The sequence below is a fragment of the Buttiauxella sp. WJP83 genome (assembly GCF_027594725.1).
Taxonomy (GTDB): domain Bacteria; phylum Pseudomonadota; class Gammaproteobacteria; order Enterobacterales; family Enterobacteriaceae; genus Buttiauxella; species Buttiauxella selenatireducens.
Window position 1 is genome coordinate 980,416 of the sequence record NZ_CP110080.1, and the last position, 56,057, is coordinate 1,036,472.

60 protein-coding genes and 1 riboswitch (2 of these 61 only partly in view) are annotated in these 56,057 nt (G+C 52.6%); of the genes, 29 read left to right on the forward strand and 31 right to left on the reverse strand.

The features are described from left to right. The 13 genes from emrA to OH773_RS04575 form a co-directional block, all read right to left on the reverse strand. On the reverse strand, window positions 1–32 hold the start of the coding sequence (gene emrA / locus OH773_RS04515; RefSeq protein ID WP_270143409.1) for a multidrug efflux MFS transporter periplasmic adaptor subunit EmrA. The gene continues 1,141 nt to the left of window position 1, outside the view; 32 of the gene's 1,173 nt are visible here — the first part of the coding sequence; it begins with the start codon at window positions 30–32; its stop codon lies off the left edge, out of view. 132 nt (window positions 33–164) lie between these two features. Then, the gene (gene mprA, locus OH773_RS04520) at window positions 165–695 is read right to left on the reverse strand and encodes a transcriptional repressor MprA (protein ID WP_183270400.1); all 531 of its coding nucleotides are present in this window, start codon (window positions 693–695) and stop codon (window positions 165–167) included. A gap of 86 nt (window positions 696–781) precedes the next feature. Further along, window positions 782–1,123, reverse strand: coding sequence for an L-valine transporter subunit YgaH (gene ygaH / locus OH773_RS04525; protein ID WP_270143413.1), 342 nt, complete (start codon window positions 1,121–1,123; stop codon window positions 782–784). Beyond that, window positions 1,120–1,860: an AzlC family ABC transporter permease gene (locus tag OH773_RS04530; protein WP_270143415.1), complete on the reverse strand. Its 741-nt coding sequence runs from the start codon at window positions 1,858–1,860 to the stop codon at window positions 1,120–1,122. The genes ygaH and OH773_RS04530 overlap by 4 nt, the downstream gene beginning before the upstream one ends. A 124-nt stretch (window positions 1,861–1,984) precedes the next feature. Then, window positions 1,985–3,160: an MFS transporter gene (locus tag OH773_RS04535; protein WP_270143417.1), complete on the reverse strand. Its 1,176-nt coding sequence runs from the start codon at window positions 3,158–3,160 to the stop codon at window positions 1,985–1,987. Between the two features lie 188 nt (window positions 3,161–3,348). Then, complete coding sequence (gene proX / locus OH773_RS04540) at window positions 3,349–4,341, reverse strand: glycine betaine/L-proline ABC transporter substrate-binding protein ProX (RefSeq protein ID WP_270143419.1); 993 nt, start codon at window positions 4,339–4,341, stop codon at window positions 3,349–3,351. A gap of 57 nt (window positions 4,342–4,398) precedes the next feature. Beyond that, window positions 4,399–5,478, reverse strand: a complete 1,080-nt coding sequence (gene proW / locus OH773_RS04545; protein ID WP_270143421.1) for a glycine betaine/L-proline ABC transporter permease ProW — start codon at window positions 5,476–5,478, stop codon at window positions 4,399–4,401. Beyond that, a complete protein-coding gene (gene proV, locus OH773_RS04550) occupies window positions 5,475–6,674 on the reverse strand; it encodes a glycine betaine/L-proline ABC transporter ATP-binding protein ProV (RefSeq protein WP_270143423.1) in 1,200 nt (399 codons plus the stop codon). Before proV ends, proW begins: the two co-directional genes overlap by 4 nt. A gap of 319 nt (window positions 6,675–6,993) precedes the next feature. After that, entirely contained in the window at window positions 6,994–7,956 is a 963-nt protein-coding gene (nrdF, locus tag OH773_RS04555; protein ID WP_270143425.1) for a class 1b ribonucleoside-diphosphate reductase subunit beta, read from the reverse strand. Window positions 7,957–7,965: 9 nt separating this feature from the next. Next, window positions 7,966–10,086: a class 1b ribonucleoside-diphosphate reductase subunit alpha gene (gene nrdE, locus OH773_RS04560; RefSeq protein WP_442865670.1), complete on the reverse strand. Its 2,121-nt coding sequence runs from the start codon at window positions 10,084–10,086 to the stop codon at window positions 7,966–7,968. Continuing rightward, a complete protein-coding gene (nrdI, locus tag OH773_RS04565; RefSeq protein WP_270143429.1) occupies window positions 10,086–10,496 on the reverse strand; it encodes a class Ib ribonucleoside-diphosphate reductase assembly flavoprotein NrdI in 411 nt (136 codons plus the stop codon). Before nrdI ends, nrdE begins: the two co-directional genes overlap by 1 nt. After that, complete coding sequence (gene nrdH / locus OH773_RS04570) at window positions 10,493–10,729, reverse strand: glutaredoxin-like protein NrdH (RefSeq protein WP_270143431.1); 237 nt, start codon at window positions 10,727–10,729, stop codon at window positions 10,493–10,495. The genes nrdI and nrdH overlap by 4 nt, the downstream gene beginning before the upstream one ends. 741 nt (window positions 10,730–11,470) lie before the next feature. Next, window positions 11,471–11,902, reverse strand: coding sequence for a carboxymuconolactone decarboxylase family protein (locus tag OH773_RS04575; RefSeq protein WP_183270389.1), 432 nt, complete (start codon window positions 11,900–11,902; stop codon window positions 11,471–11,473). 132 nt (window positions 11,903–12,034) lie between these two features. Here OH773_RS04575 and pdxR point away from each other — a divergent pair, with 132 nt between their 5' ends. Next, window positions 12,035–13,366: a MocR-like pyridoxine biosynthesis transcription factor PdxR gene (pdxR, locus tag OH773_RS04580; RefSeq protein WP_270145674.1), complete on the forward strand. Its 1,332-nt coding sequence runs from the start codon at window positions 12,035–12,037 to the stop codon at window positions 13,364–13,366. A gap of 71 nt (window positions 13,367–13,437) precedes the next feature. On the opposite strand, the gene OH773_RS04585 is transcribed toward pdxR, so the two are convergent. Next, a complete protein-coding gene (locus OH773_RS04585; protein WP_270143434.1) occupies window positions 13,438–13,764 on the reverse strand; it encodes a DUF883 family protein in 327 nt (108 codons plus the stop codon). A gap of 160 nt (window positions 13,765–13,924) precedes the next feature. Between OH773_RS04585 and OH773_RS04590 the strand changes: the two genes are divergently transcribed. Then, entirely contained in the window at window positions 13,925–14,266 is a 342-nt protein-coding gene (locus OH773_RS04590; RefSeq protein WP_183270387.1) for a DUF2002 family protein, read from the forward strand. Window positions 14,267–14,320: 54 nt separating this feature from the next. Here OH773_RS04590 and alaE read toward each other — a convergent pair whose 3' ends face one another. Further along, window positions 14,321–14,776, reverse strand: coding sequence for an L-alanine exporter AlaE (gene alaE / locus OH773_RS04595; protein ID WP_270143437.1), 456 nt, complete (start codon window positions 14,774–14,776; stop codon window positions 14,321–14,323). Between the two features lie 335 nt (window positions 14,777–15,111). Between alaE and OH773_RS04600 the strand changes: the two genes are divergently transcribed. Further along, a complete protein-coding gene (locus tag OH773_RS04600; protein WP_064513252.1) occupies window positions 15,112–15,399 on the forward strand; it encodes a DUF2623 family protein in 288 nt (95 codons plus the stop codon). Between the two features lie 54 nt (window positions 15,400–15,453). Here the strand turns inward: OH773_RS04600 and OH773_RS04605 are convergent, their stop codons facing one another. The 4 genes from OH773_RS04605 to OH773_RS04620 all read right to left on the reverse strand — a co-directional run bounded on the left by OH773_RS04605 (window position 15,454) and on the right by OH773_RS04620 (window position 17,306). Next, window positions 15,454–15,633 carry a hypothetical protein gene (locus OH773_RS04605; protein WP_183270385.1) on the reverse strand — a complete coding sequence of 60 codons (180 nt, stop codon included), beginning with the start codon at window positions 15,631–15,633 and terminating at the stop codon, window positions 15,454–15,456. Between the two features lie 95 nt (window positions 15,634–15,728). Next, window positions 15,729–16,253: a rhodanese family protein gene (locus OH773_RS04610; RefSeq protein WP_270143441.1), complete on the reverse strand. Its 525-nt coding sequence runs from the start codon at window positions 16,251–16,253 to the stop codon at window positions 15,729–15,731. Window positions 16,254–16,261: 8 nt separating this feature from the next. Next, window positions 16,262–16,564 carry an ArsR/SmtB family transcription factor gene (locus OH773_RS04615; RefSeq protein WP_270143443.1) on the reverse strand — a complete coding sequence of 101 codons (303 nt, stop codon included), beginning with the start codon at window positions 16,562–16,564 and terminating at the stop codon, window positions 16,262–16,264. 79 nt (window positions 16,565–16,643) lie between these two features. After that, on the reverse strand, window positions 16,644–17,306 hold the full coding sequence (locus OH773_RS04620; RefSeq protein ID WP_270145677.1) for a GntR family transcriptional regulator: 663 nt from the start codon (window positions 17,304–17,306) through the stop codon (window positions 16,644–16,646). 358 nt (window positions 17,307–17,664) lie between these two features. On the opposite strand from OH773_RS04620, the gene OH773_RS04625 reads away from it, so the two are divergent. The 5 genes from OH773_RS04625 to OH773_RS04645 are packed head-to-tail and all read left to right on the forward strand — an operon-like array spanning window position 17,665 to window position 23,838. Next, window positions 17,665–18,906: an NRAMP family divalent metal transporter gene (locus tag OH773_RS04625; RefSeq protein ID WP_270143445.1), complete on the forward strand. Its 1,242-nt coding sequence runs from the start codon at window positions 17,665–17,667 to the stop codon at window positions 18,904–18,906. Between the two features lie 10 nt (window positions 18,907–18,916). Beyond that, window positions 18,917–19,687: a LamB/YcsF family protein gene (locus OH773_RS04630; RefSeq protein WP_270143447.1), complete on the forward strand. Its 771-nt coding sequence runs from the start codon at window positions 18,917–18,919 to the stop codon at window positions 19,685–19,687. Between the two features lie 12 nt (window positions 19,688–19,699). Then, on the forward strand, window positions 19,700–20,509 hold the full coding sequence (locus OH773_RS04635; RefSeq protein ID WP_270143449.1) for a putative hydro-lyase: 810 nt from the start codon (window positions 19,700–19,702) through the stop codon (window positions 20,507–20,509). 1 nt (window position 20,510) lies between these two features. Further along, window positions 20,511–22,118: a 5-oxoprolinase/urea amidolyase family protein gene (locus OH773_RS04640; RefSeq protein WP_270143454.1), complete on the forward strand. Its 1,608-nt coding sequence runs from the start codon at window positions 20,511–20,513 to the stop codon at window positions 22,116–22,118. Beyond that, window positions 22,099–23,838, forward strand: coding sequence for an acetyl/propionyl/methylcrotonyl-CoA carboxylase subunit alpha (locus OH773_RS04645; protein WP_270143456.1), 1,740 nt, complete (start codon window positions 22,099–22,101; stop codon window positions 23,836–23,838). The genes OH773_RS04640 and OH773_RS04645 overlap by 20 nt, the downstream gene beginning before the upstream one ends. Before the next feature lie 62 nt (window positions 23,839–23,900). On the opposite strand, the gene OH773_RS04650 is transcribed toward OH773_RS04645, so the two are convergent. Further along, window positions 23,901–24,755: a PA4780 family RIO1-like protein kinase gene (locus tag OH773_RS04650; RefSeq protein ID WP_270143458.1), complete on the reverse strand. Its 855-nt coding sequence runs from the start codon at window positions 24,753–24,755 to the stop codon at window positions 23,901–23,903. A 676-nt stretch (window positions 24,756–25,431) separates the two neighbouring features. Between OH773_RS04650 and OH773_RS04655 the strand changes: the two genes are divergently transcribed. Then, a complete protein-coding gene (locus tag OH773_RS04655; RefSeq protein WP_270143460.1) occupies window positions 25,432–26,337 on the forward strand; it encodes a LysR substrate-binding domain-containing protein in 906 nt (301 codons plus the stop codon). A gap of 36 nt (window positions 26,338–26,373) precedes the next feature. Here the strand turns inward: OH773_RS04655 and cobO are convergent, their stop codons facing one another. The 10 genes from cobO to glmS form a co-directional block, all read right to left on the reverse strand. Further along, window positions 26,374–26,976, reverse strand: coding sequence for a cob(I)yrinic acid a,c-diamide adenosyltransferase (gene cobO / locus OH773_RS04660; RefSeq protein WP_270143462.1), 603 nt, complete (start codon window positions 26,974–26,976; stop codon window positions 26,374–26,376). Between the two features lie 9 nt (window positions 26,977–26,985). After that, window positions 26,986–28,638, reverse strand: coding sequence for a class I fumarate hydratase (locus OH773_RS04665; RefSeq protein WP_270143464.1), 1,653 nt, complete (start codon window positions 28,636–28,638; stop codon window positions 26,986–26,988). Window positions 28,639–28,702: 64 nt separating this feature from the next. Continuing rightward, a complete protein-coding gene (gene glsA, locus OH773_RS04670) occupies window positions 28,703–29,704 on the reverse strand; it encodes a glutaminase A (RefSeq protein ID WP_270143466.1) in 1,002 nt (333 codons plus the stop codon). A 58-nt stretch (window positions 29,705–29,762) separates the two neighbouring features. Beyond that, window positions 29,763–31,061, reverse strand: a complete 1,299-nt coding sequence (locus OH773_RS04675) for a dicarboxylate/amino acid:cation symporter (RefSeq protein WP_270143468.1) — start codon at window positions 31,059–31,061, stop codon at window positions 29,763–29,765. Window positions 31,062–31,222: 161 nt separating this feature from the next. Next, window positions 31,223–31,540, reverse strand: coding sequence for a DUF4387 domain-containing protein (locus tag OH773_RS04680; protein ID WP_183270372.1), 318 nt, complete (start codon window positions 31,538–31,540; stop codon window positions 31,223–31,225). Beyond that, window positions 31,537–32,907 (reverse strand): acyclic terpene utilization AtuA family protein, encoded by a 1,371-nt coding sequence (locus OH773_RS04685; protein ID WP_183270371.1) that lies wholly within the window; start codon window positions 32,905–32,907, stop codon window positions 31,537–31,539. The genes OH773_RS04680 and OH773_RS04685 overlap by 4 nt, the downstream gene beginning before the upstream one ends. 3 nt (window positions 32,908–32,910) lie before the next feature. After that, window positions 32,911–34,152, reverse strand: a complete 1,242-nt coding sequence (locus tag OH773_RS04690; protein ID WP_270145679.1) for a methylaspartate ammonia-lyase — start codon at window positions 34,150–34,152, stop codon at window positions 32,911–32,913. After that, window positions 34,152–35,597, reverse strand: coding sequence for a methylaspartate mutase subunit E (locus tag OH773_RS04695; RefSeq protein WP_270143471.1), 1,446 nt, complete (start codon window positions 35,595–35,597; stop codon window positions 34,152–34,154). Before OH773_RS04695 ends, OH773_RS04690 begins: the two co-directional genes overlap by 1 nt. A gap of 15 nt (window positions 35,598–35,612) precedes the next feature. Further along, window positions 35,613–37,001 carry a methylaspartate mutase accessory protein GlmL gene (gene glmL / locus OH773_RS04700; protein WP_270143473.1) on the reverse strand — a complete coding sequence of 463 codons (1,389 nt, stop codon included), beginning with the start codon at window positions 36,999–37,001 and terminating at the stop codon, window positions 35,613–35,615. Then, window positions 37,001–37,432, reverse strand: a complete 432-nt coding sequence (gene glmS, locus OH773_RS04705) for a methylaspartate mutase subunit S (protein ID WP_270143475.1) — start codon at window positions 37,430–37,432, stop codon at window positions 37,001–37,003. Before glmS ends, glmL begins: the two co-directional genes overlap by 1 nt. Window positions 37,433–38,116: 684 nt before the next feature. Here glmS and cobA point away from each other — a divergent pair. Genes cobA through OH773_RS04720 form a run of 3 tightly spaced genes read left to right on the forward strand, consistent with a single transcriptional unit; the run spans window position 38,117 to window position 40,679 of the window. Further along, window positions 38,117–38,890, forward strand: coding sequence for a uroporphyrinogen-III C-methyltransferase (gene cobA, locus OH773_RS04710; protein WP_270143477.1), 774 nt, complete (start codon window positions 38,117–38,119; stop codon window positions 38,888–38,890). 27 nt (window positions 38,891–38,917) lie between these two features. Beyond that, entirely contained in the window at window positions 38,918–39,991 is a 1,074-nt protein-coding gene (gene cobD, locus OH773_RS04715) for a threonine-phosphate decarboxylase CobD (protein WP_270143479.1), read from the forward strand. Continuing rightward, complete coding sequence (locus OH773_RS04720; protein ID WP_270143481.1) at window positions 39,984–40,679, forward strand: precorrin-2 dehydrogenase/sirohydrochlorin ferrochelatase family protein; 696 nt, start codon at window positions 39,984–39,986, stop codon at window positions 40,677–40,679. The genes cobD and OH773_RS04720 overlap by 8 nt, the downstream gene beginning before the upstream one ends. A 6-nt stretch (window positions 40,680–40,685) precedes the next feature. Here the strand turns inward: OH773_RS04720 and OH773_RS04725 are convergent, their stop codons facing one another. Continuing rightward, window positions 40,686–41,552: an L-threonine kinase gene (locus tag OH773_RS04725; protein ID WP_270145681.1), complete on the reverse strand. Its 867-nt coding sequence runs from the start codon at window positions 41,550–41,552 to the stop codon at window positions 40,686–40,688. Window positions 41,553–42,217: 665 nt separating this feature from the next. Continuing rightward, a riboswitch (cobalamin riboswitch) is annotated at window positions 42,218–42,392 on the forward strand. A gap of 96 nt (window positions 42,393–42,488) precedes the next feature. On the opposite strand from OH773_RS04725, the gene OH773_RS04730 reads away from it, so the two are divergent. The 17 genes in view from OH773_RS04730 to cobU are tightly spaced (at most 27 nt apart) and all read left to right on the forward strand, a layout consistent with a single transcriptional unit that may run on beyond the window. Next, a complete protein-coding gene (locus tag OH773_RS04730; RefSeq protein ID WP_270143483.1) occupies window positions 42,489–43,868 on the forward strand; it encodes a cobyrinate a,c-diamide synthase in 1,380 nt (459 codons plus the stop codon). Next, the gene (gene cbiB / locus OH773_RS04735) at window positions 43,865–44,824 is read left to right on the forward strand and encodes an adenosylcobinamide-phosphate synthase CbiB (protein WP_270143485.1); all 960 of its coding nucleotides are present in this window, start codon (window positions 43,865–43,867) and stop codon (window positions 44,822–44,824) included. The genes OH773_RS04730 and cbiB overlap by 4 nt, the downstream gene beginning before the upstream one ends. A 10-nt stretch (window positions 44,825–44,834) precedes the next feature. Further along, entirely contained in the window at window positions 44,835–45,464 is a 630-nt protein-coding gene (locus tag OH773_RS04740; protein WP_270143488.1) for a cobalt-precorrin-8 methylmutase, read from the forward strand. After that, window positions 45,464–46,600: a cobalt-precorrin-5B (C(1))-methyltransferase CbiD gene (cbiD, locus tag OH773_RS04745; RefSeq protein ID WP_270143490.1), complete on the forward strand. Its 1,137-nt coding sequence runs from the start codon at window positions 45,464–45,466 to the stop codon at window positions 46,598–46,600. Before OH773_RS04740 ends, cbiD begins: the two co-directional genes overlap by 1 nt. Next, window positions 46,594–47,199 carry a precorrin-6y C5,15-methyltransferase (decarboxylating) subunit CbiE gene (gene cbiE, locus OH773_RS04750; protein WP_270143492.1) on the forward strand — a complete coding sequence of 202 codons (606 nt, stop codon included), beginning with the start codon at window positions 46,594–46,596 and terminating at the stop codon, window positions 47,197–47,199. Before cbiD ends, cbiE begins: the two co-directional genes overlap by 7 nt. Beyond that, window positions 47,189–47,758 carry a decarboxylating cobalt-precorrin-6B (C(15))-methyltransferase gene (locus OH773_RS04755; RefSeq protein ID WP_270143494.1) on the forward strand — a complete coding sequence of 190 codons (570 nt, stop codon included), beginning with the start codon at window positions 47,189–47,191 and terminating at the stop codon, window positions 47,756–47,758. Before cbiE ends, OH773_RS04755 begins: the two co-directional genes overlap by 11 nt. After that, window positions 47,751–48,524 (forward strand): cobalt-precorrin-4 methyltransferase, encoded by a 774-nt coding sequence (locus OH773_RS04760; protein WP_270143497.1) that lies wholly within the window; start codon window positions 47,751–47,753, stop codon window positions 48,522–48,524. The genes OH773_RS04755 and OH773_RS04760 overlap by 8 nt, the downstream gene beginning before the upstream one ends. 27 nt (window positions 48,525–48,551) lie before the next feature. Next, window positions 48,552–49,277: a precorrin-3B C(17)-methyltransferase gene (locus tag OH773_RS04765; RefSeq protein ID WP_270143499.1), complete on the forward strand. Its 726-nt coding sequence runs from the start codon at window positions 48,552–48,554 to the stop codon at window positions 49,275–49,277. After that, complete coding sequence (locus OH773_RS04770) at window positions 49,274–50,062, forward strand: cobalt-precorrin-6A reductase (protein ID WP_270143501.1); 789 nt, start codon at window positions 49,274–49,276, stop codon at window positions 50,060–50,062. The genes OH773_RS04765 and OH773_RS04770 overlap by 4 nt, the downstream gene beginning before the upstream one ends. A gap of 3 nt (window positions 50,063–50,065) precedes the next feature. Further along, window positions 50,066–50,860, forward strand: coding sequence for a sirohydrochlorin cobaltochelatase (gene cbiK, locus OH773_RS04775; RefSeq protein ID WP_270143503.1), 795 nt, complete (start codon window positions 50,066–50,068; stop codon window positions 50,858–50,860). Next, window positions 50,857–51,573, forward strand: a complete 717-nt coding sequence (locus tag OH773_RS04780; RefSeq protein WP_270143505.1) for a cobalt-factor II C(20)-methyltransferase — start codon at window positions 50,857–50,859, stop codon at window positions 51,571–51,573. The genes cbiK and OH773_RS04780 overlap by 4 nt, the downstream gene beginning before the upstream one ends. Next, on the forward strand, window positions 51,570–52,307 hold the full coding sequence (gene cbiM, locus OH773_RS04785; RefSeq protein WP_270143507.1) for a cobalt ECF transporter S component CbiM: 738 nt from the start codon (window positions 51,570–51,572) through the stop codon (window positions 52,305–52,307). Before OH773_RS04780 ends, cbiM begins: the two co-directional genes overlap by 4 nt. Before the next feature lie 2 nt (window positions 52,308–52,309). Beyond that, window positions 52,310–52,591, forward strand: coding sequence for an energy-coupling factor ABC transporter substrate-binding protein (locus tag OH773_RS04790; RefSeq protein ID WP_270143509.1), 282 nt, complete (start codon window positions 52,310–52,312; stop codon window positions 52,589–52,591). Then, window positions 52,578–53,255: an energy-coupling factor ABC transporter transmembrane protein gene (locus OH773_RS04795; protein ID WP_270145682.1), complete on the forward strand. Its 678-nt coding sequence runs from the start codon at window positions 52,578–52,580 to the stop codon at window positions 53,253–53,255. Before OH773_RS04790 ends, OH773_RS04795 begins: the two co-directional genes overlap by 14 nt. A gap of 8 nt (window positions 53,256–53,263) precedes the next feature. Further along, window positions 53,264–54,079: an energy-coupling factor ABC transporter ATP-binding protein gene (locus tag OH773_RS04800; RefSeq protein WP_270143511.1), complete on the forward strand. Its 816-nt coding sequence runs from the start codon at window positions 53,264–53,266 to the stop codon at window positions 54,077–54,079. Then, window positions 54,076–55,599 carry a cobyric acid synthase gene (locus OH773_RS04805; RefSeq protein ID WP_270143513.1) on the forward strand — a complete coding sequence of 508 codons (1,524 nt, stop codon included), beginning with the start codon at window positions 54,076–54,078 and terminating at the stop codon, window positions 55,597–55,599. Before OH773_RS04800 ends, OH773_RS04805 begins: the two co-directional genes overlap by 4 nt. Further along, window positions 55,596–56,057, forward strand: partial view of a bifunctional adenosylcobinamide kinase/adenosylcobinamide-phosphate guanylyltransferase gene (cobU, locus tag OH773_RS04810; protein WP_270143515.1) — the 5' portion only. Its footprint extends 90 nt past the window's final position; the window shows 462 of its 552 coding nt (coding positions 1–462); the start codon lies at window positions 55,596–55,598; the stop codon falls past the right edge of the window. The genes OH773_RS04805 and cobU overlap by 4 nt, the downstream gene beginning before the upstream one ends.

The following is a 56,057-nucleotide window of genomic DNA, read 5'->3' on the forward strand; positions in this document are numbered from 1 at the left end:
TGCGGGGTTTGAGTCTCCGCATGTGCGCTCATGCTTATCTCCACACTTTTTTATTATAGTGATCGGCTGAGCCGACCTGTTAGATCCGACAGGCCAGCAAGGTGAGTTGCTGGCCTGTCAGTATTTTTTCTTTGGGGCACTACGATAGAACGCGCAGACAGCTCTTAACGCACGGCTTCGAGTACAGTCTGGTTTTCATCCATTTCATCAAGGCGGGTGAGCAATTTGCGGGTAATGTCTTCCAGTTGCTCTTTTTCCGAACCACTCAGCGAGGACCACAGTTCGTGCAAGCAGTGGTGCTGCGGTGGTAATACCTGACGCAAGAATTCATGACCTTTTTCGGTCAAATGCAGATGCAGACAGCGGCGATCGTTATCGCTTTCACGACGTTCAATCCAGCCACGCTTTTCCAATTCATCGGCAATTCGGGTTGCATTGGTACGAGATGAACCTAACGCACAACTTAACTCTGAAGGCTGGATACTATGATTTTCCTGCGATTCAAGAGTGATCAACGCCATAAATAGCGTCTCGTTAATCCCCTGAGCTTTCAGCATTTTATTGCGGTTTTCCAAAAGCTTGCCTTGCATATGCATGCACAGGCGTGTCAGCAGAATTTCCTGGTATGGGAAATCCTCGTAGCGTTTGGCGCGAAATTTTAGCATTTGTTCAATGGGCGTAAACGAACTATCCATTTTGGCATAACCTCATTAGTTGCGGTCGATATAGTAACGATGGTGACAAATAAAGTAAATGTATTGTTTATACGTTTTTTTATTCGTCAGATTGATATCACCATCATGAGTTTCCAGGTTAATCCATAACCCAGAGCACTTAATAGAGTCGGGATGATGATGCTACGAGTCTTATAAAAGCTCAGCCCGAGAATAATAAAGCCCATCAACGTTGGGACCAGACGTTGCGCGTCGTGCATGATCTCCGGCACGCTCGAAACCGCCAACAACGCGCAGATTGATGCAATTCCGATACTGTCGAGCAGCACGCCCGTCGCCCCTCGTTTGGCCGGACGAGTGGTATTTGCCCTGATGCGCAGAGGCAAATATCGAAACAGATAGTTGGCAAGCCCGACCAGCAGACCCAGTAAAAGCACTTGTGTACTCATCCGGGTTCTCCTTGATAAAACGCCTGCACCAAAGCTGCCAGGCATCCGCAGACTATCCCCGCGAGAATGGCCACAGGAATGGACACAAGCGTTACGCCCAACAGTGCCCCCGCAAGCGATGCGGTCACCGTCCAGGATTGTTTCCGCTGGAACGACGCCAATAGAAAACTCATGAACAGAGCAGGCAACATAAACCCTAACGCGGCTTCAACGGCAGGCAGATTATCCAGCAAGCCATTACCCGACCATGAACCCAGCGCGGTCCCTAAAACCCATGAGAACCACGAGCTGAAGGCGATACCGATCATCCAGTTTTCGCTCCAGCGGCGGTTATCGCGGACCAGTTTCGCCGTGGCGGCGGCAAAAACCTCATCGGTCAGGCCGAATGCCCAAAGCGCGGTTTTGGGTTTACTCAACCGGCGAGTGATTCGTTGACGCAGGGAAGGGCCATATAAGACGTGGCGCACATCCATTGCCATAACCGTAAAGGCGGCAACCCATAAAGAGCTGCCAGCCGCCAGTAAAGCCGTAATAACAAACTGGCTGGCACCAGCATAAATAATGCAGGAGAAAAATAGACTTTCGAGCGGGGTAAATCCTAACTTGGTGGCATTAAGTCCGAACGCAAAGGCTACCGGGATATAGCTGATGACAATAGGTATACTGTCTTTTAATCCTTCAGCCAGGGTCGCATCGTTTTGATGATTTTCTAATTGAACTGTTTCAGGACTATCCATATTAAATATTTATATATAACTGACGGTAATGTCACTCGAATGAACCAACAGGGATAACCTTAACAGACTGGTACGACCCTTAATACCCCAAATTATTCTCAGTGGTTTTACAGGAGTAGTCACATCACGGTTGGCGGTGATAACCACGCCACCACACTACTAAATTTAGTAGGGCTACAATGGCACCTGCTGCGCACACACCAAACCATCCAGCGTGCTGATATGCGCTGGCTGAAATAACAGAGCCCGCAGCACCCCCAATGAAATAGCTGGTCATATAACCGGCAGTCAGACGATTTCGCGCATCCGGCATCATGCGATAGATAACCGTTTGGTTGGTGATATGCACACCCTGAACGGTTAAATCGAGTACCAGTATCCCAATGATGAGCGCGATAACGGAATACTGGCCCATTGCGGTGGCGATCCACGACAGAAGCAACAGTACCAATCCGATGGTGGTCGTGAGATGGGCTTTACCTTTATCGGCAAATCCGCCTGCGGGACGTGCCCCCAATGCTCCTGCTGCACCGGCGAGGCCAAACAAACCAATCACCCCTTCCGAGAAGTTAAACGGCGGTGATGCCAGCAGGAATGCCATCGACGTCCAGAGAATGCTGAAGTTGGCAAAAGTCAGGCAGCCGAGCAGCGCGCGGGTACGCAGCAGCGGATTTTTGATAAACAGGCTGAATACTGAAGAGAGCAATTGCGGATAATTTAAATGAGTCTCGGACTTCACTTTCGGCAAACCACGCCACAATGCCAGCGCCATCACGACCATCAATACGCTCGCGACCCAATAAACGGTACGCCATCCGCCCAGGCCTGCCAGTAGCCCGGCCACAGTACGTGCCAGCAAAATTCCCAGCAGCAACCCGCTCATAATGGTGCCGACGACTTTGCCTCGTTTTTCTGGCTCAGCAAGCGTTGCGGCTAACGGGACAAGGATTTGTGCCACGACCGAGAACAACCCGGTGAGTGCGGTGCCCAGAATCATCATCCACAGCGTCTGGCTGAGCGCCACAATCACCATGCCTCCGGCAGCCAGCAGCGTCATAAAGACAATGAGTCCGCGGCGTTCAAATATATCACCCAGCGGAACCAGGAACAGTAAACCGACGGCGTAGCCTAACTGTGCGGCGGTAACGATAAATCCGGCCTGGTTAATCGAAAGGGAAAAGGCATGAGCAATGGTGTCGAGCAGGGGTTGTGCGTAGTAGTTGCTGGCAACGGCTAAACCCGTGGCGAGAGACATCAGGACGATCAGAGCGGGGCTCAGTCCTTGAGTGGAGTTTTTCATTCTGGTTCTTCGTTTTGTGATGTAAGAACCGGAATCATAGCGAAAAATAGTGAAGGCAGGAGTCGGATTGTGCGGTTTGTTTTAGTTGGGCAAGCCCTCACCCTAACCCTCTCCCCCAGGAGAGGGGACTGTACGGTTTTCCCCTTCTCCTGGGGGAGAAGGTCGGGATGAGGGCGCTCTTAACGTAATTACTTAGCGGCTAACGCTTCATTCACCCAGCCATCAAACTCAGCCTGGTGCGCTTTAATCCAGCCATCAACGTGACCCTGAATATCCGCTTCTGACGCTTTACCATTGTGCATCATCGCATTCTCCGCGTTGATATCCGCCAGTGGCAGCCTCATCAGGCTAAACAGTTTTGCCGCCTGCGGGTTTTTCTCCGCCCAGGCTTTGTTTGCCACGATATGCATGGTGTTCACCGGGAAGCCATAATTAGCGCCATTTGGCAGCTTGGTATCCACCTCTTTTTGTTTGCCAGGCATAGACGAGAACGGCACTTGCAGCCACACCACATCTTTACCTGGAACCATCACATCACTCACCCAATATGGCGTCCAGGTGTAGTAAAGAATCGGTTTGCCTTCTTTATGGCGCGTAATGGTGTCGGCAATCATTGCCGAGTAGTTACCCTGATTATGCTCCACGGTATTGGTCAGGCCATAAGCACCAATCTGGTGATTGATCACGGCTTCGCAGCCCCAGCCTGGCGTGCAGCCTGTCAGGTCAGCCTTACCGTCGCCGTTGGTATCAAACAATTTGGCGATCTTCGGATCTTTTAGCTGCGCGATATTGGTAATTTTGTATTGCTCAGCCGTTTTCTTATCAATCAGATAACCCTGCGCGGCACCCTGAACGTAGGTCCCTTCACGGTAGAATTTCTTATCACCGCCTGCGGCTTCAAACATATCGTCATGCAGCGGTTTCCAGTTAGTGGCGATGAACGTGGTATCGCCCGCGGCCATCGAGGTGTAAGCCACGTTGTAATCCACTTCACTGGGTTTGTTAACGGTATAACCCAGTTTTTCCAGGCCACGGCTTACCAGTAAAGTCTGGAATGATTCTTCTGAGATGGTGCTTTGTGCAGGCTGAACCGTAATGCCTTTACCCGGCAAATCAGCGGCAAAAGAACTGGTGGTTACGAGGGTGGCAAGGGCTGTAGCGATAATCGTCGTGTGTCGCATCGTTATTCCTTTTTAATGGTGATGGGGCGTGAGGCGGCACGAATGCCGCCAGCATGCTTATTTGATGAAGGGACGGGTCAAAAGACCAATTGGGCCGGTGTTGTACCAGCGGCGATTGCCACGGCTGCGCGAATCGCGGCCAATGGACTGAGTTAAACGGTCGAGAATAATGGCCAGGATAACGATCCCGACACCGCCGACGGTCGCAAGACCCATATCGAGGCGGCCAATACCGCGCAGTACCATCTGTCCGAGACCACCGACGGCAATCATTGACGCGATAACGACCATTGAAAGTGCCAGCATCAGCGTCTGGTTTACGCCCGCCATAATGGTTGGCATCGCCAGCGGCAACTGAACTTTAAACAGCATCTGGCGCGGGCTGGCGCCAAACGAACGTGACGCTTCAATCAAATCTTCCGGAACCTGCTTAATCCCCAGAATCGTCAGGCGCACAATCGGTGGCAGGGCAAAAATAATCGTCACCACGACACCCGGTACGTTACCGATACCGAACAGCATCACGATCGGCACCAGATAAACAAACGCCGGAGTGGTCTGCATGGCATCTAACAGCGGACGGATTACCTTCGCGGCGCGCTCGCTTCTGGCAAGCCATATGCCGAGCGGCAAACCAATAATCATGCAGAACAGCAGGGCGGTCAGCACCAACGCCAGCGTCACCATCGCTTGCGACCACGCGCCAATCGCGCCAATGGCCACTAACGAAACTAACGTCGCAATCCCCATTCCCAGGCTGGACATCTGCCACGCAATCAGCGCGAACAGGATGATTGCCACAGGCGCAGGCATTCCCAGCAAGAAGTGCTGGAAGCCACTGAGGATGTAGTCCACCGGCACACGAATCCCCTGGAACACGGGGCGGAAGTGTGTCACCACCCAGTCGATACCGTGTGTCACCCAGCTATCGAGTGGGATCAGTGTCTTATGAAACGGATCCAGAATATTAAAATGTTCAGGTGCGGGTGCCGGGGCTGCATTCAGCCAGTCTGCACCACTACTTGCAGCCGGTGTTGAAGCCGCCTGGCTTCCCCATGCATCTGCAGATGCTGCGGCCTGATTGGTTGTTGCGTCGGCAGCAGCACTGCCGGTATCCCACGGATTTGATGCACTCATTGGCTTACCCCCTCACGATCTAATGCCTGCAGCAGAACCCCTTTCGAGATAATGCCCACGTACTGACTCTCTTCCCCAACAACCGGAACCGCACACGGTGCCTGGCCTACATGGGTGAGAAGATCGCTCAGTGACGTATCAGCGGAAACGGCCGCTGGCGTTTCGAGGTAAGCATTGTCCAGACCCTGGCCCGCAGCGAGTGCGGCTTTCAGTGAATCAGTCGAGACAATCCCGAGGAATTTCTGGCCACGTTCAATGACATAACCGAATTCACGGTCTTCATCTTGCAGCAGTTTGAGTGCCGAGCGCGGACCAAAACCGGCGGTTTTACGCAGCAGGCCAGCCGGGTTACGACGGGCAATATCTTTCGCGCTAAACACCTGGCTAATATCCACACCGCGGAAGAAGGTGCGCACATAATCATTCGCCGGATTATTTAAAATTTCATCCGGTGTACCGACTTGCACAACTTCACCACCTTGCATAATGGCAATACGGTCGCCAATACGCATGGCTTCATCCAAATCGTGGGAAATAAATACAATGGTACGTTGATGCTTCGCCTGCAATTTAATTAACTCATCCTGCATCTCAGTACGAATTAATGGATCGAGGGCAGAGAAGGCTTCATCCATCAATAATATATCTGGATTAATTGCCAAAGCACGGGCCAAACCAACACGCTGACGCATACCGCCAGAAAGCTCATCAGGATAAGCGTGGGCATAATTTTCAAGCCCAACCTGACGCAATGCATCAAGCGCTTTTTCCTGACGTTCTTTTAACGGAATACCGGCTAATTCCATACCGAAAGCGGTATTATTTAGCACCGTCATATGAGGCATCAGAGCAAAGGACTGGAATACCATGGAGATCTTATTTTTGCGTACTTCACGGAGTTCCGCGTCTGATATTTTGGCGATATCGACACCGTCAATCAGTACCTGTCCACGGGTTGGTTCAATCAGGCGATTGAGAAGGCGAACCATGGTAGATTTACCCGAACCGGATAGCCCCATGATGACAAAAATCTCGCCTTCTTCAATTGCCAGACTGGCGTCTTTCACGCCAAGCGACAGCCCTGTTTTCTCCAGTAATTCAGCTTTTGAAATGCCCTTTTCGATATATTTGAATGCGCGCTGTGGATGCTCACCAAATACCTTATATAAATTCTTCACTTCAAGTTTAATTGCCATGCAATAAAGTTATTCCTGTATTTATATATTTATACACAATTCCTGATGGAAATATTCACTGCATATACCCTAACATACTCAGAATCTGAGACAACCCTCCATTTCCGATATATCCAATATCCGTGCCAGCGATGTGGCCGACATTTCCCATGAGTAAAGGGCTGAGAGCAATTCAGAGAAAGATGATATTTTTTGTAACGAGGAGGGTAATAAGCCTGAATGGGGCGATATTCAGGCTAAAATGTAAGGTTTTATTTTGTATGGTTGATAGGAAATATCTCAGTCAAAAATATACAAAATATTTCTGGCATTTTCTCGATTAAAAATCCCAGTCTTCGTCAACTGTTTCCACCGCTTTCCCCATCACATATGACGAGCCGGAACCGGAGAAAAAGTCATGGTTTTCGTCAGCGTTTGGCGAAAGTGCGGCGAGTATCGCTGGGTTCACCTCACTCATTTCAGGCGGGAACAGCGCGTTGTAGCCCAGGTTCATCAACGCTTTATTGGCGTTATAACAGAGGAACGCCTTCACCTCTTCCTGCCAGCCAACATCGCCGTACAGCGCATCGGTATATTCCACTTCATTATCATAAAGATCCATCAACAACTCGAAGGCGAAATTCTGCAACTCGGCCTGGCGTTCCAGACTTTGCTGGGCCAGCACTTTCTGGAACTTATATCCGATGTAATAGCCGTGCACCGCCTCGTCACGAATAATCAGGCGGATAAGATCTGCCGTATTAGTCAATTTGCCGCGACTTGACCAATACATCGGTAAATAAAAACCTGAATAAAATAAAAAGGACTCCAAAAATACGCTGGCAATTTTCTTCTTAAGCGGGTCATTAGCGTGATAATGCGCAAGGATGATTTGCGCCTTGCGTTGCAACGGCGCATTTTCCTCGCTCCAGTCGTAGGCGGCATCCACATCTTTGGTCTGGCAAAGTGTTGAGAAAATCGAACTGTATGAGCGGGCATGTACCGCCTCCATAAAGCTCACATTCGACAGCACCGCTTCTTCATGGGGTGTTATCGCATCCGCCATCAACACGGGTGCCCCAACGGTATTCTGGATGGTGTCCAGCAACGTCAACCCGGTAAACACACGAATGGTGAGCTGCTGTTCGTCATGCGTCAGCGTCTGCCAGGCCGGAATGTCGTTGGACAAGGGCACTTTCTCGGGAAGCCAGAAGTTACTGGTCAGACGGTTCCACACTTCGAGGTCTTTCTCATCCTCGATTTTATTCCAGTTGATGGCACTTACGCGACTTAACTCAGTCATGTTCTCTCCTTATAAAGCGCAGGAAACGCAGCCCTGAACTTCGGTGCCTTCCAGCGCCATCTGGCGCAAGCGAATGTAATAGAGCGTTTTGATGCCTTTTTTCCAGGCGTAAATCTGCGCTTTGTTAATATCGCGAGTCGTTGCGGTATCGCGGAAAAAGAGTGTCAGCGACAGCCCTTGATCGACATGACGTGTGGCTTGCGCGTAAGTGTCGATGATTTTTTCCGGGCCTATGTCGTAGGCGTCCTGGTAAAACTCCAGATTGTCGTTGGTCATAAACGGAGCCGGATAATAAACGCGTCCGGTTTTTCCCTCTTTGCGGATCTCAATGCGCGAAACAATCGGGTGAATACTCGACGTCGCGTGATTGATATAAGAAATCGATCCGGTCGGCGGAATAGCCTGCAAATTTTGGTTATACAGACCGAACTCCATGACATCGTCGCGCAACTGCTGCCACTGTTCGCGTGTTGGAATATCGATACCCGCACTGGCGAACAACTCGCGCACTTTTTCGGTTTTCGGCTGCCAGCTTTCTTGCAGATATTGGCGGAAGTACTCCCCATTCGCATAACGTGATTGTTCAAAACCGGCAAAGCGCTGTTTGCGTTCCCGAGCCAGCAAATTTGATGCGCGTAGGGCGTGCCAGGTGACGGTGTAAAAATAGAAATTAGTGAAATCCAGCCCTTCCGCTGAGCCATAAGCAATCCCTTCGCGTGCCAGATAACCGTGCAGATTCATCTGCCCGAGGCCAATGGCGTGCGAAGCGGCATTTCCGGCTTCAATGGAAGGCACTGAGCGAATGTGGCTCATATCGGAAACCGCCGTCAGCCCACGGATCGCTGTCTCTATGGTCTGGCCAAAATCAGGGGAATCCATGGTGTGGGCGATATTTAACGAGCCGAGGTTGCAGGAGATATCTTTGCCAACCTGCGCATAATCGAGGTTTTCGTCATACGTGGAAGCGCTATTCACCTGCAAAATTTCTGAGCACAAGTTGCTCATATTAATGCGCCCGGCAATCGGGTTTGCGCGGTTGACCGTATCTTCAAACATGATGTACGGATAACCGGACTCAAACTGGATTTCCGCCAGGGTCTGGAAGAAATCGCGCGCGTTAATAAACGTCTTACGGATGCGTTCGTCTGCCAACATCTCCTGGTACACATCGCTGACCGCAATATCGCCAAACGGCTTCCCGTAAATACGCTCGACATCGTATGGCGAGAAGAGCGCCATACGATGGTTATCTTTAGCCAACTGGAAGGTGATATCCGGGATCACCACCCCCAGCGAGAGCGACTTAATGCGGATTTTCTCGTCAGCATTTTCACGTTTGGTATCGAGAAAACGCAAAATATCGGGATGATGGGCGTGAAGATACACGGCTCCCGCGCCCTGTCGCGCACCGAGCTGATTGGCGTAAGAAAACGCATCTTCCAGCATTTTCATCACCGGGATCACGCCGGATGACTGGTTTTCAATGCGTTTAATCGGTGCGCCGACTTCGCGTAAATTCGAGAGCAAGAAAGCCACGCCGCCACCGCGTTTCGAGAGCTGAAGTGCAGAGTTTACCGCCCGACCAATCGATTCCATATTGTCTTCGATTCGCAGCAAGAAGCAGGAGACGAATTCGCCGCGCTGCATCTTTCCGCAGTTCAAAAAAGTCGGCGTTGCGGGCTGGAAACGGCCACTGAGCATCTCATCCATCAGGCGATTTGCCAGATCCTCGTCACCTTGCGCAAGGGTGAGCGCCACCATGCAAACTCTGTCTGGGAAGTGTTCCAGATACTCTTTGCCATCCCGGGATTTGAGCGTATAGCTGGTGTAATACTTCCATGCGCCAAGGAACGTCTGGAATTTGAACCCGCTGTTACTGGCTTTTTCAAATAGCGCTGTGACAAAACGGCTTTCGTAACGCTGCAGCACGGTGTTGTCGTAATAACCTTCTGCCACCAGCCACGCCAGGCGAGCCTGCTGATGGGGAAAGTGGCGTGAACGGGGTAGCACATGCTGCTTATGGAACTGCTCCACCGCCAGTTTGTCTTTCTCAAACTGGATCCGCCCCTCGGAATCATAAAGATTCAACATGGCGTTGAGCGCGTGAAAATCCACGTTGTCCGTCGCCATTACGCTGATAGTTTCTGTCGTTGCCAAAATTCTTTGACTCCCTTACGCACGTTTTCGATGTCCTGTTCAGTGCCGAGCAGCTCAAAACGATAGAGATACGGCACCTGGCATTTTTGGGCTATCACGTCGCCCGCCCGGCAAAAACCTTCGCCAAAGTTACGATTTCCACTGGCGATAACGCCCCGCAGTAATGAACGGTTGGTCGCATTATTTAAAAACCGAATCACCTGTGCGGGTACGGCACCTGCAATCCCGCCACCGCCGTAGCTCGGCACGATCAAAATGTAGGGCTCCGTCACTTCTAGCCGCTGTTTTCGCTCCAGCGGGATACGCAACGCAGGCAGTCCCAGGCGCTCAACAAAACGCAGGGTATTTTCCGACGAGCTCGAGAAGAAGACGAGATGACTCATGCGCTGACTCGGGCGCGCAGGCGGTTGATCATGTCCGGGCGAAACCCGCTCCAGCTTTCCTGATCGGTAATGACGACCGGCAACTGGCGATAACCTTGCGCGCGCAAATCGTCCGCCGCTTCAGGGTTTAAATCGAGATTAATCAGGTCAAAAGTGAACCCACGGCTTTCGATTGCGCGTTTGGTGGCGTGGCATTGGACACAGTCATTTCGAGTGTATATGGTAATGCGCATGATTCTTATTCTCTCTGAGGTTGAGAATATGAATACTAGATGTGGGAATGAAAATTATCAACCATACAAGATATGGTATTTTGAATAGAGGGGGGAGATCTATGAACTTCTCAGGTTTTCCGTTCACCCGCACGGCAGATTATCTCTTTAACCGTTGCTAACGGTGAACGTGCCAGGAGGATTACGCCATCCTCCTGGCGACCTCGGCGCCCGGTTTTAAATTGCCGCTTCGCGGTAAACCCCAGCTTATCCCCAACGTTCAGGGTCGTTCGCGATTCGCTCCCGGCGATCGCTCACTGGCGTGGTTCCCGACCACGCCACCCTGACTTATGGGGAACACTGGGGCAATTTATACCGGGAACAAGGTCAAAACCGCTTCGGCTTTTGACCTTAGGTTTTGACGTTGACTTTGATTCCGGCTTAAATCGCACCGTTTTTTGCCCTTCAGTCGGGGTTGAGCCGCCGGGAGCGGCGAAAGAGAGCGATCGTCGGGAACGAATCGCGAACGACCGCGAATGTTGGGTGAAAAACGGTGTTTACCGCGCAGCGGCGATTTATTTGCCGGGAGTCCGGGTTCTTAGGGTGGCGACGGTGGCCACCCTAAGTCGTTCACCGGTTCGGTGACCTCATATAACTGAGAACTTTGGGTGAACGGAACCTTCACCGTTTCTGGCATAAACATCCCATCCTGGTCTCAACGATGTGACTAAGAGACAGCCCTTAGGGATAAGGGAAAACAAACTACATCCGCATACTGATCGCCAGACGATTAAACGCATTCATCAGGCTGGCGGTAAACGTCAAATCGCTAATTTCCTGGGCGGTAAAGAATTGCAGCAACGGCTGGTACACCGCATCTTCGGCGCCACCTTCGGTAATGAGTGTGACGGCTTCAGCCCAGGCGAGTGCGGCGCGCTCTTTGTCGCTGAAGTGATGACTCACTTTCCAGCCTGCAAGTGCATCCAGTTTGGTCTGGTCAACGCCATCTTTGCGTAAGGCTTTTGAGTGCATTTCCAGGCAATAGGCGCAGCCGTTAATTTGCGAGACACGCAGGAAAACCAATTCAATCATGGTTGAACCCAGTGAGCTGGATTCCAGGCCTTTCAGCGCCTGAAGCATTGGCTTAAATACTGCTGGGGAAAGGTCAAAGTAGGGCTGGCGTAATTCGATCATGGTGTTGTTCCTCATGTTGGTGTGTGGACAATTTAGCACTATGATGGACTACTAAAGAGAGCCATAAATTAACTTAAAAAGCAGGCCATAATGGCAAAGTCGAATGAACTCGTGGTCAGTGCTCACCACGCTATCCCGCGTTATCAACAAATCGCCAGGCAACTCAAACAGGCAATCAGTGACGGTGAGCTGGTGGCTGGGAGCCGTTTGCCATCAAGCCGCACCATGGCGCTGGAACTCGGTGTAGCACGGGCGACAGTGGAAAACGCCTATGGAGAACTGGTAGCACAAGGCTGGCTGGAAAGGCGCGGCCAGGCTGGAACGTTTGTCAGTCCTTCCGTCACATCGGGGGCAAATAACGTGGCGAATGCATTGAGCCAACCACAAGGTGCGCCGCGTCCGTTTCAAATGGGGCTGCCCGCGCTGGATGCTTTTCCGCGAGGGTTGTGGGCGCGGGTGATGGGGCGGCGTCTGCGTCTGCAAACCCGCTATGACCTGGTCATGCCCGAAGCCAACGGCGAATCGACACTGCGCCAGGCCATTGCCGACTATTTACGTTTTTCACGCAGTATTGACTGCCAGCCAGAGCAGATATTTATCACCGCCGGTTTTCAGGCTGCGATGCGGCTGGTGGTGCATACGCTGGCAAAACCAGGGGATGGAATATGGCTGGAAGATCCCGGCTACCGCTATGTGCGCCCAGTTTTCGACGAAGCAGGAATGGCGTTGCATCCCGTTCCCGTCGATGGCGAAGGGATGCAAATTGAATACGGGATAGACCATTTCCCTGACGCTCGTTTTGCGCTACTTACACCCGCGCACCAAAGCCCGCTTGGCGTAGCGTTGTCGCTGACCCGCCGCCATCAACTACTCGACTGGGCGGCGGCCAACCAAAGCTGGGTGATTGAAGACGATTACGACAGTGAGTTTCGCTACCACGGGAAACCCTTACCCCCGATTAAAAGCCTCGATGGTCCGCAACGCGTGATCTACGCCGGAACATTCAGCAAATCACTGTTTCCGGCATTGCGCGTAGCCTGGTTGGTGGTGCCGCAACAGCAGGTCGAGGCATTCTCACAGCATACGCATTTCTTACCTTGCACCGCCCCGTTACTGATTCAGCAAACCATTGCCGATTTTCTTCGCGAGGGCCACTTTTGGCGACATCTGAAAAAAATGCGTTTGTGCTACAGCGAGCGACGCGTATGGCTGGAGCAGGCGCTGCGAGAGCAAGGGTTCGATGTCGTACCGCAAGCTGGAGGCATTCAACTGGTGATGCGTGTCCGTGGTGATGAGCGCGAATGGGTGGCTAAAGCGCGCGAAGCGGGGCTAGCGGTGCAGGCATTAAGTGACTGGCGTATGGTGTCAAAAGGGGAAGGTGGAATCTTGATGAGTTTTACTAATCTGACTTCGCCATCACTCGCGCGACAGGCCGCGAAGCAATTGCGTGATGCGATCAGCTAAGGACGGAAAATAAAAACCCCGGAAAGGTTTCCGGGGTTAGACGCATATTTATTATCACTACGCTTTTATGACTAACGTCGGGACGCTAGTAAAGCCCCGATGAAGATACCCATGGCGGCGCTAATACCTACGCTCTGCCAGGGTTTGTCGCGCACATAAGTATCAGCGCAACCGATCGCATCACAAGCGGCTTGTTTTACTCGTGTGCGACCCTGAAGGCGAGCACGCGTCTCTTTCAATAGAGATTCCGCTTTTTTGCGGGCGGCTTCCCCTTCTTCTTTAACATCGCTACCGAACGATTTGAGAACCTCTTCCAGGGTGTCAGCCAGTTGGTTCACGTCACGGTTAATATCATCAACGCCTTCGTCTACATCATTTCGATTTACGCGGTTAAACATTAGTTTCTCCCTTTTTGCGATGTACAACTAAGTGTAGACCATAATATTTAGTCATGAGGGCGTACACTCTCTTTCGTGGTCTTTATGGACTAATCTGAAAGCGTTGCTAATGCTGGATATTGTAAGGTTGCGCTGCAATAAAAGATGATGAGGAAAAAATATGTATTTACGACCCGATGAGGTGGCCCGCGTCCTTGAAAAAGCCGGTTTTACCATGGATGTTGTCACACCCAAAACGTACGGATATCGCCGTGGCGAAAATTACGTGTATGTCAATCGTGAAGCGCGCATGGGACGAACTGCGCTTATCATTCACCCGACGCTAAAAGAACGAAGCCAAACCCTGGCAGAACCAGCGACGGACGTTAAAACTTGCGATCATTACCAACAGTTTCCACTCTACCTGGCTGGCGAAATTCATCAGCACTATGGGATTCCGCACGGCTTTAGTTCACGCATTGCACTGGAACGTTATTTGTCTGGTTTGTTTGGCGAGCATTAATCGAAACCGGCGTTGTTGCACGTTATGGCGCAACGCTAACACCCTTGAGCGTGCTTAAACCCCAGCTTTCGCATTCCGGTAACCGCTGATACGGAACAGGCGGCGGCAATAATCCAGAAAATAGCCATACGCAGCGCCCATCAGCATCGACACAATAATATTCGAGCTAACCGCAGCCGCTATCTGGTTCCAGTCCGCACCGACCGACCACAAAATGGCGACGTATACCGGCGACTGGAAAGTCACGTAAGCCAGTACATCCGCAAGATTTTTAGCCCAGTTAGACTGGCTATAACGTTTAGTGAAACGCATGAACGCGTCGCGATAGAAACCGTAAGGCCAGGCAATCAATATGTTGACCGGAATAGCCACCAGACGTGAAGAGAGTGACTGTTCAAAGCTCATGCCAGAGAGGAAAATCTCTATCATCATGTTTACAACCGAGCAATACACCACCATTGCAAAAGTATCTGCAACTGCGTGGCGCAAGCGTGACTCAGGAGAAAACATTATTCCGACTCCGTATGAAAATTAGAGAGATGCACTACCCTAAAGTGCTAATGGCAGTGCTAACAAATGGTTTAATTTTGTTCGACTAGATTATATCGCTGCTTGAAATTCGACAATTAGTGATAAATTTTTATTTACTGACATTTTGTCAATAAAATCCGCTAAATGAGACAGAACAGACAGAGTTTCCTGATTTTGTCGTTTTGCTATTAATTTTCAGTTGTAAATCATATGGTTATATTTTCACCGCTGTCTGCTATTTTTTGGGCTATTCAGCATGTGAATTTTCGTTATATAATTAATTATATAACGAGTGGGCAAACGGGAGCATTCAAGTGGATAACCATTTTGGTAAGGGATTGATGGCAGGGCTAAAAGCCCGTGAAGCTGACAGTGTCACCAGGGTGACTCGCTTCTGTTCGGACTATAAACGTGGCTTTGTTCTGGGGTTTAGCCATCGCATTTCGGAGCAAACCGGTGACCGCCAACGTGCAGCGTGGGAAGCAGGCGTTTTGACGCGTCGCTACAACCTCGATAAAGAGTTGGTCGCCGATTTTTTCAAAGAGGTGAATGCTGACACCGCAGTGAAATGTTTTTTTGCCGGATATGAAAGAGGGTACTGATTGAACGTGTCAGTTTCAGGCGGGTGAAAGCTCGCCCGCCTGCACATAATGCCACTAGCACACGCCAAAATCGTCGTCTTCTTTATACAAAGTCACGTCTTCCGCTTTTAGCGTGACTTTTTCACCGCTCAAAATATTCCGCGGGGTACAGAAAAGTGTATCTCCCTGAACATCCAGCACTTCATATTTCGGGCCACCTTGCTTGGGTTGCACCAAATCGCCAGCTTTGAACATAATTAACCTCGTTTAATCGACACAACGTATACCGTTAACCATAGTCCAAAGCGGCTGGTTTTATATTTGAGAGTTGAGTTTAATGGGGTAGGCTCTTAGTGCTTATTCCACGGCATCATTGCGAGCAAGCGAGCCATGCCGCAAAAACCGCTGATACCTGCAAACAACAAACCTGCACCCACAAATCCCGACAGTAAAAAGAAGCCAGGGTGAAGAGCAAAACCGAGAATCACCCCTGCGAGAATCAATGTCCCTGCGGCTATCTGCACCTGGCGCATTAACGGCAAAGGCTGCGATTTATCCGCGAGTATTTCCTGGCCATCTTTCTTCCACGCCGTTAATCCGCCTTCAATCAGCAAGACTTTGGCTGGAGCCACCGCATCTGCCAGCTTCTGCGCATTTTGAGCGGTGCGCATGCCGGACTGGCAATAAAAAATGACCGTATCGAAGGGATCAAACGGGCCAAGTCTGTCGCCATTTTCGATGGCAGAAAGCGACAGTAAATGTGCCTCGGCAATATTCTCGCGCGCATATTCGTCGCGCTCGCGGATATCAATCAACGCAGCGCCTTTGGCGACCAGGGCTTTGGCTTCGGCAGGGGAAATAGTCTGAATAGTCATGCGGTTCCTCACGGACAATAAATGGCTTTAAGCGTGCCGATAATTTCCCGAATGGCATCACTTTTAATGAAGTAAAGAATGCGCTGCGCTTCGCGGGTACTGTCGAGCAGGCCTTCATTGCGCATGCGGGTAAGATGCTGAGAAGTGGCTGAAGGGCTCAGGCCCGTTGCCGCAGCCAGTTCGCCCGCACCGGTACCGGGGGAATCGAGCAACATGCAGAGGATCAGCAGCCGATTGGCGTTACTCATTGCTTTGAGTAACTTTGCGGCATCGGTCGCACTGGCCTGAAGTTTTAACAGTTCGGGATTCATAGGTTTAGTTTAGCATTCTCTTAATTAAGCAAATGCTAAACTAAAGGTTGAAAAAATGCACGTGATTGTTAGCTATTCATCAGGATGATTGTTGGTGCCTGGACCAGGCCGCCAGTACCGTACGCTCGGATAGCTCAAGATACTCCATCATGGTGTGAGCGGCTTTTTCATTTTGCTCATCAATCAGCAGAGCAAGGATGTGGGCATTTTTCTCAATATACGGGGCGTAGAGAATTTCGGGATCGTTGAGATGACCGAATACCAGCCGCAGTTCTGCGGAGATATTGCGGTACAGGCGCGTCAGGCGTTCGCTGTCAGCCAGCTCAACAATCGCGGTATGAAACTTCATATTCGCGGTGCCGACATTGCGCCAGTTGCAGAGCTTACGATATTCGCGCGCCTCTTCAACGGCTGCGGCCATTTTTGCTACCGCCGGATGTAACGGGTAGGCATGCGTCAGCGCATCACACTCAATCAGACGCCGAATGCGGTAAATATCTAAAATCGCTGCCATATCTGGCACTGCCACGTAAACCCCACGGTTCGGTTCATAACGCAGCAACCCTTCCTGGGTCAGCATGCGAAACACTTCACGTAGCGTATTGCGCGAAATATCCAGCTGTTCGCTGAGCGCCGTTTCAGACAAGCGCACGCCAGGGGCGAGCTCGCCTACGATAATTTTCTGGCGGATGGTTTCAGCGATTTTCTCGCCCAGCATTTGAGCGGACACATCTTTCTTCATGGGGTTCTGCGCGGTGGCCTCGTGAGCGGCAATCTTCACATATTAGCCTGGTAGCGGCAAGGCATTGAGATGGTGGGATTATTTCAATTTCATGCACTATAAATGCGCATGAATGCATTTTTATGCACCTTAGTGGTGCAAATCTTCATTTCCTGAAAGAAGGTGGTCGGCAAAAAGTGATCTGTGTTGGCTTTTTATCATCGAGTTTTCGATTCTGTTTGTCTAATTAATCAACACTCACTAGGTTATTGTTCAACAATAATTTAATGTTTGATTAACAATCACCAGTTTTATATCAACGATGGTCCGCTTATTGCTTAACAGACAACGTCATAATTCTAATAACGGAGTGAGTCAGATGGCTGCGCAAGAAATCGAAAATAAATCCTTTGTCCAGAAGCGACGTTCGTCGCTGCTTGCGGCGATTTTCCTGATGGCGACCTCGGCTATTGGACCGGGCTTCATCACCCAGACGGCCACCTTCACCGCCACCATGGGCGCGGCATTCGCCTTTGGTATTCTGGCCTCGATAATCATCGACTTTGTTGTGCAACAGAATATCTGGCGCGTGGTGACTGTGACGCGGATGCGCGCCTCTGATGTCGCTAACGAAGCGCTGCCCGGCAGTGGTTATCTGTTGGCGGTACTGGTGATTTTCGGTGGGCTGGTGTTTAACGTCGGCAACATTGCCGGTGCAGGCCTTGGCTTAAATGCCATGTTAGGGATTTCGCCGAAATGGGGCGGATTACTCAGCGCGATGCTGGCGATTTACATCTTCTCATCGCGCCGCGCCAGTACGGCTATCGACCGCCTGATTATTATCCTGGGTTTGGTGATGATCGGTCTGACGTTGTACGTGGCAATCGTTTCGTCCCCACCGGTGGGCGAAGCGCTGCGCCAGAGCGTGTTCCCGGACACCATGAACTTTGCCATGATCACCACCATCGTAGGGGGCACGGTCGGGGGTTATATCTCCTATGCCGGTGCGCATCGCCTGTTGGATAAAGGCATGACGGGTGTTGAGAACATCGATGCGGTTTCGTCGGCAGCCACCAAAGGCATATTAGTGGTGGGATTGATGCGTTACGTGCTGTTCCTGGCGGTGCTGGGTGTGGTGGCAAGCGGCGTGACGTTAGACATTTCCAGCCAGGTTGCGAACCCGGCCTCGCAGGCCTTCCAGCATGCAGTTGGCAGCTTTGGTGTGCGGATCTTTGGCTTTATTTTCTGGGCCGCAGCCCTTACCAGTGTTATTGGCGCAGCCTATACCTCGGTCAGCTTCATGACGGTATTTAATAAGAAGATGACGGAACGCCAGCGTAATATCGCGACCATCATCTTTATCGCCGTTTCACTGGTGGTTTACCTGTTGTTGGGAACGGCTCCGGCTGCCTTGTTGGTCTTTGCGGGTGGGTTCAACGGTCTGATCCTGCCAATCGGCCTGACCATTTTTGTCTACGTTGGCTGGAAACGTGCTGATTTGATGTCGGGTTATGTTTACCCACGTTGGCTGCTGTGGACGGGCGTTGTGACCTGCGCGCTGACCTGGTACATGGGCGCGATTTCCGTTGGCGCTATTTTTGACTTCCTGAAAGTTGTCTGAGGAAAAGCAGATGTTAAAAACGATTGATCTCAATAGTGATTTGGGAGAGAGCTTCGGACAATGGAGCATGGGCGACGACGCCGCAATCCTGAAACTGGTGAGCAGCGCCAACGTAGCGTGCGGTTTTCACGCAGGCTCCCCGGCAGGCATTCTTGAAACCCTGAAAGCTGCCAAAGCTCAGGGCGTCACGGTTGGGGCACACGTTGCCTATCCAGACCTGGTGGGATTTGGCCGTCGTAATATGGACATCGCAAGCGATGAGCTCACCGCCGATGTGATCTACCAGATTGGCGCGTTACAAGGGCTGGCACGTGCGGCGGGGACGGAAGTGCGCTACGTCAAACCGCACGGCGCGCTTTATAACACGATTGCTTATAACGAGCGCCAGGCGTTAGCGGTCATCGACGGGATTCTGGCTGTTGACCCGAACTTGCCGCTGGTGGGGCTGGCGGGTTCTCCTGTGCTGCAATGGGCGCAGCAAAAAGGGTTGAAAACGATTTCTGAAGCGTTCGCAGACCGGGCCTACCATGCCGACGGTACGCTGGTTTCCCGTCGGGAAGCGGGATCGGTTCTGCACGATGCGCAGCAGGTGGCAGAACGCATGCTGCAACTGATTACCGAAGGTGGCGTGTCATCAATCGAAGGAACATTTACCCCGATTCAGGCGGAGTCTATCTGCGTACATGGTGATAGCCCAGGTGCGATAGCTATGGCGAGCCAGATTCGCACTTTGCTGGAAGCGCAGGGCATCGCCATCCGTTCGTTTATTTCTCAGGCGTAAGGAGACGCGGTAATGAATGCACTCATGAAAGCCAGTCAGCAGGCAATTGCGGCTGCCCGCGAGGCGCGCCTTGCGATTCGGAATGGCTTTGATAAACCGACGGCTGGAATGGCCCCTGGCATGACCCAGGCGAATATGATTTGCCTGCCGCGAGACTGGGCGTTTGATTTCCTGCTGTATGCCCAGCGCAACCCGCAAAGCTGCCCGGTGCTGGATGTGATTGAAGCGGGTGGACATCAAACGATTCTGGCAGAAGGTGCCGATTTACGTACCGATATCCCGCGTTATCGCGTCTGGGAGCAGGGCAAACTGGTGGATGAAATCACCGATGCGCGTGCGGTCTGGGAACAACATCCTGATTTGGTGAGTTTTTTAATCGGTTGTAGCTTCACCTTTGAAACACCGCTGCGCGAAGCGGGCATCGACGTGCGTCATATTACTGACGGTTGTAACGTGCCGATGTACAAAACCAATCGCCTTTGCCGTCCGGCAGGCCGTTTGCAGGGGGAACTGGTTGTTTCAATGCGCCCAATCCCGGCAGATCGCGTGGCAGATGCGGTGATGATCAGTGGCCGTTTCCCGGCCGTGCATGGCGCGCCGGTACACATTGGCGAACCCCATTTACTGGGCATCAGCGATCTTTCACGTCCTGACTTTGGTGACCCGGTGCGTATTGAACCAGGTGAAATCCCGGTGTTCTGGGCCTGTGGTGTGACTCCGCAAGCGGCAGTGATGAAATCGGGCGTCCCTTTTGCTTTAAGTCACGCGCCTGGCCACATGTTTATTACCGATGTTCCTGATGCCGCCTGGCAGGGAGCGTGAAGTGAGATTTTTAGCCGTAAACTTAAGCAGTTTCCTGGTCGAACTGGCTTCGCTTGACGACACGCTGGCACTTTTCGATGCACTTAGCGCCACCCCAGAAAAGGGTATCGAAGAGATTATCCCTGCCGCCCGGACGTTGTTGATCCGTTATCAACCGCAACAAACCAGCATGGCGCAGCTCGCAGAAAAGATCGCCCGGCGCCCTTTGAATCAGCGCAGTGCGCGCAGTGGGCAGCAGGTAACGATCCCTGTGCACTACAACGGCGAAGATCTCCCCGCCGTCGCTGAATTAATGGGGATAACGCTTCAGGAAGTTGTCCGCCGTCATCAGGAATGTACCTGGAACGTGGCGTTTACTGGCTTTGCGCCCGGTTTTGCCTATCTGGTTTCAGACTCGGGCGGATGGAAAACACCGCGTCGCAGTACGCCGCGGACCCGCATTCCCGCAGGCTCAGTCGCTCTGGCCGGAGAATTCAGCGGTGTTTATCCGCAAGCAAGCCCTGGCGGTTGGCAGCTTATCGGCCAGACAGAACTGCAAATGTGGGATCTTGCTCGCAAGCAGCCAGCTTTGCTGTTGCCTGGCAGCCAGGTTCAGTTTGTTGATGCAAGCGTTGGCTCAAGAATCATCTCTTTGCCTGCTCATGCCGAGGCACAAACACCTCTGATAACGGAAAACGCGACGATGACCGTGCTGGCTACAGGTCTGCAAACCTTGTGGCAGGATGACGGGCGCGGCGGGAAAGCGGCGCTCGGTTTATCGGAATCAGGATCGATGGACAAAAATGCGCAGCACACCGCAAATCGCATTGTGGGTAACCCGTCGCACTTACCGTGCCTGGAGATAACGCAAGGCGGTTTTCGCGCCAGGGCAAACGGCGATGTAGTAGTGAGCATTACGGGGGCGTCCTGTCCGCTCACCCTGAAAACCGCGGAAGGCGTGCGGTATTGCGTAGAAAGCTATCGTCCGCTGAATTTAGCCGCAGGAGATGAAATCCACCTGGGGTCGCCTGCTCGCGGTTTACGCAGCTATCTTGCGGTGCGTAGCGGGTTTGTAGTGCAGCAAATTCTCGGAAGTAGTGCGCACGACAGCCTGGCGCAAGTCGGCCCGGACCCGATTTGCGTCGGAGACATTTTACAAACCGGCGCACATCCCCATTGCAACGCCGTTTTGCTCGATGAACTCCCGGAGCCAAATCTTCCTGCTGTCGGCGAAACCGTAACCCTGGACATTATTCTTGGCCCGCGCACTGACTGGTTCACCGCACAGGCGTTAGAACGTTTAACCGCGCAGGACTGGAATGTGACCCCACAGTCTAACCGTATCGGATTGCGGCTGGATGGGGCGCAAAAACTCGAGCGACACCTGCATCAGGAACTGCCGAGCGAGGGGACGTGCAGCGGATCTATCCAGGTTCCAGCCAGCGGCCAACCGGTACTGTTTTTACATGACCATCCTTTAACGGGCGGTTATCCGGTTATCGCCGCAGTGGCTGAATATCACCTTGATTTGGCTGGGCAAATTCCGCCTGGCGCTGCCATCCGGTTCAACATCATCCAACCGTTTACTGAAATAACAGGGAGTAATGCCCGTGACCACCGCGCCGCATAAAGTTCTGATCGCCAACCGTGGCGAGATTGCCGTTCGTATTATTCGTGCCTGCCGGGATTACGGTGCGCAGGCGGTGGCGGTGTACGCTGACCCCGATGCCAACGCGATGCACGTACAAATGGCCGATGAAGCCTGGGCGCTGCCTGGCACAAGCTCCGCAGACACCTATTTAAACATTGAGGCGCTGGTGGACATTGCCAGACGTAGCGGCGCAACGATGGTGCACCCTGGTTACGGCTTCCTCTCTGAACGTGCTGAGTTTGCGCGCGCGGTGCAGGCTGCGGGGCTTATCTGGATTGGCCCGCAGCCGGAGACTATTGAAAAGCTCGGCGACAAAGTGCAAGCGCGAAAAATTGCCATGGAAGTCGGCGCGCCTTTGGTAAAAGGCACGCCTGATCCGGTGAACAGTGGGGGAGAAGTGCTGGATTTTGCCGCCACTTATGGTTTGCCTGTGGCGATAAAAGCCGCCTTTGGCGGCGGCGGGCGCGGCCTGAAAGTAGCCTGGAAACTTGAGGAAGTGGAGGAGCTTTATCACTCCGCGACTCGCGAAGCGCTGACCGCATTTGGCCGAGCGGAATGTTATGTCGAACAGTATCTTGACCGCCCACGCCATATAGAAGCGCAGGTGATAGCCGACAAACACGGTAATGTGGTGGTGCTCGGTACGCGTGACTGCTCTTTGCAACGTCGCAACCAGAAACTGGTGGAAGAAGCGCCCGCACCATTTATTACGGAAACCCTGCGCGAGCAAATCCACCAGGCTGCCCACGATATTTGTGCCCATGCGGGTTACATTGGCGCAGGCACCGTGGAGTTTTTGCTGAGCCGCGACGGCACGTTGTCGTTCCTCGAAGTGAATACCCGCCTCCAGGTAGAACATCCGGTCACCGAAGAGACCACCGGGCTGGATATTGTGGTGGAACAGTTGCGGATTGCGGAAGGTTTTCCGCTGAGTGTTCAGGCAACGCCTGTACCTCGTGGCCACTCGTTTGAGTTCCGCATTAACGCCGAAGATGCGGGAAAAGGCTATTTACCCACACCCGGCAAAATCACGGTATTCCGTGCTCCCAGCGGGCCGGGGATTCGCCTGGACAGTGGCGTTGACGAAACATCTAGCGTACCAGGCTGTTATGACTCACTGATGGCGAAACTTATCGTCACCGGTAATACGCGCGAACAGGCCATTGCTCGCGCACGTCGTGCCCTGCGTGAGTTTGAAATCGACGGCGTTGCCTCTGTATTGCCGTTCCATCGTGCCGTGATGAACGATGCCGATTTTACCGACGGTTTCGCTGTTCATACCCGCTGGATTGAAACTGACTTTGCCGGGCGCATTGAATTTGCCCCGCGCCAGGTACCAAAACCTGATGAAGTGTTAACCCGTACCTGGATTGAGCTTGATGGCCGCCGGGTTCAGCTCGGCCTGCCCGCGAACATGTTTAGCGGCGCGGTTATCTCAGAACCTGGCAATGTGTTGACGCCTGCGGCTGAACTGGTCAATGAAGACGCCATTGAAGCGCCCATTTCTGGCGTGCTTCACAGTTGGTTGGCGGAAGAGGGCAAAGCGGTGCAGCAAGGTGAAGTGATTGCCGTCATGGAAGCCATGAAAATGGAAGTCCAGGTGGTGGCACATCGCAGCGGCACGTTGAAACAACAGTCTGCGACCGGTAATACGATGGATGCCGGGAGCGTGCTTGGGGTGATTAGCCAGGTTAGCTGACGGTTTCAGGCACAAAAAAGCCCGCGTAACTTTTGTTATGCGGGCTTTCTTTTTCATGACTCTTATTCTTGTTCGCGCTCTCTGAGCGCCCGCTGACGCTCATAAAACTCATCTTCCGCGGTAATGATTTCATCCATCAGTGAATCCATATCCACGTCATGAATCTCTTCGACGAACAGACCGGTTAGCGGTGTTTCTGGGGTTAATTTTCCATCTTCATATAATGCCCAGATTTCTTTCGCGTAACGTGTGCCCAGCAACTGCGGAGCAAACTGGCCGTAGTAAGCGATGATGTTATTCACGTCACGTCTGAACATGGATTCCGCATGGTTGTTGGCGGCGGCGTCTACCGCTTGCGGCAAGTCGATAATGACCGGCCCTTGGGCATCAAGCAGTACGTTAAACTCCGATAAATCACCGTGCACAATACCTGCGCACAACATGCGCACGATATTGCGGATCATGGTGTGGAAATCAGCAACCGCCGTTTCTTCAGTCAAGGTCACATCGCTAAGACGTGGCGCAACCGCACCTTCAGCATCGGTGACCAGTTCCATCAATAACACGCCGTCAATGCACATATAAGGCTGCGGGACGCGAACTCCTGCGTTAGCAAGACGGAACAACGCATCGACTTCCGCCGTTTGCCACGACTCTTCTTGCTGCTTGCGTCCGAATTTTGAGCCTTTTTGCATGGCTCGGGAGCTACGGCTGTTACGGACTTTACGTCCTTCCTGGTATTGCACGGCTTGCTTAAAGCTACGTTGCGTCGCTTCTTTGTACACTTTGGCGCATTGGATCTTGCCACCGCATAAAACGGTGTAAACGTCGGCTTCTTTGCCGCTCTTCAGTCGCTGGAGCACATCGTCAACCAGGCCGTCATCGACCAGCGGTTGGATTCTGTTTGGGATTTTCATGCGGCTCTTTATACCTTATTTCTGCCGTTTTTCGTACCAAAAACGCGGATAGCGATACGCCCTTTGCCAAAGTGGGGATGAGGCTCACGCGAGTACCGCATATCTAATATATTCGATACTGCCGAGTTGTTATCATGTTTGGATTATTTCTTTCCACGGCAGCTACCCTGCACTTTTAAATTTGAGTTAAGTAACCCATTTAGTTTAATAAGTCATCAGAATAATCTGCTAACAAAATTGAACGATAATCAGCCATAAAGCAGGGAGGGCGATATACAATATTCCACATCTTACATATTTGAAATGTATATTCTCATAGAACGTGCCGCTCAATAATTCTCATTTCCACCCTGTAGAAAAATATTTTATTAAAAATGAGATCTAGGCCTTGTAATATACAAGAGAGTTTTCTTGCTTTTTCCTCTGAATGTAAATCTACAAAGCAACACTGGACTGTATCTTTTATTTTCGTTCAAAAATAAAAGAAAGAACACGGCATCAGAGATACTGGACTGTTAAAATATCAAGTCGCTCTTCCGTCCAGACAATAGAACGGCATGCAAGGCATAGCATTAACATTGATAAGATAAAAAGAATATAAGGCTGGACTGAAGTTTGTAACCTTACGCTATTTGATACTGTAAACTTTTTTTGTTCACTGCAAATGGAAGGCACTATGAGAGGAAAAATACCGAAGACCGAATTGCTGGTGACGTTTGAAGTGGTGGCGCGTCACGAAAGCTATACTCGAGCAGCAGAAGAGTTGGCTTTAACACAGAGTGCTGTGTTCAGACAAGTCAACGCGTTGGAGGATTTTCTGCATACTGAATTATTTGACCATGCAAAAAAACGTATTTATTTAAATGCTGCGGGTAAGCACTATCTGAGCATTGTTAAAGAAACGCTAAATAAACTTGAGCGTGATACCCATTCGATAATGGCCTGGCAGCCTGCTGTACGCGCCATTGAGTTAGCCGTAAACCCCACATTAAGTACGCATTGGCTGATTCCCAATTTACGCGAGTTCAATGAATTAAATCCCGATATTACCGTCAATATCCATTCCCTGGCCAATATCGGTGATTTTCTAAACAATGATTATGACGCCGCTATTATGCGAGAGGATTTTTGTACGCCATGGTCGGGGATGGAATATTTATTTGAAGAGGAAATTCTGCCGGTCTGTAGTCGAAGCCTGCTATCCCAACCGGGGCAAAAATTATCCGTGGATGAATTGCTCCATGAATTTCCTTTGTTGCACCAAAGTACGCGTACTACCGGTTGGCAAGAATGGTTTGCGCTCTCAGATGTGAGCAGCCCACTGGTCAATAAAGGCCCACGCTTTGACTTACTCTCTATGCTAATTGCTGCGGTACGTTCTAATCTGGGAACCGCATTATTACCTCGTTTTGCCATTCAGCGCGATTTGGACAGTGGTGCGATGGTTATTCCTTGTGACGTTCCTATTCGCACCGGGAACCGCTTTATTTTTACCTGGCAGGCAGAAAAAGCCGTTCCATTGCATTTACAGACTCTTCGCACCTGGTTAATGGAAAAATCGCTGATCTCCCAGCTCACCTGATTGCGATGTCGCCTGGCGTTAACCAGGCGACGTATCTTACCAGTCAATACCAGATTGAGCCTGAATCCCGCTATCAAACGCATGTTTTACCGGCCGGATTTCACTGACGGTGTCTGCAATATCAAGCAACTGACTATGACAACCGCGCCCAGTCACCACCACACTTTGATGAGAGGGACGATTCACTATTGATGCAATCACCTCCTGAATATCCAGATAGTGATATGCCAGCATATAAGTGAGCTCGTCGAGAACCACCAGGTCGTAGCGCGCATCCGCGAGCATGCGCTTACTTTCCTGCCAGACCGCATGAGCGGCCTGTATATCCTCTTCTCTGTTTTGCGTCTCCCAGGTAAAACCGGTGCCCATAATGTGGAATTCAACATTGTGCTGGTGCAGCGTGTTGTATTCGCCATTATCCCATTGGCCTTTAATGAATTGCGCGACCCCGACGGTTTTGCCATGGCCGATAGCGCGAGTCACGGTCCCAAAGGCTGCGGTCGATTTACCTTTACCGTTCCCGGTAAAGACGATCACGATACCTTTCCTTTCGGTTGCCGCTGCCACGCGACTGTCGACCCGCTCTTTTATCTTTTGCTGCCGCTGACGATGACGCTCAGTATTAGTACGCGTTTCCATAAACGCTCCTTAATGCTTCGCAGGGCAAGATGCGCAGCTTTGCTTATTCTCAAACTGTTGGAAGAAGTTATTGCCTTTATCGTCGACCAGAACAAAAGCCGGCAAGTTTTTCACTTCCATCATCCATACCGCTTCCATGCCCAGTTCAGGGTACTCAAGGCAGCGCAAGCTTTTCACATACTGCTGTGCCAGTAATGCCGCGGCACCGCCGATACTCCCAAGATTAAAACCACCATGTTTATGGCAGGCATCGGTCACTTGCTGACTCCGGTTTCCTTTTGAGAGCATGATTAAGCTGCCACCTGCTGCCTGGAACTGGTCAACATAACCGTCCATGCGTCCGCCAGTGGTTGGCCCGAGTGAACCGCACGCCAGGTTGTCAGGGGTTTTGGCCGGGCCTGCGTAATAGACGATATGGTTTTTCATGTAGTCAGGCATCGGCTCACCCTTATCCAGCCGGGCTTTGATCTCTGCATGGGCAATGTCGCGGGCAACAACAATAGGGCCGTTTAGCGACACGCGTGTGCCAATAGACAGTGCTGACAGGTCGTCGAGAATAGCCTTCAATGGGCGATTAAGGTCGAGTTGTACGGTTCTGGCGCTATTCTCTGTACGTTGAGAATCCGGGATATATTTACCGGGATTGTGTTCGAGTTTTTCCAACCAAATACCCTGCTTATTAATCTTGCCTTTAATGTTGCGGTCAGCAGAGCAGGAGAGGGCCATCGCTATCGGGCAGGAGCCGCCATGGCGTGGCAGACGGATCACGCGGATATCATGGGCGAAGTATTTGCCGCCAAACTGTGCGCCAATACCAAATTCACGGCTGGCATTCAGTAACGCGGTTTCCAGTGCTGTATCGCGGAATGCCTGGCCCAGTTCGTTCCCCTCGGTTGGCAGGTTGTCATAATATTTGGTCGACGCCAGTTTCGCGACTTTCAGTGTCTGATCGGCTGACAGTCCACCCACCACAAACGCGATATGGTAAGGAGGGCAGGCAGCCGTCCCCAGCGACTTCATTTTTTCAATCAGGTAAGCGGTCAGCTTTTCAGGCTGGAGAAGCGATTTGGTTTCCTGGAACAAGGCCGCTTTGTTGGCGGAGCCGCCCCCTTTGTTGACGAACAGGAAGCGATATTCGTTACCCGGCGTCGCACTGATATCAATTTGTGCCGGCAGGTTGGTCTGCGTGTTCACCTCGGTGTACATGTCCAACGGCGCATTCTGCGAGTAGCGCAGATTATTTTCCTGGAAGGTGGTGTAGATGCCTTTACTCAAGGCCTCGGCATCATCGCCTCCCGTCCAGATGTGCTGACCTTTAGACGCCACAATGGTTGCCGTCCCGGTATCCTGGCAATTGGGCAGCACGCCTTTTGCCGACACTTCCGCGTTGCGTAACAGTTGTAGCGCAACGTATTTGTCATTATCACTGGCCTGTGTGTCGTGCAGAATGCTGGCAACTTGTTTGAGATGCGTAGCACGCAGGAAAAACGACGCTTCATAAAATGCATGCTGAGCCAACAGCGTTAAGGCCTCAGGGGCAACTTTGATGACCTCTTCACCGTCCAGTTCTGTCACTGTAATGTGTTGGTCGCTGAGCAATGCGTATTCCGTACTATCTTTGCTTTGAAAAAACGGATCCTGCCAGGCAAATGGTTTAGACATGTCGACTTCTCACTTATCATTCATCAATGAAAGGGCATCTGTCTTGATGCCCTTTTCCTGGGACTTACTTCGCTAAAAAGAGATTAGACCGTGTCGCTTGCGCAACATATTCAATGGTTTGCTGGGCGCGAACGCTGTTACCTGCGGAATCCAGCGGCGGAGAGTACACGGCGATGGCATATTCCCCTGGAACCACGGCGACCATGCCGCCACCCACACCGCTTTTCGCCGGAATACCGACGGTGTAAAGCCATTTGCCGCTGCCGTCATACAGCCCGGCAATGGCCATTTCCGCCAGCACTTGCGGAACGTATTTTTCGTTTAACAGCTGCTTTCCGTTGTACGGCGATTTGCCTTTATTGGCGAGGACGGCCCCCATTTTGGCGAGCTGTTCGACGGTGACATCGACGGAACACTGGCGGGTATAAATTTCAACGGCTTCGCGCGTATCGCCATAGAAACTGTTATAGGAGTCCATTAATTGCGCCAGCGCCTGGTTGTGCTGGTTGGTCTCCATTTCTGATTTGAATACCGGTTCGTTGACGGTCAACGAAGCATCCGCCCACGCGTTCAGGTTGTTGAGAATTTTGTTCCAGCGGTCGGTTTTATCTTTCGCTTCAATCAGGCTCACGGTGCTCATCGCGCCCGCATTCACCAGCGGGTTCTCCGGAGCGCCTTTTGTCAGCTCCACGGCTAAACCTGAGTTGAACGGCAGCCCGGTGGCATTGGCGCCGAGTTTATCCAGAACCTCTTGTGGCCCGTGTTGCTCCATGGCGAGCGCCATGGTAAATACCTTGCTCAGGGACTCCATAGGGAAGGTTTTTTTGACATCACCGACCTGGTAAATTTTGCCGTCCACCGTGGCGATGGTGATGGCAAAATTTTGCGGACTGTAGGTGGCCAGTGCTGGGATATAGTCAGCGACTTTTCCGTCGTTATTGTTTTTATATTTTTGATGCGCCTGCGTGATGAGTGCGGTGTAGTCTGGCGCGGATTGTGCAAGTGTTGTGGCGCTGAATAAGAAACTGATCGATAACACACTTGCTGCTAAGAGTTTTATTTTCACGTTGTAGCCCTGTGTTGTTGTGGTAAAAAAGGCCGACAAATGTCGGCCTCAAATATCATTAAACGGTCGCTTCAGATACCGCCGGGCGTTCGATGCCTGGGGTTTTGGTCGGAGCGGCACCACGGCAACCTTCACCGAAGTGTTCACCTTCCCAACGGCCAACAATGGCTGCACCCATCGCGTTACTCATCACGTTGGTTGCTGAACGGCCCATGTCGAGGAACGGATCGACACCCATCAACAGAATCAATCCTGCTTCTGGAATATTGAACTGGTTGAGCGTGGCGGCGATAACCACCATTGATGCACGTGGTACACCGGCCATGCCTTTAGAGGTCAACATCAGGATCAACAGCATGGTGATCTGCTCGCCCATGCTCAGTTCAATGTTGCAAGCCTGCGCAATGAATACAGTGGCGAAAGAGCAGTAAGCCATTGAGCCGACGAGGTTAAACGAGTAGCCGATCGGCAGTACGAAACTGGCAATCTTCGAGGAAACGCCAAACTTTTCCAGTTTGTTGAGCGTGCCAGGGAAAGCCGCTTCGGAGCTGGAGGTGGTGAAAGCCAGAAGGGCAGGTTCGAGGATCATTTTGGTCAGACGACCAATACACGGCCCGATGAGCATGGTGGAAAGGCCAATCAGAATGGCCCAGAGCATCCCCAGAGTCAGATAGAACTCACCCATGAAGATCCCGGCACTCACCATCACACCCAAACCACGTTCGGCGATAAGACCAGAGATAGCAGCGAAAACGGTCAGTGGCGCAAACAGCATCACATAGCCCGTCAGCTTCAGCATCACGTGTACCAGAGAATCGAGCACTTTCACGATAGGATCGGCTTTTTCCCCAATTGCCGCCAGGCTGCAACCGAGGAAAATAGAGAACACCACAATTTGCAGAATTTCATTGCGCGCCATCGCATCGACAATACTGGTAGGCACGGCGTGTGAAATAAAGACTTTCAGCGTGAACGGTTCAGATTTAACGGCTGACAACGCGCCGACATCGTGAGGCACAAAGTTAATGCCCGCACCCGGTTGGAAGATATTAACAATCACCAGACCCAGAGCAATGGACAGCAGAGAGGCGCAAATAAAGAGGAAGAACGTTTTCGAGAATATACGACCCAGAGTTTTAGCATCGCCCATTTTGGCAATACCAACAACCAGAGTGGATATAACCAATGGCGCGATAATCATTTTCACCATGCGTAAGAATATGGTGGTGAAAATAGAAATATCTCCTGCATACGATTTTGCTGTATCTGCCGATGCCATATTATTAATGACCACACCTGTAATCATGCCTAATATCAGGCCTAGTATGATCATTTTTGTTAAACTAATTTTCTTCATGTTTACTCCATCGGATAATGGTTGGGTATTAAGGTGTAGGGCGGCGTGCACCCCGCTTCACTCAAGGCACACACCTGTTTATGACCAACCGCATGAATAATTTGGTGTGCTGGGATACAGCAATATCCCGCACACCCATTGATGTTGTTGTATTATTGTTACTACAAGTCGAACTGAATACTTAATAAAGGTGCATGTTGCTGAGCACCATAAACATCATTGTCACCTACGCTTCCTGAAATAATATCGCGCGGCATGACAATCTTTACCGCGTTAGCTGGATCAAACCAGACAATGCGGTGAATAGTTTCAGGCTCGACGTGATATAAATCGGCAATAAGCTGTGGTGTTAATTGCTCAGATGCTTTTACGCGCTGATAGTCTTCCCGGGTTTTAAATAAAATATCTAATACCAGTTCGTACGGTCCGGCGTTTTTGGAACGAATGACCTGCGCCAATGAGCAAATGGACTGTTTCATGCCTGAACTCCTTCTGGCGTCACCTGTTCAATGGAGAAATCAAAACGTAGGTCGTCGTTTGCATCTATCAGGTGATAGATAGAGAACTCATACACCGGCCCAGCCTGAATGTCGGATGGCGAGAACGGGAACGCGAGGTTACCGGCGGTCGCAATGCGATTTTCATAGCCGTAGTGCAGCAGGGTTGAGCGCACCAGCGAACAGACGCTGTTGGCGATATCCTGCGTCGGAGCGACCACGTCCAACAAGATCCCCAGTTCATGTCCGGCTGTTTGCATCGGTTCATGGATACCCATGACGCCGTTTTTGCCATACAGATGGAACGTGATGCGGATACTGTCGTCATTGAGCGAGAGGTTGCTCGCTACGCTGGCTTTGACTTCTTCAAGAATGGTATCAATGCCGGCGATCATGATCGGATCGCGTGTCCCGGCAATGGTCAGGCAACGGAAACCGACCTGACGCGCACCTTCCAGTTTCAGCGCATAAGGCGTTTCTTCATGACGTGAACCGCTGACGTAAACCTCTCCGTCATTAACGGCCTTGAAGCTACAGCCTTTCAGATTCAGCACGCCGCCAGGCCCTGGCAAGAAGTACGGATCGGACTTCTCATACAGCGTGTGTGCCGCAGCGGATGTTTCGGTGAATTTACGCTTAGGATTGAATGTCTTCAGCGTAAAGCCGTGTTCATCAATGATGCCCATGGCGCAGTCCGAACCGGAACCTGGCGTCGCGGCAATGGCCGCACATTCGAGGATCTTCCCGCAGTGCAGCGCCAGCCCTTCATCAAAGCCTTTCATGATAGGCAGCGCGGCGAAACAGGCTGGATCGTAAGCACGTCCGCCTAACACCACCTGCGCACCGGCTTCCAGCGCACGCTGGAAAGGTTCGATGCCCATTTGCGCGACGATGTAAGTACTCTCTTCAATCGCTTCGTGGGTCAGTTCAGGGACAAAATCCAGCGCGGTGATCGCGCCGTTATCCAGTGCCTGATGAACCGTGGCTTTGTCGACATCTGACGGGATCAACGCCATGGAGAAACTTAAATTCTCTTCCTGCGCAATCTCGAGGATTATCTGGCGGCACCATTCCAGGTGCGGTGCAGCACCTGAACCTCCGGCTGTGCCAATGACGACCGGAATGTTGTTTTTAACACCTGCGGTTATCATATAGCGCAGATCGCGTTTCACGCCCGCCCGATCGGTAAAGGGTTTACCTGCCCCGAGGTAGTGGGGGCCAGGATCGGAGGAACCCGCGTCAACAGCAATCAGATCCGGTGACTCTTCCATGGCTTTACGAAAACTCTCTTCCGGGAAGCCATAACCCAGGATAGCCGTCGGTGACAAGATCTTAAATGTGCGTGCCATTTCTCAATCCTTTGTCTGCAGGAGCGCAATAGTGCGGTTCATTTCGTTGAACACAATATTGAGACCTTCATCAAAGCCCATACCTGGCTTAATCAACATGCGCATTGGACGCGCGGCCAGTGCCACGTGAACACAGGTGCGAGCACTGATCTCAGTTTCGTTACAGGTACCGCCTTGATAGGCTTCCATCCCGTGTTTATTGCAATACAGCACGGCGTCAACGATGTTATGAATCCCACCAAGATCTGGCGTTTTGATCTGCACCATGTGGCAACTGCCCGCATCGGTGAAATCGACGATATCCTGGTAGGTATTACACCATTCGTCGGCGACGATCTTCACACCGGAACCCAGACGGGTCAGCTCATTGGTAATGGCAGTCAGCATGAGGATCTGATCCGGTTTGTTACCGGCATCAACAGGGCCTTCAATGTACAGCGGCAGACCCTGGGCTTCTTTCTCAAGGCTGGCGATGTACTCAGCGCAACGCACAGGATCCATATCGAAAATCAGACCGATGGTGCCGTACACGTCAATATGCAGTGTCGGCTGATAGCTCTTGCTGGTGCGCAGCTGCAGAATGCGGTCAGACAACCAGCGCACATACTCGCGCAGTTTTTCGCCATGGAAGCCCAGCTTCTCCTCCACGTTGTTGATCAGCGCATGCGGCAAGACATCCACACCTTTGAGGATCATTTTATCGACAGCGATATAGCGGTCATCACCGCTCTGGCCGAATAATGGAATCGCTTCCGGGACGCATGGCAATTGCCATTCATTACAGACCACTTCCGCTTTGAGACAGCCTGTAGCCAGCGCGGTGGCATCGAGCAGCGCCTGAGAAAGACCATAACGAACGGCGGTATGGAGCAGATGCCCGTCGATCATCAATGTGTCGAAGAAGCGCGCATTCGGCAGGAACGAATCGACATCACGGCCTTCCAGCAACGGTTTGATATGGTCGTTGAGGAACGGAATAAAGTTTTCCGCAAGGAACAGCGGGTCACGGCCGCCAGCCCCTGAATATTGCACCGCCGCACAGTCACCGACAGCCACCGCCCCATTTTCCAGAATCAGCTGTACCGAAACGCATTCCCCCGCCTGACGCACGGCTGTGAAACCCGGTGTGACGGGTTTGCCGGTATAAATGAAGCCGTCGTGACCGGCACCATCTTTAATCGCCTGTTGATCGTCAAAATAAAATGAGGAGTAGCCTGCGGTGAAAAGCGCTTGTTTAATTTTCATCATGGTCTTCCTATTAATTTACTGTGGGATACAGCGTTGATGTCATCAATAACCATCTGGAATGAAGGTTTACGGCCTTCGAATTGCGCACGCTCCGCGACGTAATCACGGTGCAGGGCCAGAATGTCATCCGGCAGCGGAACCGCTCCAGCATCAAGAATACGAATGGCGCCCGCGTTATCGCGCACCGGTAAAATTTTGCCTGCGTTACAAGAGGCTGGGGCGAAAGGCACATCCAGCACGCCAGCTTCAAACGCCAGCACCGTTCCGCGTGCGATATCGCCATTACCCAGCTCGAAGACCTTCTTCAGCACGGCACGCACTTCGCTCTTAATCAGAGAGACTTCCTGATCGACAGCTGGGCACGGTGGGAATTTCTGATCGCTGACCATGTTGAGCATCTGGCGTGAGGCTTTCAGACCCTGGGCGTTAGCCGCAGCCGTTGGGATACCGAAGGCTTCGTGTGGGCTCTTGGTGATCACTTTGGTGGCACCGGCCATACCCGCCACTGCCGCACCCCAGGAGATAATGCCGAAGGCTTTGGATTCATCTTCCGGGAAGCCGCCCATCCACTGGTGGAATACGGTGCTCAGCTCGTAATCATCGAAGCCGTAGTTATAGAAATACTCATGAGACAGTTCGCGCAGCGACTGAATTGCGGCGATATCCTGGGCCAGGCAGCCCACCTGGCCGTAGCCCACGGTAATGGATTTCACGCCCTGTTCCAGCGCCAGCAAACCTTCGATGATCGCCACGGAATGCGACATGAAAGGCGGGATCAGCGTGCCGGTCAGCGGGCCAAATGGTTCGCGGTTAATGCGAATGCCATTTTCTTCGTACAGACCCATCAGACGGTCGCAGTACTGCCAGTCACGGATGGATTTTTCCAGCGTGACGCGTTTGGCGTAAGGGATGTTGTAAGAGATGCCGCCACCTTCGTAGCTGGTAAATCCACTGGCCATCGAGATTTCAGCCAGCAGGCGCGCATCCGGCGTTCCGTGGCGAATTTGTATCGGTTTTTCCAGCGTTTCGGTCAAACGACGGCAGGCAGCCACACCGTGGTTAACAACGGGCAGGCCGTTTAACTTGGATGTCCCGGCTTCAATGGATTTCTGAATCCCGACCGCTGCTTCTTCGTAGCGGTTAAGACGGGTATAGGCATCAATGGTGGAAGGCAGAAGGTCACACTCTTCCTGCAACGTTTTGAGCAGTTCGATGTGCTCATCCATTAAGGCCACGCCCGCACGCGGCTGGCTCAGGGTTTTACCTTCCTGATCGGCCTTCAGCAGGGCATGAGAAAAGCGTTTATTCTCCGGAATGGTTTGCTGGTACTTCACGCCATCTTCAAAGTTCTCAACGTCTTTACCGGTATGCCAGGTCTGGAGGACCTGATGCCGTTCGGTCATGAATTCATCATGGGTTAACTTTTTATTACGGAGTTCCATTCGTTGCAGCCTTATCTATAGGGTTAAACATTGAATGCTGGTGCGAGCGGCAAGCTGCGGATAAAGCCTGGCGACATTTGCCAGCAGCGGAAGCAAGCCTTTTGAATCGCGGTAATATTCAAACTGGGTAGGGAGCAGAATGCGTCTGCCGTCGTCGTCAAGTTCGCGGTATTTCATCCAGTTGTGGATGTCGAACTGGCTGGCACGGGAGAGCCATCCGCCTGAGCCAATCACTCGACGAACGGTGGTCAGGTCGCGTCCCATCTGCAAATCGACGCTTCCCACGCAGGTGCACACCTGTTTTTTGGTGCCTGCATGACGTTCGCTGGCGTAGCCGACACACAGTCCGGCCAGCACGGTGTCGAAATACCGCTCTTCCTCGTTACACGGCAGGTAATCCGGTTGAGCCGCCAGATGTTGCAGATAGCGATAAAAAGCTTCCTGGCGTTGTGGTTGATGCGCGAAGACCACGTTCACCAGTTCCTGGGTGCTTTCACCGACCACCATGGCAGAGACGCGCATCCCCAAATCGCCCTCTACGGTGCGTTTGACGAACGGTTCAGGCACGCCGTGCAGCACGGTGTCAGGAGAAAGGTTATTGGCGCTGGTGGAGTAGACATCGGTTGTGGCGCCGCCCATATCAATCAGCATGAACTCCTTCCACGCGCTGTCGGAATCGCTGATCGCTTTCGCCAACTCGTAGACGGTCCACGGTGTCGGCATCGGCTCCTCGCCCGTTTCCCCCACGATGACGTCCAGACCTTTTCCTTTGACGATACGGGACAAAAACAGATCGCAAATCGCCTGCCGGGCGGCATAAGGATTGGGGTGATCGAGATCGGGCAGAATGTTGTCCACCGTGGTCAGATCTTTATGTCCCAGAATCGACTGTATATCGTCCTGAATGTCGCGGTTTCCGGCGTAGATAATGGCGCAATCCAGGTTCGATTCCGCCAGCGCATGGGCGTTGGCCAGACCGTAACTTTCTTCACCGCCGTCGGTTCCACCGGTAAACAGCAGAATGTCAGGAGGTGAGGTTTCCAGCGCCTTGATATCGTGGCGATTGAGCTTGTACGAGTAGTACTGCGCGATTTTCGCACCCGCTGAGTGGGCGGTCACTTTTGCTGATTCCAGCGTGATTGACGGCACCAGCCCCATAGCGGCAACGGCAAGACCGCCTTTCGCTGATGAGGAGTATTTCAGGGTCACTTCACCGCTGTTCAACAGTGGGCGAGCATCGCTAACATTTAGCACCTTGTTCAGGCTGTTAAAGAAACCGTCAGCCAGATGGTGCGTGGTGGTTGGGGTCAGGACGTGGTTCACCAACGTTAACGCATCCCCCTCCCGAGCAAAGAGGGCTGCCTTGGTCCACGTCGAGCCGATGTCGACAGAGACGATTTGCATCAGAAGGCCTCTTCAAGACAACGTTCGTCAATGTCATTCGCAATCAGGCTACAAACATCTTCGAGATCGCGGCTTGGGGCGAAGACGCGGTTGAAGCCCATCTCTTTGAACTTGGCTTCAATGTCTGCAAAGTCATGTTTGCCGACGACCAGGTTGCCGCCCACATAGAGCAGAATGTCGCCAATTCCGCGTTCAATACAACGCTCGCGCAGACCCAGGCAGTCGATGTCACCGTGCCCATAAATTGACGACACCACAATGGCATCGGCACCCGTTTCGATAGCGGCATCAATGTATTCGTCCTGGCTTACCATTACCCCCAGATTGATTACGCGAAAATCATGGGCAGTAAAAACGCGATCCAAAACTTTATTGCCTACCGCATGGCAGTCAGCACCAATGACGCCAATAACAAGTGTTGATTTTTTCATTAATAATCCTCTGTAGGGCTGATAATCAGAAAGTAAGAACTATTGCTATTATTTATTGCGCAGGTTGATTGCGCCTTTTAACTGGGCTGGAGTTTCTTTTCCTGGCGAGATTGATGCAATTGATCTATTTTCAGAATATCTTTCGTAAAATGATTGTCTTGTAATCGCTGTTTTAAATTCCCATTAAAATCAATATGTTGAGATTGTTTTTTGTATGGTTTTTAATATTTAAATTATAATTGTCAGTGGGTTTGTTTTCATGTTTGTGAGCTGAGTCTTATTTTGTATTTAATTCAAATGTTGTTATGATTAATAACGAATTAAGAAAGCTCTTTAAGTGGAAGTGTGAATTCCTTAACGGATTTTTAAGTGTTAAGTGTGTACCTGAATGTACGGTGAATTAGGTGGTAGATTAAATTAACTTATTCAGTTAATAGAATGTTAATATTAATGAGGTGTTTTATTGCAATGAATGCCCAATGCATCAAATTAATAACTAATATTAATGCCCATCACTATTTTTCATTTTCTGATATTTATGTATAACCTCTTTCTGTAAAGTCAATAAATAATGAGAAGCACATCAAGTATTTTTAACGGTGACTCCTGAATAATATGTGGGAATTTAATCGCCAAATTATGATGTTGGAGTTTTTTTTTAAACTTATCATTTAGGAAGATTCTATGAATGAAGGGAAAGTCTGGCTTGTTGGTGCTGGCCCCGGTGATGTTTCTTTAATTACCGTAAAAGGGTTATATGCGATTCGTCACGCAGAAGTGATTGTTTACGACCGTTTGGTTAACCCTGAACTATTAAGACAGGCTCCGGAAGACTGTCTCTTGATTAACGTTGGGAAGAACCCTAATCACCACCCAATTCCCCAGGACGAAATTAATGCCATCCTGGTGGAATATGCCCGGCAGAACAAACAGGTTGTCCGTCTAAAAGGCGGTGACCCGTATGTTTTTGGTCGTGGTGCTGAAGAAGTGGAACAATTGGCAAAAGAGGGGCTGGCATTCGAGGTTGTACCGGGTATCAGTTCCGCTATTGGTGGCCTGGTTTACGCGGGGATCCCGGTGACGCACCGCGATTACGCCTCCAGCTTCCATGTTATTACCGGACACATGTGTCAGGGGAATGACCCGCAAAACTGGCATGCTTTTGCACAGCTCGACGGTACGCTGGTTATCCTGATGGGCATGACCAGGCTGGTAGAAATATGCCAGCAATTAATGGCCGGCGGAAAGTCTGCGGATACGCCAGCCGCCGTGGTGATGTATGCCAGCCAGACGCGCCAGCAGGTTGCGCGTGGAACGCTTGCCACGATTCACCTCGAAGTCGAGCGCCAACAACTTCATGCCCCCGCACTGATCGTTATTGGTGACGTTGTGAATCTGCATGATGTCCTGGCATTTTCGGCTACGCAGCTGGAAATTGACCAGGAATTTGTCTGCTAATGCGCTGGTTTTCTGTGAGGCAGACCCATGAGTGAACATGGCGGGAACAGTGTCGAAGTCGCACAACAACTCGGTATTGCCCCAGAATCCCTGCTGGATTTCAGCGCAAATATCAATCCTCTTGGTTTATCAGAGCGCGTCAAATCGCTGATTATTTCTCATCTGGATGTTATTGAGCGCTATCCGGATATTGAATATCGCCACCTTCATCAGGCGCTGGCAATGGCCAATCAGTGTGATGTTGAGCAGGTGATGGCCGGAAACGGTGCCACGGAGCTGATTTATGGCCTGGTGCGGGCGTTATCGCCACGTCGCGCAATGCTTTTGGTGCCCGGTTTTGCTGAATACCGCCGGGCACTGGTGCAGCATGGCTGCGAGGTCATTGAATATCGGTTAAATGAGGAGCAGGGCTTTCAGCCGGATAGACAGCTTCTCGAGGCCGTTCGTCAACGAAGGCCTGACTGTCTGTTTATTGCCACGCCGAATAACCCAACAGGATTGATGCCTGAACCTCAACTGTTAATCGAGCTGGCGGAATTGTGTGAAACGCTCCAGATAGCGCTGATCGTTGATGAAGCTTTTATTGATTTTCTTCCCCATGGATCAAACCTGGCCTTACGTTTGACGCACTCGCGTTATCTCTACCTGCTGCGTTCGCTGACCAAATTTTTTGCCATCCCAGGCCTTCGTCTGGGCTATTTGCTCAGTGGTAACAGGGCGAGAATCCGTCAGCTGAAAAATAACCGCGAGCCCTGGTCGGTCAATGCGCTCTCGTCACTCGTCGGCCAGTACCTGCTTAATGATGACGATTATATTAACGTCAGCCATAAGTATATTGCCCGGCAGCGGGATTATTTATGGCAGGCCTTGAGCCAGTTTGCGTCGTTGATTGTCTGGAAGCCGACAGCTAACTACCTGTTTTTCAGATGTATCAAAAAAGATATTGATCTGAAGGCTGCGCTGTTAGCGCATCGTATTTTGATTCGCCACTGTGAAAATTATCCCGGTCTTGATAGCAGTTACTTTCGTGTGGCAGTGCGTACGGAAGATGAAAACAGGGCGTTGATTCAGGCGTTAACCCAGATATTAACGCGTGACTGACACTATCAGCCGGGCATATTTACCCCCAACGAAAACACACGCCACGATGGACTACTTTCCCATATTTTGTGATTTGAAAGACAAGCGCTGTTTGATTGTGGGCGGCGGCCAGGTTGCCACCCATAAAGCCCGTGGCCTGTTGCAGGCGGGGGCGACGTTGCGTCTGGTCGCACCGTCGATCACTTCTGAGCTCGAGCAGCTTTGTGCCGAACACGATATCGAGTGGCTCCAGGTTCCATTGATAAAACAGCATCTTAAAGGATGTTGGCTGGCGATCGCGGCAACCAATGACGCCGCGGTTAACCGTCAGCTCAGTCAGTGGGCAACGGCTGAACAGATATTCTGTAATTGTGTTGATGACCCTTCGTGCGCATCATTTATTACCCCTGCCATTATCGATTGCTCTCCGGTGATCGTTGCCGTGAGTTGTGGTGGCAATGCGCCGGTTTACAGCAAAATCCTCAAACAACACCTGTCTGAGCAGCTTCCTGCTGGTATGCGTGAGATGGTGTTGCTGGCGGGTGTGTTGCGGGAGCGGGTTAATCAATCTTGTGATAGCCGCGAGAGAAAACGGGCATTCTGGACGACGTTTTTTCAGCATGCGCCCCTGCGGCAGGCCGTGTCAGAGAACAATACTGCTGAAATTCACCGGCAGGTGGAGAGCCTTTTCCAGAACGCTTTTTATTAACCGCGATTACTGCAAGCTCGCGCCGCCCTCGACCATCTTCAGCAAGTGATGCACCGGCCAGTGCTGGTTTAAGCGTGATTCCGTCAATAATCCTTTCACCCGATCAACGTCATGTTTGTTGCGGTCCAGCAGTAGCCCCACCACGCTTCCACTGTGAGCGACATTGATACCGTAGAGATCGCACTTTTCTACCAGTGATAACAAAGCCTTAAACTCGGGTTTGGGCAGAATATTCTGGCTCGCCTGCGCGCTAAGCGTTGCGCCTTCGCCCATCAGTCGCGGATTGTTCTGCTCACAGGCTTGCTGAATTTTCTCCCAGGCCGTCTCCAGAGCGGTGACCTGTTTTTGCAGCAAAGTGTTTCTCTCCATGCGGTGATAATCTTCGGTACGCAACGTTAATGGGCTTTCAAGCACCAGCAGATCCAGCTCCGGTTGCGGGTGACAGGCGATACGTGTGGTCCCTTTGTTATGATCGAACAGCGACAGGCTGCGAAAAATAGTGCTGTCGGTGGGTTCGAGTGAAACACACAACGCCGCCAGCGTCTCTTCACCGAGTTCATGACCTAAATAATGGGCGGTGGCGAGCGCCGTGGCGGCAATATCCGCAGTGCTACTGGCCATCCCTTTGGCGACCGGAATAGTCGAGTGACGCTCAATACGAATTTCACGGCTCAGATCTGCAGGATAGTGCCAGTGAGAAAGAAGCTGTTTCACCATGGCGCGTGAGAGAGGAAGTTCATTCGCCAGCGGGGCACCGGTGGTGACTTCAACGGTGCTGTACCAGTCCACAGGACAGGACACCAGCTTTTCGCTGCCGAGGATCCACCCCTGGATGAGTTCGCCGCAGGATGCGGGGCATTGGGCTATTGCCACGTTCACCACCTCGTTTATCTCCTTCATACATCAAGCTGCCATCTTGCTACGACTCGAATTATTTTGGGGATAGTTAATTAGAATTTGCGCGATAGTGACACGGCACTAAATGGCTTTTATTGATTTGCCACAATATAGCTTCAACCTCCATTTTAGCAATAAAAATAAATATCACATTGAATGCGTAATATATGTACCGACAGGGTTTGTATTTATTATTTGATTTATTTTCATATTATTGTGATTTATTTTCATATTATTGTGATTTATTTTCATGAAGTTATTGGAATATTTATGGCAACTATTTTGACGTTTAAAAATGTGCGGGAAGTGGGTTTTGTTATTGCATGAACAAAAAGGCTATTAATTGTGGAGTGTGTCAAAGTAAGCAAATTTAATTGGTCTGATAAATTGTCGTAGCGCAAGAATTTAATTCGTTAGTGGCTATAACCTGTGTCGAGTTTTTATTTGGTGATGTTCTGAAGCGTTTTTAAATTATGTCTCTATACCCGTCATCCTTCAAGTTGCAGGGGTGTTGGCTGCACTCTCAAACCCCAGTCACTTACTTTAGTAAGCTCCTGGGGATTTGCTCCCTTGCCGCCTACCTGCAACTCGAATGATAAAGGGTATATGTATGAAGAAGCGTGAATTAATTCCATGCGCGACTAACTGTAATGCTAACTGATATACCACATTGTGTGGTTGGGAAGGGGGTTTAAATCCCCCGCAGCCCCCGCTGCTGTGATGCTGACGAACCCGTAATGCCACTGATCGCAAGATTGGGAAGGGCGGGTGAGAGTGACGCTAAGCCAGAAGACCAGTCTGTTAGCCAAAAACAACAACTTCGGTGGGAAGTGGGTTGCTCAGATGCGTCTGGTCGAAAGACCGGGTAACCGCACTTCCTGACAGCCCAACCACCCAAAACAGGATTGGGGTATGGCAGTCAGGAAACGGACATTCATTCTTGCAGGCACCTCCAGCGGATGTGGAAAAACCACGGTCACGCTGGGTTTGCTTAGCCTCCTCAAACAGCGCGGATTGCGCGTTCAGCCTTGCAAAGTTGGGCCTGATTACCTTGATACCGGTTGGCATAGCGCCGTAACCGGCACGAGCTCCCTGAATCTTGACCGCTTTATGTTGCCCGTCTTCACGTTAAATGCCCTGTTTGCCGAGCGTATGCAGCATGCGGATATTGCGGTGATTGAAGGCGTGATGGGGCTGTTCGATGGCTATGGCACCGATCCTGATTATTGCAGCACGGCGGGAATGGCAAAACAGCTTAACTGCCCGGTCATTCTTCTGGTTGACGGTAAAGCCGTCTCGACGTCGATTGCCGCCACCGTCATGGGGTTTCAACGTTTTGATCCTGCGTTGCCGCTGGCGGGTGTGATCGTCAACCGCGTCAATAGCGAAAGCCATTATCAGCTCCTGAAAAGCGCGATTGAACGCTACTGCAACGTGCCGGTATTGGGCTACGTTCCCCGCGTGGAAGGGGTTTCGCTACCTGAAAGGCATCTGGGGTTGGTGACCGCACGCGAGTCCGTAGTCAATTCGCAGCCATGGACAGACTTCGCCAGGGTGCTGGAAAACACGCTGGATATTGACCAGCTGCTGGCACTGAGCGTCTGCGATGTGCTTCCTTCAGGAGCGTGGCCCGAATTACCGTCTGCAGATTGCGGCAAAGGATTAACGCTGGCACTGGCGGATGACGAGGCGTTTAACTTCTACTACGCCGACAACATTTCCCTTCTTGAACGCGCAGGCGTGCGCATCGTGCGCTTCAGCCCCCTGCATGACAGCCAGTTGCCGGAATGCCAGATGATCTGGTTCGGTGGCGGCTACCCGGAACTCCACGCGCAGAAGTTGTCCGCCAATCATGCCATGCGCGCACAAATCCTGGCGGCTCATCAACAGGGCGTGGCGATTTATGGCGAATGCGGCGGGTTGATGTACCTCGGAAGCTCACTGCAAGACAGCCACGGCGTGACTTATCCGATGGTCGGCGCTATCCCCGGCCATAGCGCGATGGGCAAAAAGCTAACCCGCTTTGGCTACTGTGAAAGCCGTGCGCTGGTGCCAACGTTGCTGGCCGACGCAGGCGAAACGCTGCGGGGCCACGAGTTTCATTATTCAGATTTTACGCCGGAAACCCCGGCGGTCATGGCGAGCAGTAAAACCCGCGACGGCGCGGTTCTTCAGACGTGGTCGGGTGGCTGGCAGGTGGGAAATACCTTCGCCAGCTACCTGCATATTCATTTTGCCCAGCGTCCAACACTGCTGAAGCGCTGGATCAGCGCGGCCAGGAGGGCGAGATGACGCTACTGGCCTGGGCGGTTGCGTGGATGCTGGATTATCTGCTGGGCGATCCTCATCACTGGCCGCATCCGGTGCGCTGGATTGGCGCGCTGATTACCTTTGTACAACGACTCGTCAGACGCTGCTGTCGCAGCGAAACCGCCTTGACCCTCGGCGGCGGGGTGATGTGGCTGAGCGTTGTGGGGATCACATGGGGCGTGGCGTGGGGCGTGCTGCATGTTGCCAATGCTATACACCCAGGCCTCAAGTGGGTTGTCGAAGTGTGGATGATTTTCACCGTGCTGGCTGCCCGCAGTCTGGATGACGCCGCGCGTGACGTTGAGCAGCCGTTACGTGCAGGCAACCTTAAAGAAAGCCGCAAAAAACTCGCCTGGATAGTCGGGCGGGACACCTCTCAATTGCACATGCCGCAAATCAATCGTGCCGTGGTGGAAACCGTCGCGGAGAACACCGTGGATGGCGTGATTGCGCCGCTGTTTTTCCTGCTGCTGGGCGGAGCGCCACTGGCAATGGCCTATAAAGCCGTCAATACGCTGGATTCAATGGTGGGCTACAAACACGAAAAATACCGCGCGATTGGCAAAGTCAGCGCGCGAATGGACGACCTCGCCAACTTCATCCCGGCGCGTATCAGCTGGTTATTACTGAGCCTGGCCGCATGGGTGTGCCGGAAAAATGCCGTGGACGCGCTGCGTATTGGCTGGCGCGATCGTTATAACCACAGCAGCCCCAACTGCGGTTGGTCTGAGGCCACGGTAGCAGGGGCGTTAGGGATCCGTCTGGGCGGGCCGAATGAATACTTTGGGCAACGGATTGATAAACCCTGGCTCGGGGACGCGTCCCGCGAGATAGCCGTTGACGATATTTCAGGAACGATTCAATTGATGTGGGTGGCTTCCACGTTGGCGCTGATGCTGTTTGCGCTGGTGCGGGTTATCTGGTCTGGGGCTTTCTAAGGGCAATATGATGAATTACATACAACAACCACAAGCGATTGAAACCAAAAGTTTCGAGATTATCGGCGAGATCGTGCGGGAAACCCGGCCGGAATACCGTTTTGCCAGCGAGCTGCATGAAGCGGTGATTAAACGGGTCATCCATACCACGGCAGATTTCGACTGGCTGGATATCTTATGGTTTTCCGAACATGCGCTCGACCACCTGTGCGACGCGTTGCGCAGTGGCTGCACGGTTTATACGGACACCACCATGGCGCTCTCCGGCATCAATAAATCGCTGTTGGCCAGTTTCGGGGGCGAGTGCCGTTGCTATATCAGCGATCCCCACGTGGTGCGCCAGGCGAAAGAGCAGGGAATAACGCGTTCCATGGCGGCGGTGGATCTGGCGCTGGAAGAGGAAGGCGAGAAGATCTTTGTTTTTGGTAACGCCCCAACCGCACTGTTCCGCTTGCTGGAAAAAGAGACTCCGGTTCGCGGTGTGGTTGGCGTTCCGGTGGGGTTCGTCGGTGCAGAGGAGTCAAAAGAGGCGCTCACGACCAGCCCTCTGCCAGCCATTGCGGCGCGGGGGCGCAAAGGGGGAAGTAACGTCGCGGCCGCCATCGTCAATGCCATGCTCTACCACATGCGGGAGGCGTGATGAGCGACTCCTTCGATGCGCCGGTGTGGCATAACGGCAAAGCGTTACGCAAAGGCTATACCACCGGCTCCTGCGCGACGGCGGCAGCAAAAGTCGCGGCGTTAATGGTCCTGCGCCAGCACCTGATTCATCAGGTTTCGATTACGACGCCTTCCGGCGTGACGCTGTGTCTGAATGTGGAATCGCCGCAAATCGAAGGGCAGCAAGCCGTTGCCGCCATCCGTAAAGACGGTGGTGATGATATTGACGCCACGCACGGCATGCTGATTTTCGCCCGAGTCGCGCTGAATGATTCTGGTGAGATAACCCTTTGCGGCGGCGAAGGTGTAGGAAAAGTCACGCGTAAAGGTATCGGCCTGCCGGTCGGAAGCGCTGCTATCAACCGGACACCGCGCCAGACGATCGAGTCAGCTGTACGTGAAGTGATTGGGCCATCGCGTGGCGCGAGTGTGGAGATCTTCGCCCCCGAAGGGGAGATCCGGGCACAAAAAACCTATAACGCTCGGCTGGGCGTGATCGGCGGGATCTCTATTATTGGCACCACGGGCATTGTGACCCCGATGTCAGAAGAGAGCTGGAAGCGTTCGCTGGCGCTGGAACTGGAGTTGAAGCGCGCCGCAGGGCTGGATCGCATCGTGATGGTGCCGGGCAATCATGGCGAACGTTTTGTACGCGAACAGCTTGGGGTGGATAGCCAGTCCATCGTCACCATGAGCAACTTTGTGGGTTACATGATTTCGGAAGCGGTGCGCCTCGGGTTCCGTCACATCGTGCTGGTCGGGCATCCGGGGAAGCTTATCAAGGTCGCTGCCGGGATATTTCACACCCATAGCCATATTGCCGACGCCCGCATGGAAACGCTGGTCGCGCACCTGGCCCTACTTCACGCGCCTTACGAATTGCTGACCGCCGTCAGCCAATGCGACACCACCGAGGCGGCGCAAGAGCACATAGATGCCTGGGGTTTTCAGCACATCTATAACCACCTTGCCGAACGCATTTGTCTGCGTGTTGGCCAGACGCTGCGTTTTACGAACCATCCGCCTGTTTGTGATGCCGTGATGTTCTCTTTTGATAACCAACTGTTGGGCAGTAATCGTCCGTTGCAGGACATCGCGGAGGAATTGCAATGTTAACCGTTGTGGGGATGGGGCCTGCGGGCCTGCATCTGATGACGCCCGTTGCCCGCCAGGCTGTCGCTGACGCTGAATTTCTGGTCGGCGGGAAGCGCCATCTGGCGCAGTTCCCTGATTTCTGCGGCGAAACGCGTGAACTGGATGCCGACATCCCCGGTTTACTCGACTGGCTTGAGCGCCGGTTATCGCACCGCGTGGTGGTGTTGGCTTCCGGCGACCCGCTGTTTTATGGCATTGGCACGCGGTTGGTCGCGCATTTCGGACTTGAGCGCGTGCAGGTGATCCCAGGGATCAGCGCGGTGCAATATCTGTGCGCCAAAACCGGCATTGATATGAATGACATTTGGTTGACCAGCAGCCACGGCAGAACAGTCGATTTCGATGCGCTGATTCGCCAGCACAAAGTGGCGATGGTGACAGATAAATTGTGTGGCCCACGAGAAATTGCCGCTGAGCTTAACGCCAGAGGTGCCGGGCAACGCTGGCTGGTGATCGGTGAAAACCTGGCGATGGAAAATGAACGCATCCACCGGCTGCGCGCCTGTGATGTCCGAGCTGAGTACGACATGAATGTCCTGGTGATCCTCAATGAAAGATGAGCTGTTTTTACGCGGGGCAAAAGTCCCGATGACCAAGGAAGTGGTGCGGACGTTGGCTCTCGCCAGGCTGGATTTACATCGGGCCAGCCATTTAATTGATGTTGGCGCAGGCACGGGCAGTGTCTCAATTGAAGCCGCGCTCGGCCACCCTGAACTTCGGGTGACAGCAATCGAACGAAACCCTACGGCGCTGACGCTGCTGGCGGAAAACCGCCGCCATTTTGATTGCCGGAATATTGAGATTATCGCCGGTGAAGCCCCGATGGCGCAGGGGGAAAAGGCCGACGCTATTTTTATCGGCGGCAGCGGCGGCAACCTGACGCAGTTAATTGACTGGGCGTTGAACCAGCTCTGCCCGGAGGGGCGCCTGGTGCTGACGTTTATCCTTCAGGAGAACCTATCCGCCGCACTCAATCATCTCTCTTCCCGCGGCATTCACGATTTTGATTGCCTTCAGTTGCAGATTTCCGAGTTAACCCCACTGGGGAACGGGCATTACTTCAAACCCAATAACCCCACTTTTATGATTTCCTGCCAGAAGGAAAAAAATCATGGCTAAGACTTTTGATCCCCGCAGCGTTTGGTTTGTTGGCGCGGGACCCGGTGACCGTGAACTGATTACGCTCAAAGGCTACCGTTTGCTGCAAGAAGCGCAGGTGGTGATTTACGCCGGGTCGCTCATCAACACTGAGCTGCTGGAATATTGCTCGAAAGAAACGCAGTGCCACGACAGCGCGGAGCTGCACCTGACACAAATTATCGACCTGATGGAAGAAGGGATTAAAGCCGGTAAAACGGTCGTCCGTCTGCAAACCGGCGATGTGTCGCTCTACGGGTCAGTTCGCGAACAAGGCGAAGTGCTGGCGAGCCGTGGTATCCCGTGGCAGGTGGTGCCGGGCGTCAGTGCTTTCCTGGGCGCGGCGGCGGAGCTGGGTGTCGAGTACACGGTGCCTGAAGTTTCGCAAAGCCTGATCATCACGCGTCTGGAAGGGCGCACGCCCGTGCCGGCGCTTGAGCAGATTGAATTGTTCGCCAGCCACCAGACATCCATGGCGATTTACCTCTCCGTTCAACGCATCCACCGCGTCGCCGAAAGGCTGATTGAGGGCGGATATCCCGCTGCGACGCCAGTCGCGGTTGTCTATAAGGCGACCTGGCCGGAAAGCATGACCGTGCGCGGTACCCTAGCCGATATTGGCGACAAAGTCCGTGACGCGGGGATTCGCAAAACCGCGCTGATTCTGGTCGGCGCGTTCCTCGGCGAAGAGTTCCATTATTCGCGGCTGTATGCCGCAGATTTCAGCCATGAATACCGTAAAGCCTGAGTTAATCACACTGGGAGTTTCACACTGATGTTAAGCGTAATTGGGATTGGCCCTGGCTCGCAGGCAATGATGACCGTCGAAGCCGTGGAAGCGTTGCAGTCTGCCGAGATCGTGGTGGGTTATAAAACTTATACCCATCTGGTGAAGGCTTTCACCGGCGATAAGCAGGTGATCAAAACAGGGATGTGTAAGGAAATTGAACGCTGTCAGGCCGCGATTGAACTGGCGCAAAACGGACACAACGTGGCGCTGATCAGCAGTGGCGATGCGGGTATCTACGGTATGGCGGGGCTGGTGCTTGAGCTGGTCACCAAACAGAAACTGGATGTGGAAGTGCGGCTGATTCCGGGAATGACGGCCAGCATCGCCGCCGCTTCTTTGCTCGGCGCACCGTTAATGCACGATTTTTGTCACATCAGCCTAAGCGATCTGCTGACCCCCTGGGCAGTCATTGAAAAACGCATCATTGCGGCGGGCGAAGCCGATTTCGTCATCTGTTTTTACAACCCGCGCAGCCGTGGCCGTGAAGGGCATCTGGCCCGTGCCTTTGAACTGTTATCAAGCAGCAAACGCGCGCAAACCCCGGTCGGCGTGGTGAAGGCTGCCGGGCGCAAAAAACAAGAGAAATGGGTCACCACACTGGGCGAGATGGATTTTGAATCCGTGGATATGACCAGCCTGGTCATCGTGGGCAATCAGGCGACCTATGTCGAGCAAGGGCTGATGATTACCCCGCGAGGTTACACGCTGTGAAATTCGGCGATGTGTTGGTCGTCGGGGGCACGAGCGATGCCCGAGCGCTATGCCGACAACTGGATGACGCAGGGGTTGCGTACACCCTGTCGGTGGCGACGCCAACGGGCGAACACCTCGCGGGCGACATCGCCGGAGCGGTGCGCTGTGGGCGCATGGATTATCAACAAATGACCGCCTGGTTGCGTAAACAGGGCACGAGCTGGGTGATTGATGCTTCACACCCATACGCGGAAGTTGTAAGCCGCAACCTGGTGCGCGCCTGCCGGGAAACCGGTGTGCTGTTAAGCCGCTACCAGCGGCCAGAGCAACGTGCCGAAGTGGAACATCCACTGCTTTATTGCGTTAAGAGCATCGATGAGGCCTGCCAGGTTGCCGCAACGTTGGGTGAGCGCATTTTGCTGACGACAGGGAGCAAAGACCTCGCCGCCTGGCGCGCAGGGCTTGCGGGAAAAACGCTGATGGCCCGTGTGCTGCCGGTCGCGGAGGTGCTGCAACAGTGCGCTGATCTGGGATTTAGCGTGAATCACATCTTCGCACTGTGCGGCCCCTTCAGTGCCGAATTCAACGCCGCCTTTTACCGACAGTGCCGGGCAGACCTGGTTGTCACTAAAGCGTCAGGCGCGGAAGGCGGATTCCTGGAGAAAGTTCAACCCTGCCTGGAAGCTGGGATCCCCTGCATTGTCATCATGCGCCCGGCACCCCTGGTGCAGGGATCTGAATTACTGGAAAGCCAGACGGCATTTTCACAACGTTTGTCACGCTGGCTGAAACAAAAGGATTAAACGATGAAAAAAGCGCTTCTTGTCGTGAGTTTTGGCACCAGCTATCACGACACCGGTGAAAAAAATATTGTGGCGTGTGAACGCGATCTGGCGGCCAGCGTTCCCGATCGCTGCCTGTTTCGTGCTTACACCTCAGGGATGATCATCCGAAAGTTAAAACAGCGTGATGGGATCTCTGTTGATACGCCGATGCAGGCGCTACGAAAGCTTGCCGATCTTGGGTATCAGGACGTGGCGATCCAGTCGTTGCACATCATCAACGGTGATGAATACGAAAAGATTGTGCATGAAGTGCAGATCGTGCGGCCTTTGTTTTCGAAGCTGGTGATTGGTGCGCCTCTGCTCAGCAGTTTTGATGATTATTCGCAACTCATGGTGGCACTGCGCCAGCAAATGCCTGTATTGGGCGAACGGGAAGAAGTGGTGTTCATGGGCCACGGAGCCAGCCATCACGCATTCGCCGCGTACGCCTGTCTTGATCACATGATGAAAGCGCAACAGATCCTCGCAAGAGTGGGCGCGGTGGAAAGTTACCCGGAAGTGAGCCAACTGATCGACAGCATGCTTGCCGAAGGCGTTCGCGCCGTACATCTGATGCCGTTAATGCTGGTGGCTGGCGATCACGCCATCAACGATATGGCTTCTGACGAAGACGATTCGTGGAAATCTCAGTTCTGCGCCGCAGGGATCCCGGCCACACCGTGGTTGCAGGGGTTGGGTGAGAACCCGGCGGTGCGTGCGATGTTTGTCGCACATTTGCAGCAGGCCATTAAAAGCGCAATGAAGGAGGCAGCATGACGGGAAAACTCTATGCCATCAGCACCGGACCTGGGGCAAGCGACCTAATCACCGTGCGGGCATCACGCGTATTGGCCACGCTGGATGTGGTGTATGCCCCAGCCGGACGCAAAGGCGGCGATAGCCTGGCCCTTTCCATCGTCCGTGAATATCTGGGTGAGCACACGCAAGTCTGTTGCCGTCATTTCCCAATGAGTGCTGACAGTGCTGAAAAAGAGGAAGTCTGGGATGCGGTTGCCGCCGAACTGCAAAGCGATGTCGAGGCAGGAAAACGGGTCGGTTTTATTACCCTCGGCGATGCCATGTTGTTCAGCACCTGGGTCTTTTTGCTCAAGCGGTTACAAAATCCTGACTGGCTGGAAATCATCCCCGGCGTGACCTCTTTTTCCGCGATTGCTTCACGTTCCGCCACGCCGCTGGCGATGGAGCAGCAATCGCTGGCCGTGATTTCCTGTACCGCGCCAGAAGCGGAGATTCGCCAGGCGCTGGAGCAGCATGACAGCCTGGTATTAATGAAAGTGTATGGTCGCTTTGCGCGCATTAAATGTCTGCTGCAAGAAGCGAATTTGCTGGATTGCGCCTTGATGATGGCGGAAGCCACGCTACCGGGGGAGCAGTGCTGGCGGGAGCTGAGCGCCATAGATGACGAGAACCCACTGCCGTACTTCTCCACCATTCTGATTAATAAACAGTGGGGGAGAGAAAGAAAATGAACCTCGAAAAACAGCTAAAACGGCTCTCGTTCAGCGGCCTGGCAGCGGCGCTATTGTTGATGGTGGTGCCAGAGCAGGCGTTTGCGATGCACATTATGGAAGGGTTTTTACCGCCGATGTGGGCGCTGGCCTGGTGGCTGCTCTTTTTACCTTGTCTGTGGTACGGCCTGGTGCGTTTACGCCAGATTGTGGCCGAGGACAGCCATCAGAAAGTGCTCCTGGCGCTGTGCGGCGCATTTGTTTTCGTCTTGTCGGCGCTGAAAATTCCTTCGGTCACCGGGAGTTGCTCGCATCCCACGGGCGTTGGGTTGGCGGTGATTTTATTCGGGCCGGGCGTAGTGGCTATCCTCGGCGCGGTGGTGTTGCTGTTCCAGTCTCTGCTATTAGCTCACGGCGGTTTGACGACGCTTGGCGCTAATGGAATATCGATGGCGGTGATGGGGCCGGTTGTGGGTTATCTGGTGTGGAAACTGGCTTGCCGCGCAGGGTTACGTCGTGATGTCGGCGTCTTCTTATGCGCCATGCTGGCGGACTTAACCACCTATTTTGTGACGTCGGTTCAACTGGGGGTCGCGTTCCCCGACTCGGAGGCGGGCATGATGGGATCGACTCTCAAGTTTATGAGTATTTTCTGTTTGACGCAGATCCCGATCGCGATAGCTGAAGGGCTACTGACCGTATTGATCTACGACCAAATAACGAAACGTCGGTTGATAACGGTAGAGGGGCACTAACGATGAAAAAGACAATTATTTTACTCGGGATGGTCATTGCGCTGGTGATACTGCCCTTCTTCATTGACCACAATGGCGAGTATGGCGGTTCCGACGGTGAAGCGGAAAGCCAGATTCAAGTCATCGCCCCGAATTACACACCGTGGTTCCAGCCGCTGTATGAACCCGCAAGCGGCGAAATAGAAAGCTTACTGTTTACCTTGCAGGGCTCTTTGGGCACGGCGGTGATTTTCTACATTTTCGGTTTCTGGAAAGGGAGACAACGTGCAACTGACCGGGCTTGACCGAATCAGCTATCAGAGCCGCTGGTATCACGTTTCACCTGTCCGCAAGTTCTGGCTGTGGCTGACGATGATGGTGCTAGCGTTTGTCCTGCCACCGGCCGGCCAGGCTTGCCTGCTGGCGCTGGTGGCGGCGCTAACCTGCTGGTTACTGCGTATTTCGCTCAGGCGTTGGTGCCGTTGGATGGCGCTGCCTTTTGGTTTTTTGCTGGTGGGGGTTGTCACCATTCTATTCAGTATCAGCCACCAACCTGGAGCGCTGCTGTGGAGCGTGCCGGTGGGCAGCGTCTGGGTTGGTATCAGTCATGACGGCTTGCTGATGGCCAATGCCACCTTCTGGCGAAGCCTGGCAGCGCTGGCGTCAACCTTCTGGTTGGTACTGAATCTGCCTTTTCCGCAGTTGATTGAGCTACTGCAACGGGCGCGGGTGCCGCGTTTAATGACCGAACAAATCCTGCTGACCTGGCGCTTTATTTTTATTTTGCTGGAGGAGGCGCTGGCTATCCATCGCGCTCAGACGTTGCGCTTTGGCTATCGCCGCCTGCCTCAGGGATATCGATCGTTTGCGATGCTGGTTGGACTGCTGCTCACCCGGGTGATGATGCGTTATCAGCAAATGGTGACGGTGCTGGATATCAAACTTTATCAGGGTGATTTTCACCTGTAAGGAGCGTCATGCTAGCCACTGAATCTCTCTGGTTTCGCTACCAGGACGAGCCGGTACTCAAAGGTGTTTCGCTGGATTTCTCACGCCATTCGGTCACCGGGTTAGTGGGGGCGAACGGTTGCGGAAAATCGACATTATTTATGAACCTGAGCGGCATTCTGAAACCGCAAAAAGGGGCGGTGCTGTGGCAGGGAAAACCGCTGGATTACAGCAAACGCGGTTTGCTGGCGCTGCGTCAGCAGGTCACCACCGTTTTCCAGGACCCGGAACAGCAGATTTTCTACACCGATATCGACAGCGACATTGCGTTCGCGCTGCGCAATCTCGGGGTAGATGAAGCAGAGATTGCACGGCGGGTAGAGGAGGCGTTGACGCTGGTCGATGCACACGCCTTCCGTCATCAGCCGATTCAGTGCCTGAGCCATGGGCAGAAGAAACGTGTTGCCATTGCGGGCGCGTTGGTACTCCAGGCGAAATATCTGTTACTGGACGAGCCGACGGCAGGGCTCGACCCGTCAGGGCGTATGCAAATGATTGAAATCATTCGGCGCATCGTCGCGCAGGGCAACCATGTGGTGATCTCCAGCCACGACATCGATTTGATTTACGAGGTGAGCGACGCGGTGTATGTGCTCAACCACGGTGAGGTTTTAGCGGAAGGGACGCCGGAAGCGGTCTTTTCTCGTCATGCCTGTATTCAGCAAGCGGGGTTAACGCAGCCATGGCTGGTCAAATTGCACCTCGAGCTGGGATTGCCGCTTTGTAAAAATGAGGCGGATTTTTTTGCCCGGATGCGGGCGACATACATTCAGGAGGCGTCATGAAGCGGGCAATCATGCTACAGGGAACGGCATCTGATGTCGGGAAAAGTGTTCTGGCCGCGGGGCTTTGCCGTATTTTCCATCAGGATGGATGGCGAACCGCACCGTTTAAATCGCAGAACATGGCGCTGAATTCCGGCATCACGCCGGAAGGTAAAGAGATGGGGCGGGCGCAAATATTCCAGGCCGAAGCGGCGGGAGTTGTGCCGGATGTACGCATGAATCCGGTATTGCTCAAGCCCACCAGTGATAGCAAAGCGCAGGTGGTGCTGATGGGGCTGGTGGCCTGCAACATGGATGCCGTCAGTTACCACGAATACAAACCGCGGCTGCGCGAACAAGTAGCGGCGGCGTATAACAGCCTTGCACAAGAATATGACGTGCTGGTGCTGGAGGGGGCGGGTAGCCCGGCAGAGATCAATTTGCGCGACCGCGACATCGTCAATATGGGGATGGCGGAAATGGCAGGATGCCCGGTTATCCTGGTGGCGGATATCGATCGTGGCGGCGTTTTCGCCTCCATTTACGGCACGCTGGCGCTGTTGCAGGAGCACGAACGCTGGCGCGTAAAAGGCGTCATCATCAATAAATTCCGCGGTGACGTGGCGTTGCTTCTCCCCGGGATTGAACAGATTGAGTCATTAACGGGGGTCCCGGTGTTGGGGGTGATGCCGTGGCTGGATGTTGATCTGGAAGATGAAGACGGCGTGGCGCTCCAGCGGGGTAAATACGCGCGCACCGAAAAGCGCGATATCGAGATTGCCGTGATGCAATTGCCGCACATTTCCAACTTTACGGATTTCAATGCGCTGGCGGCGCAACCGGATGTGCGGGTGCGATATGTTCGCCATGCCGAAGATCTGGACGGTGTGGATCTGGTTATCTTGCCGGGCAGCAAAAACACCCTTGGCGATCTGACCTGGATGCAGGAGCACGGGCTGGCCCAGAAAGTGCTGGAGTTGCATCGATGCGGTGTGCCGATCATCGGGATTTGCGGTGGTTATCAGATGCTGGGTGAAACCATTATTGACGAGGTGGAGTCCGGGCTTGGCACATTACCGGGGCTGGGGTTGCTCAACACCGTGACCCAGTTTGCCAGCAGCAAAACCACCACCCAGGTGACGGCTGAAATCGCAGCCTCATTGCCCGGTTGGCTGGCGCAGGCGTCGGGGATTGCGGTACGCGGCTATGAAATCCACATGGGGGAAACGCGTTTAACATCGGGTTGTCGTCCGGCGTTGTCGCTGCAAAAAAATGGTGGGTCGGTGGCTGACGGCGCAGTCAGCGATGATGGGCTGGTTTTTGGTACTTATCTGCATGGATTATTCGATAGCAACGCCTTTACGCGGGCGGTCGTCGATGGTCTTCGGGCGAGGAAGGGATTAGCCGCGCTGACAAATACTGTGGATTACGCGAGTTACAAAGCACAGCAGTTTGATCTTCTGGCCGCCGCTATGCGGCAGAACATTGATATAGAAAAAATTTATCACGTCATGCGTGAACACCAGGAGGCAACGGAATGATTCTGGTCACGGGGGGCGCACGCAGCGGAAAAAGCGGCCATACAGAACGGCTGGCCGCTCAGCATTGTGACCACGTTTTATACATTGCCACCTCTCTGGTCACGGATGACGAGATGGCCTTGCGAGTAGCGAAGCATCAAGCGCAACGGCCAGAACACTGGCGTACCTGGGAAGGATTCCGCGATGTGGGCGACGTGATCCGCCACCATTTACAGCCTGGTGAAGGCGTGATGCTGGAGTGCATCACCACAATGCTTTCAAACCTGCTTTATGAAGAAAGCGAAGGCGCTGACCCTGAAACGCTGGATTTTACTGCTCTGGAAGCATTCTTGTACCGTCAGATTGACGATCTCATAGCGGCATGCCAACAGTCTTCAGCCCCGATCTTCATTGTGACTAATGAGCTGGGCATGAGCATCACACCGTCTAATCGCCTCGCGCGCCATTTTGTGGATATA

Excerpts from the sequence above, each read along its gene's own strand:
- OH773_RS04620 (WP_270145677.1), bottom strand. The coding sequence starts at position 17,306 with ATGAAGAAAGATGTGTCCGCTCAAATGCTGGGCGAGAAAATCGCTGAA.
- cobD (WP_270143479.1), top strand. The coding sequence starts at position 38,918 with ATGAGTGAACATGGCGGGAACAGTGTCGAAGTCGCACAACAACTCGGT.
- OH773_RS04695 (WP_270143471.1), bottom strand. The coding sequence starts at position 35,597 with ATGGAACTCCGTAATAAAAAGTTAACCCATGATGAATTCATGACCGAA.
- OH773_RS04615 (WP_270143443.1), bottom strand. The coding sequence starts at position 16,564 with ATGAATCCCGAACTGTTAAAACTTCAGGCCAGTGCGACCGATGCCGCA.
- proW (WP_270143421.1), bottom strand. The coding sequence starts at position 5,478 with ATGAGTGCATCAAATCCGTGGGATACCGGCAGTGCTGCTGCCGACGCA.
- OH773_RS04690 (WP_270145679.1), bottom strand. The coding sequence starts at position 34,152 with ATGAAAATTAAACAAGCGCTTTTCACCGCAGGCTACTCCTCATTTTAT.
- mprA (WP_183270400.1), bottom strand. The coding sequence starts at position 695 with ATGGATAGTTCGTTTACGCCCATTGAACAAATGCTAAAATTTCGCGCC.
- OH773_RS04635 (WP_270143449.1), top strand. The coding sequence starts at position 19,700 with ATGAATGCACTCATGAAAGCCAGTCAGCAGGCAATTGCGGCTGCCCGC.
- OH773_RS04650 (WP_270143458.1), bottom strand. The coding sequence starts at position 24,755 with ATGAAAATCCCAAACAGAATCCAACCGCTGGTCGATGACGGCCTGGTT.
- nrdH (WP_270143431.1), bottom strand. The coding sequence starts at position 10,729 with ATGCGCATTACCATATACACTCGAAATGACTGTGTCCAATGCCACGCC.
- OH773_RS04760 (WP_270143497.1), top strand. The coding sequence starts at position 47,751 with ATGGCTAAGACTTTTGATCCCCGCAGCGTTTGGTTTGTTGGCGCGGGA.
- OH773_RS04625 (WP_270143445.1), top strand. The coding sequence starts at position 17,665 with ATGGCTGCGCAAGAAATCGAAAATAAATCCTTTGTCCAGAAGCGACGT.
- OH773_RS04610 (WP_270143441.1), bottom strand. The coding sequence starts at position 16,253 with ATGACTATTCAGACTATTTCCCCTGCCGAAGCCAAAGCCCTGGTCGCC.
- cbiB (WP_270143485.1), top strand. The coding sequence starts at position 43,865 with ATGACGCTACTGGCCTGGGCGGTTGCGTGGATGCTGGATTATCTGCTG.
- OH773_RS04755 (WP_270143494.1), top strand. The coding sequence starts at position 47,189 with ATGAAAGATGAGCTGTTTTTACGCGGGGCAAAAGTCCCGATGACCAAG.
- glmL (WP_270143473.1), bottom strand. The coding sequence starts at position 37,001 with ATGCAAATCGTCTCTGTCGACATCGGCTCGACGTGGACCAAGGCAGCC.
- ygaH (WP_270143413.1), bottom strand. The coding sequence starts at position 1,123 with ATGAGTACACAAGTGCTTTTACTGGGTCTGCTGGTCGGGCTTGCCAAC.
- OH773_RS04680 (WP_183270372.1), bottom strand. The coding sequence starts at position 31,540 with ATGAAACAGTCCATTTGCTCATTGGCGCAGGTCATTCGTTCCAAAAAC.
- OH773_RS04800 (WP_270143511.1), top strand. The coding sequence starts at position 53,264 with ATGCTAGCCACTGAATCTCTCTGGTTTCGCTACCAGGACGAGCCGGTA.
- OH773_RS04675 (WP_270143468.1), bottom strand. The coding sequence starts at position 31,061 with ATGAAGAAAATTAGTTTAACAAAAATGATCATACTAGGCCTGATATTA.
- nrdE (WP_442865670.1), bottom strand. The coding sequence starts at position 10,086 with ATGGCGACGGACAACGTGGATTTTCACGCGCTCAACGCCATGTTGAAT.
- OH773_RS04730 (WP_270143483.1), top strand. The coding sequence starts at position 42,489 with ATGGCAGTCAGGAAACGGACATTCATTCTTGCAGGCACCTCCAGCGGA.
- OH773_RS04530 (WP_270143415.1), bottom strand. The coding sequence starts at position 1,860 with ATGGATAGTCCTGAAACAGTTCAATTAGAAAATCATCAAAACGATGCG.
- OH773_RS04585 (WP_270143434.1), bottom strand. The coding sequence starts at position 13,764 with ATGTTTAACCGCGTAAATCGAAATGATGTAGACGAAGGCGTTGATGAT.
- cbiD (WP_270143490.1), top strand. The coding sequence starts at position 45,464 with ATGAGCGACTCCTTCGATGCGCCGGTGTGGCATAACGGCAAAGCGTTA.
- proX (WP_270143419.1), bottom strand. The coding sequence starts at position 4,341 with ATGCGACACACGACGATTATCGCTACAGCCCTTGCCACCCTCGTAACC.
- OH773_RS04665 (WP_270143464.1), bottom strand. The coding sequence starts at position 28,638 with ATGTCTAAACCATTTGCCTGGCAGGATCCGTTTTTTCAAAGCAAAGAT.
- OH773_RS04765 (WP_270143499.1), top strand. The coding sequence starts at position 48,552 with ATGTTAAGCGTAATTGGGATTGGCCCTGGCTCGCAGGCAATGATGACC.
- cbiM (WP_270143507.1), top strand. The coding sequence starts at position 51,570 with ATGAACCTCGAAAAACAGCTAAAACGGCTCTCGTTCAGCGGCCTGGCA.
- nrdF (WP_270143425.1), bottom strand. The coding sequence starts at position 7,956 with ATGACTGAGTTAAGTCGCGTAAGTGCCATCAACTGGAATAAAATCGAG.
- cobO (WP_270143462.1), bottom strand. The coding sequence starts at position 26,976 with ATGGAAACGCGTACTAATACTGAGCGTCATCGTCAGCGGCAGCAAAAG.
- OH773_RS04575 (WP_183270389.1), bottom strand. The coding sequence starts at position 11,902 with ATGATCGAATTACGCCAGCCCTACTTTGACCTTTCCCCAGCAGTATTT.
- alaE (WP_270143437.1), bottom strand. The coding sequence starts at position 14,776 with ATGTTTTCTCCTGAGTCACGCTTGCGCCACGCAGTTGCAGATACTTTT.
- cbiE (WP_270143492.1), top strand. The coding sequence starts at position 46,594 with ATGTTAACCGTTGTGGGGATGGGGCCTGCGGGCCTGCATCTGATGACG.
- OH773_RS04630 (WP_270143447.1), top strand. The coding sequence starts at position 18,917 with ATGTTAAAAACGATTGATCTCAATAGTGATTTGGGAGAGAGCTTCGGA.
- cbiK (WP_270143503.1), top strand. The coding sequence starts at position 50,066 with ATGAAAAAAGCGCTTCTTGTCGTGAGTTTTGGCACCAGCTATCACGAC.
- OH773_RS04590 (WP_183270387.1), top strand. The coding sequence starts at position 13,925 with ATGTATTTACGACCCGATGAGGTGGCCCGCGTCCTTGAAAAAGCCGGT.
- OH773_RS04740 (WP_270143488.1), top strand. The coding sequence starts at position 44,835 with ATGAATTACATACAACAACCACAAGCGATTGAAACCAAAAGTTTCGAG.
- glmS (WP_270143475.1), bottom strand. The coding sequence starts at position 37,432 with ATGAAAAAATCAACACTTGTTATTGGCGTCATTGGTGCTGACTGCCAT.
- OH773_RS04535 (WP_270143417.1), bottom strand. The coding sequence starts at position 3,160 with ATGAAAAACTCCACTCAAGGACTGAGCCCCGCTCTGATCGTCCTGATG.
- OH773_RS04805 (WP_270143513.1), top strand. The coding sequence starts at position 54,076 with ATGAAGCGGGCAATCATGCTACAGGGAACGGCATCTGATGTCGGGAAA.
- OH773_RS04655 (WP_270143460.1), top strand. The coding sequence starts at position 25,432 with ATGAGAGGAAAAATACCGAAGACCGAATTGCTGGTGACGTTTGAAGTG.
- nrdI (WP_270143429.1), bottom strand. The coding sequence starts at position 10,496 with ATGAGTCATCTCGTCTTCTTCTCGAGCTCGTCGGAAAATACCCTGCGT.
- OH773_RS04605 (WP_183270385.1), bottom strand. The coding sequence starts at position 15,633 with ATGTTCAAAGCTGGCGATTTGGTGCAACCCAAGCAAGGTGGCCCGAAA.
- OH773_RS04780 (WP_270143505.1), top strand. The coding sequence starts at position 50,857 with ATGACGGGAAAACTCTATGCCATCAGCACCGGACCTGGGGCAAGCGAC.
- OH773_RS04685 (WP_183270371.1), bottom strand. The coding sequence starts at position 32,907 with ATGGCACGCACATTTAAGATCTTGTCACCGACGGCTATCCTGGGTTAT.
- cobA (WP_270143477.1), top strand. The coding sequence starts at position 38,117 with ATGAATGAAGGGAAAGTCTGGCTTGTTGGTGCTGGCCCCGGTGATGTT.
- proV (WP_270143423.1), bottom strand. The coding sequence starts at position 6,674 with ATGGCAATTAAACTTGAAGTGAAGAATTTATATAAGGTATTTGGTGAG.
- OH773_RS04790 (WP_270143509.1), top strand. The coding sequence starts at position 52,310 with ATGAAAAAGACAATTATTTTACTCGGGATGGTCATTGCGCTGGTGATA.